Raw genomic sequence first — 57,671 nt, 5'->3', positions numbered from 1 at the left:
GCCAGTTTTACGCGGCCGCCAAGAACGTCGGCAAACAGGTGCTCAAAGGCGCGCCGCCGCTGTTCGAGCTGGCCCGCCGCCTGGAGCAGCACGCCAAGGGCATGGTGGTGCCCGCCACGCTGTTCGAGCAATTTGGTTTCAACTACATCGGCCCCATCGACGGCCACGATCTCGAATCGCTGATCCCTACGCTGGAAAACATCAAGCACCTGACCGGCCCGCAGTTTTTGCACGTGGTCACCAAAAAGGGCCAGGGCTACAAGCTGGCCGAGGCCGACCCCGTGGCCTACCACGGCCCGGGCAAGTTCGACCCCGCCGTGGGCCTGCAAAAAGCCGCTGCACCGGGCAAAGCCACCTTCACCCAGGTGTTTGGCAGCTGGCTGTGCGACATGGCCGCGCAAGACAGCCGCCTGGTGGGCATCACACCCGCCATGCGCGAAGGCTCGGGCCTGGTGGAATTTGAAAAACGCTTTCCCCAGCGCTATTACGACGTGGGCATTGCCGAGCAGCACGCGGTGACCTTCGCCGCCGGGATGGCCTGCGAAGGCCTGAAGCCGGTGGTGGCGATTTACTCCACCTTCTTGCAGCGCGCCTACGACCAGTTGATCCACGACGTAGCCTTGCAAAACCTGCCGGTGGTGTTTGCCCTGGACCGCGCCGGACTGGTGGGGGCCGACGGCGCCACCCACGCCGGGGCGTATGACATCCCTTTCCTTCGCTGCATCCCCAATATGGGCGTGGCCTGCCCGGCCGACGAAAACGAATGCCGCCGCCTGCTGAGCAGCGCTTTTGCGCAAGACAACCCGGTCGCCGTGCGCTACCCGCGCGGTGCCGGTGCCGGTGCAGCGATGGAGCCAGGTTTGCAGCCGTTGCCTTACGGCAAGGGCGAAATCCGCCGCCACAGTAAGCAGACTTCGGGCATCGCCATTCTGGCCTTCGGCACCCTGCTGTACCCCGCGCTGGCCGTGGCCGAGAAGCTGGATGCCACAGTGGTGAATATGCGCTGGGCCAAGCCGCTGGATGTAGAGCTGTTGCTCAGCATTGCCGCCAGCCACGCGGCCCTGGTCACGGTAGAAGACGGTGCCGCCATGGGCGGTGCAGGCAGCGCGGTGCAAGAGGCCTTGCAGGCCGCGGGCGTCACGGTGCCGGTCCTGACGCTGGGCTTGTCAGATACCTTCATCCAACATGGCGACCCGGCCGTGCTGATGGCCATGCAGGGCCTGGATGCAGCAGGTATCGAGAAATCTATAGAAAAACGCTTTCCAGCCCAGGTACATCAAGCGCAAGCTGCTCTCAAATTGGTAGCGTAGCTATTTTCCGACCTCAACCGTAGCCGTACGGGTTGGGCGGCTCGGCAGTGAACAGCCAGCGGCCTATTTCCTTGCTGCGGTAGTCCACCGGGTCGTGCAGGGTGTGCACCCGCACATTGCGCCAGTAGCGGTCAAAGCCGTAGCGGGCCGTGGTGGCACGTGCCCCCATCAACTCAAAGATTTGCGATGTGATCTGCAGCGCCGCCCGGACCGCCGTGGTGCGCGCGGCCGCCACCAGTATGCCGACCTCGCCACGCTGGGTGTGGCTCAGAGCCAATCCCTGGTCCCAAGCCTGCTGGAAGGCAGCGTTGGCTTCTTCGGCCAGGGCCACCGCGGCGCGCAGCGTGGCCCACATTTCGCCGGTGCGCAGCTGCAGCAGCGGGTCGTCCACCGTACGGTCCACGCCCGCCATCACCCAGGGCTGGGTTTGGGTGCGGGCATAGTCGATGGCGTCGGTCAGCGCGCCCTGGGCATTGCCTAGGTAGATCTCGGTCAGAATGGTTTGGCCGAGGATGTTGCGCAGCGTGGCCCGCGGGCTGGAGGCCGCGCCGGGCGGGCCCAGCACCTCGTGGTCGGCGGCGAATACCTGGCGGAAGCTCACGCTGCCGCTGTCGGTCTGGCGCTGGCCCATATTGTCCCAATCGGCATGCACCTGAATGCCCTCGCGGTGGGTGGGCAGCACCATGTAGAGCCGGTCGGTCGGCTCCGGGCCGGTGGCCACCGACACGTTCAGCACATCCGAGTCCTGCGCGCCCGAGCAAAAGGCCTTGGTGCCGTCTAGCAGCCAGCCGCCGTCGGTGCGGGTGACCTGCAGCCGGGTATCGCGCGCATTCACCGCATTGCCCCAGAACCAATGCCGCGCCACCGTCGCGCCCAGCCAGCGGTCTTGCTGCGCGGGCGCGCCGAACAGCAGCACGCTGGCCACCTGCAGGTGCTGGAAGCCGAACAGATGGGCCAGCGAGCTGTCGGCCTGCGCCAGCCGCCGCACCATGCGCAGGATCAATGGCCATGCGGCACCCTGGCCGCCAAAAGCGGCTGGCACGGCCAGTGTCAACAAGCCGCTGTCGCGCAGCAGTTGGCGCTCGGCCAGGGCCGTGCCGCCCGCCTTGTCGCGCACTGCCGCGGTGGCGGCCAGGGCGTTGGCGAGGGACCGCACCGTGGGCGTGAAGTCGCCAAAATCTTCCGCGAACAGTGCGGGTGGGGAGGGGGTATCGGCCATGGTTTAGCGCTGCATGCCCCAGCGGCGAATGGTCAGACGCTCCAGGGTCTGGAACACCAGGCTTTCGACCAGCAGGCCGATCGCGATGACCATCACCAGGCCCGCAAACACGCGGTCGGTGAACAGCTCGTTGCGGTTCTGGAAGATGTACCAACCCAGGCCGCCTTTGCCAGAAGACGCGCCGAACACCAGCTCGGCCGCGATCAAGGTGCGCCAGGCAAAGGCCCAGCTGATCTTCAGGCCCGCCAAAATCGACGGCAGCGCGGCCGGCACCAGAATTTGTAGCACATAGCGCAGGCCCTTCAGGCCGTAATTGCGCCCGGCCATGCGCAGTGTCTCGGGCACGGCCTGGAAGCCCGCGTACGTATTCAGCGCCAGCGGCCACAGCACGGAGTGGATCAGCACAAACACCAGGCTGCCCTGGCCCAGGCCAAACCACAGCAGGGCCAGCGGCAGCAGGGCGATGGCGGGCAGCGGGTTCAGCATGGCGGTCAGCGTGGCCAGCAGGTCGCGGCCTAACTGGGTCGATACCGCCAACGTCGTCAGCACAAAAGCGGCGATGACTCCGCCGATATAGCCCTGCAGCAGCAGACTCAGCGAGATGCGCGTTTTGGTGATGAGCTCGCCGCTGGCCAGACCTTCGATCAGCGCGTGGGCGGTTTGCAGTGCGGTGGGCAGCAGCAGGTCGTTGTTTTGCACACGGGCCACAATTTCCCACAGCATGACCAGCGCCAGCAGGATCAGGCCGCGGCGCAGCCAGGCTTGGTCCCAGACGCGGGCCGTCCAGGGCAACAGGCGCTCTACATGCGTGTCGGGCAGAGCCTCTAAAACGCGTTCGTATTCGGCCCGGATAGGTGGATTCAGGGTGCTCATGCAATCTTTCGGGACGGTTCTGCGTGCGGTGTTGGGCTGCCGTCGGACTCTTCGTTGAACAGCAGGCGGTGGATGCGTTGCGCGGCGGCCTGAAACTCGGTCCCGCCCTGGCTGTGCATGCCGAAGTCGTGGCTGTTGATCTCGGCGCGCACCCGGCCCGGGTGCGGCGACAGCAGGTCGATGCGGTTGCCCACCACCAGCGCTTACTCGATCGAATGGGTGACGAAGACCAGAGTGAAGCGCACCTCGTCCCACAGCGCCAGCAGCTCTTCCTGCATCTTGCGGCGTGTCAGCGCGTCCAGCGCGGCAAACGGTTCGTCCATCAGCAAGACCTTGGGCTGCATGGCCAGCGCGCGGGCAATCGCCACACGTTGTTTCATGCCACCCGACAAGGTGTTGGGATAGGCTTTGGCGAAGGCCGATAGCCCGACCTTGTCCAGGTAGTGCAGCGCGCGTTCATGCGCTTCCTTCTTGCCCAGGGTGCGGGAGGCCAGCAGCGGAAACGCCACATTGTCGAGCACGGTTTTTCAGGTGGCAACTGGTCGAATTCCTGGAACATCACGATGCGGTCCGGCCCGGGCTGGGTGACCTTTTGACCGCTGATGCGGATTTCGCCTTCCACCGGCGCGATGAAACCCGCCATGGCTTTGAGCAAGGTCGATTTGCCGCAGCCGGATGCCCCCAGCAGCACGAAGCGGTCGGCCTCGAATACGTTCAGGCTGACCTGGTGGGTAGCGCGCACCACGCGCGCGGGCGTACGGTATTCCAGGCTCACGCCGTCGACTTCCAGCAGCGGTGGTTCGGTGGTGGAGGGTTTCAAAGGGGTCACGGTGGCCATGGTGGGCTTAGCTACCGGGGTTGGCATAGGCTTCTTCGAAGAAATAGTCTTTCCACGAAGCAGCGCGGTTCTTCAGCACGCCGAGCTTGTTGAGCTCGTCGGCATACACATAGGTGCGGAATGGCGAGATGGTGAAGTCGTTCTCGGGGTCTTCGACTATTCTGCGCACAAAGTCCAGCGGCAGCTTGGACTTTTGCACGCGGATAAAGGTCTCGGCCGCCTTGGGCTTGTTGGCCTTAATCCACTGCGAGGCTTCGACCAGCGCGGCGTAAAAGGCCTTGTAGGTTTTCGGGTTCTCGTCGTGGAATTTTTGCGTGGTGTAGAGCACGTTGAAGGTAGCCGGGCCGCCCAGAATCTCGTAGGAGCTGATGACCTTGTGTACGGCCTTGTTCTCCAGTGCCTGGTAGTAGAAGGGTGCGCTGGAGAAGTGCGTGTTGATCTCCGAACCACCGGCCATCAGCGCAGCGGTGGCATCGGGGTGCGCCAGGCTGACCGAAATGGTGTCAAAGCGCTTGAAGTCGTCTTTGCCGAAGAGCTTGGCGGTTTCGATCTGCAGCGTGCGCGATTGGAAACCGGTACCGGCGGCGGGCACGGCGATGCGGTCCTTGTCGCTCAGGTCCTTCAGCGTTTTGACTTTCGGGTTGTTGCTGATCAGGTAGTTGGGCAGCGAGCCGAGTGCGGCCACAGCCTTGACGTTTTGCCGGCCCTTGGTGCGGTCCCACAGGGTCAGCATGGGCGGCACGCCGGCCGACACCACGTCCAGCGCATTGGCCAGCAGGGCTTCGTTCATGGCGGTGGCACCCGAGATCTGGTTCCAGTCCACCTGGATGTCCAGACCCTGGGCCTTACCGTATTTTTCGATCAACTTCTGGTCTTGCACTACGTCGAGCACCAGGTAGCCGATGCCGAACTGCTGGGCGATGCTGATGCGGCCTTCGGCCTGGGCCGCCAGGGTGGCCGCGGCAAGAGCCAGGCCTGCGGCGAGGCGGGTGAGATTGAATGGCATGGATATCCTATTGGTCAAATTTAAAAGGGCCAATGACCCGCTGGCAGTCGGCACGTACGCCCACCAGAAACACCGCAGAACTGGCTTTGCCAGGCTGCTGGTGTTGCCCCCTGCAAGGGGGGTGGCGAAAGACGCGAAGCGCTGCAGCCTGGGGGTGTTCAAAAAGGTTCATTGCCTTCGATGGTGGTGCGGTAGAGCTTACGGCGCAGGTGGTCGGGGGTGCCTGCGGCCAGGTGGGTGACGGAGCGGTTGTCCCAGAACACCATGTCGTGCGGCTGCCAGGCGTGGCGGTAGACCAGCTCGGCGCGCGAGGTGTGGGCGAACAGCTCGTCCAGCAGGGCGCGGCTTTCGTCTTCGGGAATGCCGACGATGCGGGTGGTGAAATGCTCGCTGACAAACAGCGCCTTGCGGCCGTTCTCGGGGTGGGTGCGCACGACGGGGTGCACGGCGGGCAATACCTCGTCGAGCTGGGCCTGCGTCAGCTTCGGGCGCCAGGGGTTGCGGGCGCGCAAGTCTTCGTATTTGGCCAGGTAGGAGTGTTCAGCGCGCAGGCCGGCTACGGCGGTTTGCAGTGCGGTGGGTAGGGTGTCCCAGGCGCGGTGTTGGTTGGCAAACAAGGTGTCGCCGCCTTCGCTGGGCAGCTCCTGCGCGTGCAGCAGCGAACCCAGGCTGGGCTTTTCTTTGTATGACAGGTCGGAATGCCAGTAGGCACCGGCATCGCCCAGGCCGATGGGCTCGCCGTTTTCCTTGATGTTGGAAACGATCAAGATCTCGGGGTGGTTTTGCAGCTGGAAGCTTTTCAACACATGGATCTGCAGCGGGCCGAAGCGGGCGCTGAAATCGATCTGCTGCTGGGGCGTGATGCGCTGGTCGCGGAACACCAGCACGTGGTGCGCCAGGTGGGCCCTGTGGATGCGCGCAAAGTCATCGGCGGCCAGCGGCCGCGACAGGTCCAGGCCGATTACTTCGGCCCCCAGGGGGGCATCAAAGGGGCGGATTTCCAGCGGCTGCCGGGTTGCCGTGGTGCGGGTCTCTACATCGAATACCGTCGTCATGGGTTCACCTTGTGTGGGCGGGGCACGGGAAAATCACCGTGCAAGCCCGCCAATGTAGGGGGAGGGCTCCGCCAAGGGAACGATTGTTTTGCTGTTTACTAACTACGAATAGGTATGAGGCCCTGGCGCAGGTGGAATATGCGTGTGCAGCTATTGATTAAATAGCATTCCAGCATGCGAATGCGGGGAAAACCCGCACCGAACCGGCTTGGGGCGCTCCCTACAATCGGCGCTCACTATCCATCATGTTCGCGGCCTTTGCGGCCTAGTGAACTTCATTTTAAATTCGGGAGATATTTCAATGGACCGTCGTTCCCTTATCAAACACACCGGCATCGCGGGCGTGCTGGCTGCGGGCATCGCGCCTGCTGTGCATGCCCAGGCGGCGGTGCGCTGGCGCTTGGCTTCCAGCTTTCCCAAGCCGCTGGACACGATTTACGGTGGTGCGGAAGTATTTGCCAACGCGGTGAAGGCCATGTCGGGCGGCAAGTTTGAAATCTCGGTGCATGCCGGTGGCGAGCTGATGCCTGCCTTTGGCGTGGTGGACGGTGTGCAGCAGGGCTCCGTCGAGATGTGCCATACCGTGCCGTATTACTTCTACGGCAAGAACCCCGCGTTCGCCATCGGTGCGGCCATTCCCTTCGGCATGAATGCCCGCCAGATGAACGCCTGGATGATGCACGGCAACGGCCGCAAGCTGATGAACGAGTTCTATGCCAACTACAACATCCTGAGCTTTGCCGGTGGCAATACAGGCACGCAAATGGGCGGCTGGTTCCGCAAGGAAGTCAAAACCGTCGCCGACCTGAAGGGTCTGAAGATGCGCCTGGGCGGCGGTCTGGTGGGTGAGGTCATGGCCAAGATGGGCGTGGTGCCGCAAAGCCTGCCGGGTGGCGAAATCTACCAGGCGCTGGAAAAAGGCACCATCGACGCGGCCGAATGGGTGGGCCCGTACGATGACCAGAAGCTGGGTTTTGCCAAGGTGGCGCCCAACTACTACTACCCCGGCTGGTGGGAGGGTGGTCCCGAGGTGGACTTCTTCATCAACCGCAAAGCTTTTGATGCCTTGTCGCCCGAGAACAAGGCCATTGTCGAAGCGGCGACAGCCCTGGCCTCGGTCGATATGCTGGCCAAATACGATGCGCGCAACCCAGAGGCTTTGAAGCAGCTACTGGGCTCCAAGATCAAGCTGCTGCCGTTCTCCAAGGAGATTCTGGATGCCTCCTTCAAGGCCTCACAAGAGGTGTACGCCGAGAACGATGCCAAGAGCCCGGAGTGGAAGAAGATTTTTGCCGACTTCCGCGCCTTCCAACGCAACCAGGTGGCCTGGTTCCGCGTGGCCGAAGGCCGTTTCGACAGCTACATGCAAAGCATAAAGTTTTAACTCACCCCCAGTCTGCGCTGCGCTCCGCCAACCCCCTTGCAGGGGGCGATACCAGTGGCCCGGCAAAGCCGGTTCCACGGTATCTCTGGATTAAAAAAACCGCGCCTTGGCGCGGTTTTTTGTTGCTGGCGTCGCGGTTGTTCAGAGCTGCCGAAAGGCCTTCAGTTCTTTGACGATGCGCTCGAACTCGGCTACCAGCTCGGGGCTGGCGCCGTAGAACACCATGAACTTGCCCATCAGCGTGCGGACATACAGGCGCGGCGCGATCAGCCAGTCCAGCCCGGGCACGCGGATGAGTTTGCCGTAGGCCAGGTCGTCAAATGGCATGTGTTTGTCCCAGATCCAGCCCTGGTGTAGGCCATCGGCGCTGATGCGGGTACGGCTGCGCAGGATGTGCCACCAGGTCCAGCCCATCATGGCCAGCCCGGCCACGAACCAAACCACGCCGGTAGTGCGCGGGGTAGCCAGTGCGCCGCTGGTCAACAGCCGGGCGAGCCAGAAAGCACAGCTGCCCACGATGGCGCTGGCCAGCAGCTTGAACAGCGGCGAGAACGCCGCGCCTTCCACCGGGCTGCCGGTGCGGGGCTGGAAGCGAAAAGGAGCGGGGCCCAAGGCTATTTCTTCGCGGTTTCGGGCTCGGATGCAGCGGCGGCGGGCGCATCGCTGAACGGGTTCTCGCCCGCGCTGTCGTTGGGCGTAGCCTGCAGGTCGCTGACCGGCACGTCGATCTGGATTTTTTCGGTGTCGATTTTTTCTTCGGTGGGCAGAAAGACCGTGACGGTCTGCGGCACAAAGATGACGATCGCCACCAGGATCAGCTGCATCAGTACCCAGGGAATGGCACCCAGGTAAATGTCACTGGATTGGACGGGTTTTTCAATCCGCTTGTCTTTGTACAAAGAGTCGGCAATGCCGCGCAGATAAAACAGCGCAAAGCCGAACGGTGGGTGCATGAAGCTGGTTTGCATGTTCACGCACAGCAGCACGCCAAACCACACCAGGTCAATCCCCAGCTTGGCGGCCACCGGGCCCAGCATCGGCAAGATGATGAAGGCGATTTCGAAGAAGTCGAGAAAGAAGGCCAGGAAGAAGATGAACAGGTTCACCACGATCAAGAAGCCAATCTGGCCGCCCGGCAGGCCGGTCAGCAGATGCTCGACCCACTTGGCACCGTCTACACCCTGGAACACCATGGAGAACACCCGTGCGCCGATCAAAATGAATACCACCATGGCGGTGAGCCGCATGGTCCCCACCATGGCTTCCCAGATGAGGGCCAGCGTCAGCCGCTTGTGGATGGCCGCCAAAATCAGTGCGCCAACCACGCCCATGGCACCGGCTTCGGTAGGCGTGGCGATGGCGGTGTCGATGCCCGGCAGGCCGCCCATCGAGCCCAGCACGGCAAAAATCAGGATCGCCGACGGGATGATGCCGCGCAGGCATTTCGCCCACAGCTTGGCACCGCTGAGCGTGCGCGCCGTTTTGGGGATGCCGGGAATGTGGTGCGGCTTGAAGATGCCCAGCATGAAGGTGTAGCCAGCAAATATCAGCACCTGCAGGATCGACGGACCCCAGGCACCACGGTACATGTCGCCCACCGACCGGCCCAACTGGTCGGCCATCACAATCAGCACCAGCGAGGGTGGCACCAACTGGGTGATGGTGCCCGAGGCGGCCAGCACGCCGGTGGCGTAGCGCATGTTGTAGCCGTAGCGGATCATCACCGGCAGCGAGATCATCGCCATGGCAATCACCTGGCCGGCCACCGTACCGGTGATGGCCCCCAGGATGAAGCCGACGATGATCACCGAGTAGCCCAGGCCGCCCTTGACCGTGCCAAACAGCTGGCCCATCGAGTCCAGCATGTCTTCGGCCAGGCCGCATTTCTCCAGAATCGCGCCCATGAAGGTGAAGAACGGAATCGCCAGCAACAGGTCGTTGGACAAAATGCCGAAGATGTTGATCGGCAGGTTCTCCATGAACACCGCCGGAAACCAGCCCATCTGGATGGCGAACAGGCCCGAGGCCATGCCCAGCGCCGACAGCGAAAAGGCCACCGGAAAGCCGATCAGCATGATCAGCACCAGCCCGCCGAACATCATCGGCGCGAAATTTTCCATCTGCATTTTTTTATCCAGTAAACGGTGCGATTGGAGCTCAATTCAGTCGCTGAACACCGTGGAACCGGCTTTGCCGGGCCACTGGTGTTGCCCCCTGGGGGGTATGCGGCTACACGAAGTGAGCAAGAAACGGGGGAGAACCTATTCACTGCACCGGTTTTTCGTAGTGCATGTCCATCTGGAATTTGCCCTGCAGATACGCGACGCGCTTGATGACTTCAGACAGCCCTTGCAGGAACATCAGCGCAAAACCCAGCGGCAGCAGCAGCATGGCGGGCCAGCGGATTAGCCCCCCGGCGTTGTTGGACATTTCGCCCGAGCGGAACATGCCAATGAACAGCGGCCAGCTCAGCCAGGCAATCGTGGCCATCACCGGCAGCAAAAAGACCACCAGGCCGAACAAATCCACATACACCGGGCCGTTGCCCTTGAGCTTGCCGTAGAAGATGTCAACCCGCACATGCTCATTGAGCTTGAGCACGATGGGTGCGCCCAGCATCACCGTGGTGGCAAACAGGTACCACTGGATCTCTAGCCAGCCGTTGGAGCTGATGTCCAGCCCGTAGCGCACAAAAGCATTGCCCGCCGATATCAGGGCTGCGGCCAGCACCGCCCATGTGGCGAGTCGGCCCATTTGCTCGCTGATCCAATCCATGCCGAGCGCGAATTTGAGGAGTGCTGACACGGGTGTCTCCGATGGTGAGGTGGATGGACGGCGCATCCTGAGGACGGGCTGCAAGCCGCCCATCCGGGACGCTGCGGGGGGTGTTCAACGCGCCCCGCCACCGCCGCTTTGGAGCCCACGATGATACCTTTGCAAGGCCCCCGATAGCGCAGGGACTTTGGAACTATTCTTGGCGAATGGGCTCTTTTAGGATACGGTGGCACCCCCATCGGCAACCCCATAGCCGGTGGCTGGCAGACCAAAATCTATTGCCGACAAGGCCCACGACCCCTGCACCTCGCTGTGTACCAGGTGGCCTACCTCTACTCTTCCACCCTGTTGGAGAGACCCATAAACCCCATCGCACCATAAGGAGCCAAGGCATGGATTTCAAAAAATCAAAAGCACTCACATTCGGCATGGAGCTGGAACTGCAACTCGTGGACGAAAACACGGGTCAGCTCTCGCCCTGCAGCGCCGAGCTCTGGCGCGAGCTGGAAGTGCTGCCCGAGCACGAGCGGTTTTCGCTGGAAGCCACGCTCTCGACCATGGAGGTCACCAGCTCTATCCACGAGGATGCCGATGCCCTGGAGGCAGAAACACGTGAAAACGTGTTGACCCTGAAGAAAATCGCCCGCCGCCAAGGTGCCGATCTGCGTGGCGGCGGCACCCACATTTTGCAGTTCTGGAACGAGCGCGAGTTCACCGAAACCGACCGCGCCGCCGAACTGCAAGCCAAATACGGTTTTCTGCCCAAGCGCTTTTCCACCTACGGCATGCATGTCCACATCGGCGTGCCCGGTAAGGAAGAGGCCATCCAGCTGGCGAACGTGCTGCAAAGCCTGTGCCCGCTGTTCATCGCCCTGTCGGCCGCGTCGCCGTTCCAGCAAGGGGTGGACACCGGTTTTTGCTCCGCGCGGCCGTTGGAGCCCCTGGTCTATCCCTACGGCGGCCCCATGCCGCGCACCACCAGCTGGGCCGAGTTCGAGACCATCGCCCAGGAGATATTTGATTCCGGCCTGGCCAAGTCACTCAAAGACATTTATTGGGACGTGCGCCCCAAGCCCGAGTTCGGCACCGTTGAAGTGCGGGTGTTTGACACGCCTTTGAGCGTGCGCAAGGCGGTGGCGCTGGCCTCCTTTACCCGGGCATGTTCGGCCCTGGCCCTGAACGGGCAACTGGGCTACGCCCCGATTGCCATTCCCTACAACACCGAACGTGTTAGCCGCTTCATGGCCTGCCGCGATGGCATGGATGCCCGGCTGTTCAACCCGGCGGTGTGCGAATGGATGCCCGCCCGGCAATGGCTGGCGATGCTGGTCGAACGCATCGAGGCGCACCCCACGTGCGATGCCGACATGCGCAAAATCCGCAGCCTGCACCAGCAGGTCGAAAACGAGCAAGACTCCGACACCATGCGCGAGACCTGGGGCAATATTCTCAACGCCTCGCCCAGCATGGCGAACTGGGCACCGGGCCCGCTGGAATACGCCGTGAATTCGCGCGAACATTGCGCGCGTTTGCTGGCATAGGCGTGTGGGGTGGGGGGTTGGGTTTCCCACATCCCAGGCAATAATGGCGCATGTCCACCCGCACGCCGCATGTGCTGCCCCAGCACCTGGATTCGCCCACCATGCGCCAGGCGGGGCGCGACCTGCTGTCACTGGCACTGATGGATGCGCGCAACCATACCCTGCACCTGCTCGACCAGTTTGAGTCGGCCCCCACGCTGACTGTCGTGCCTGCGGATGGCCTGCAGCCGCGCTGGCTGGCGGGCCATATCGGCTGGATGGCTGAGGCCTGGCTGGGCCGCAACACCCAGCGCGGGCGCGGCGCGGCCTGCCCATTCCAGCCTACCCGTCTGGCCTCTATCGAGCCCGAGGCCGACCGCTGGTGGAACCCCGAGCAGATGGACCGCCGTGGCCCCCTTCGCCCGCCAGCGAGGCCCGACCTGGCCACGACCAAAAACTTCTTGCTGCAAACCCTGGAAAGCACGCTGGAGTTGCTGGAGAAAACCGCCGAAAACGACGACACGCTGTATTTTTACCGCCTGGCCCTGTTCCACGAAGACCTGCGCAGCGAGCAGCTCATCACCCTGGCCCAGGTGCATGGCGTGCCCTTGCAACTGCCCTCGCCGGGCAGCCCGCAGCCACGCGACCCGCTGACGTTGCCTGCCTGCGAATGGCAGCTAGGCTCGCCACCCGGCGGTTTTGTGTTTGACAACGAAAAATGGGCCCATCCGGTGGCCGTGCCCACCTTCGAGATCGATGCCCAGCCCGTTACCTGGGCCCAGTTTGTCGAGTTTGTGGACGACGGCGGCTACGACAACGCTGCCTGGTGGATGCCCGAGGGCTGGGTCTGGCTGCAAGCCCTGGCCGAAGGCGAGGGGCGGCGCGGCCCGCGCTATGTGGACCAGATCGGCGTAGCCAGTGGCGCGGTGCTGCAAACCCGCTTTGGCCAGCGTCTGCGCGTGCCCGGTACCCAGCCCGCCATGCATGTGAGCTGGTGGGAGGCTGATGCCTGGTGCCGCTGGGCCGGGCGGCGGCTGCCCAGCGAGGTGGAATGGGAGCGTGCCGCCATCGGTGCCGCAGGCCAGGGCTTTCGCTGGGGCGATGTGCACGAATGGACGGCCAACACTTTCCGCCCCTGGCCGGGCTTCAGCGCCGACCCGTGGATGGCCTATTCCGTTCCCTGGTTCGGCCAGGCCAAAGTGCTGCGCGGTGCGGCGTTTGCCACCCGTGCCCGTATGAAGCACCCCAAGTTCCGTGGCTTTGCCTTGCCCGGCGACGACGTGCGCTTTGTGGGTTTTCGCTCGTGTGCGGTGTAGTGCTATATAAAAAATAGCTACTGGCGTAGGTAGAGCATACGCCAGAGGCACTTTTTTTATAAATTTCACGCTTGACCTCCTGGCGCTGCTGCCGGTGCCGTTTGGATTAGGATGACTGCATCCTCTTGCCTGGAACGCCTTTCACCATGACCGAACCCCGCCTTTGTTACGTCCCGTGCCCCGGTGCCGCGGCCAAGACCAACGCCCCCGACCACACCGGCCACCGCATGGCATATTGGCAGTGGGGCGACCCGGCCAACCCGCACGTGGTGGTCTGTGTGCATGGCCTGACCCGCCAGGGCCGCGACTTCGATGTGCTGGCCCGGTCGCTGAGCCGGTTTGCTCGCGTCATCTGCCCCGACGTGGTGGGCCGGGGCCAGAGCGACTGGCTGCAAGACCCCCAGGCTTACCAATTGCCCACCTACGCGGGTGACATGCTGGCGTTGCTGGCCCAGGTGCACGGTGAAGCGCCTATTTCCACGCTGGACTGGCTGGGCACCAGCATGGGCGGGCTGATCGGCATGGCGCTGTTGGGCACGCTCGGCCTGCCGCTGCCCGTGCCAGTGCGCCGCCTGGTGCTGAACGACATCGGTCCGACGCTGGATGTGGCCGCCCTGCAGCGCATTGGCAGCTACCTGGGCAAAACCGGGCGCTTCGACACGTTGCAGCAGGCCGCCGACGCGATGTGGGCCATCTCTAGTAGCTTCGGCCCGCACACGCCCGCCCAGTGGCTGGCTTTGTCGCAGCACATGGTCCGGCCGCTGGTAGCCGGTGAACCCGCGCTGACCCTGCACTACGACCCGGCGCTGGCCGCCGCTTTTGGCACGTTTACGGCTGAATCTGCGGCTGCAGGCGAGGCCGCGCTGTGGGCGCTGTACGACCAGATCACGGCCCAGACCCTGCTGCTGCGCGGGGCTGAGTCGGATTTGCTGTCTGCAGCCACCGCGCAGGCCATGACCCAGCGCGGACCGCGTGCCCGGCTGGTGGAATTTGCGGGCGTGGGCCATGCGCCCACCTTTGTGGCGGACGACCAAGTCGCCACAGTCGTCGGGTTTTTACAGCCCTGATAAAGTCACCGGATGAAAAGTTTGCCCGCCGCGCAACCCGTCGCGGCACACCCTGAGGAGCGCCTGCCCGGCGTGGTGGCGGTCACCGCCCAGACCCTGCCCGAGCAGGTCAACGCCCTGGCCCGTGCGCGTAATTTTGCCGAGCCGCTGATCGCCGACGAGGTGCTGGACACTGGCGAAAACACCCTGGCCCATGCCGATGCTGTGGCTGCCATCCTGCGCGTGGTGGGCGGCTCCGAGGCCATGCAGGCCGCCAGCTACCTGGTCCACGCCTGTGTGCACCTGAACAAGCCGCAAGAAGTCATTGCCAAGGCCTTTGGGGCCAACTTCGCTGCGCTGGCGGTAGAGACCACGCAATTGATGCGCGTGCAGCGCCTGTCGCGCGGGGCCGAAACCTCGGCCCACCTGGTGGACGACCCGGCGGTGCAGACCGAAAACGTGCGCAAGATGCTGTTGGCTTTTTCGCGCGACCTGCGGGTGGTGATGCTGCGCCTGGCCTCGCGCCTGCAAACCCTGCGCTTCTGCGCCGCCAGCAAAACCCCGGTGTCGCCGGGGCTGGCGCGCGAATCGCTGCAGGTGTTTGCGCCGCTGGCCAACCGGCTGGGCATCTGGCAGATCAAGTGGGAGATGGAAGACCTGTCGTTCCGCTTCATCGAGCCCGACACCTACAAACAGGTGGCACGCCTGCTGGACGAAAAGCGGGTGGCGCGCGAAGCCAACATGGAGCATCTGCGCGCCAGCCTGGAGGCTGAGCTGGCCAGCCAGGGTATCAAGGCAGTTGTGCAGGGCCGACCCAAGCATATTTACAGCATCGTCAAAAAGATGCGCGGCAAGTCGCTGGGCTTCGAGCAGTTGTTTGACATCCGCGCCCTGCGCGTGATCGTGCCTAGCGTGCCCGACTGTTATGCCGCTTTGGGCTGGGTGCATGCCCGGTTCGTGCCCATGGCCGAAGAGTTTGACGACTACATCGCCAAGCCCAAGGGCAACGGCTACCAGTCGCTGCACACGGTGGTGCAGCAAATGGTGGACGGCGTAGCCTGCCTGCCGATCGAGATCCAGATCCGCACCCAGGCCATGCACGACCATGCCGAGCACGGCGTGGCCGCCCACTGGGCCTACAAAGAGGCGGGTACCAAGGGCTACGCCGGGGTGTCGGCCAGCGGCGAGTACGACGCCAAGATCGCTGTACTGCGCCAGCTGCTGGCCTGGGAGCGCGATCTGTCCGGGGCCGCGCCCCAAAGCGCTGACGTGCTCAGCGACCGCATCTACGTGCTGACGCCCGATGCCGCGGTAGTCGAGCTGCCCGCGGGCTCCACCGCCGTGGACTTTGCCTACAGCGTGCACACCAGCCTGGGCCACCGTTGCCGGGGTGCCAAGGTGGACGGCGTGCAGGTGCCGCTGAACACCCCGCTGCAAAACGGCCAGACGGTGGAAATTACCGCCGCCAAAGAGGGGGGGCCGTCGCGCGACTGGCTCAACACCGAGCTGGGCTACCTCGTCAGCCACCGTGCCCGGGCCAAGGCCCGTGCTTGGTTCAACGCCGCCGCCATGCACACCACGGTGGCACGTGGCCGGGAGGCAGTGGAAAAACTGCTCCAGCGCGAAGGTAAAACCGCCATCAAGCTCGACGATCTGGCCGCCCGGCTGGGCTTCAAATCGGCTGACGACCTGTTCGAGGTGGTGGGAAAGGACGAGTTTTCGCTTCGCACCATCGAGACACTGCTGCGTCCGCCCGAGCCAGTGCTGGCCCCGGACGACTACCTACTGCTCAAGAAAACCCGCACTTCCGAGAGTTCGCCCAAAGGCGGCGTGCTGGTGGTGGGCGTGGAGTCGCTGATGACGCAGCTGGCCAAATGCTGCAAACCCGCACCGCCGGATGCCATTTTGGGCTTCATCACGCGCGGCAAGGGGGTCAGCATCCACCGCGCCGATTGCAGCAATTTCCGTGAAATGTCGGTACGCAATGGCGAGCGGGTGATCGAAGTGGAGTGGGGCAGTGGCAAAAAAGAAGGGGCTTCCGTGTACCCGGTGGACGTGTCGGTGCAAGCCGCCGACCGCCAGGGTCTGTTGCGTGACATCTCTGAGGTCTTTACCAAAGAAAAAATGAACGTCATTGGCGTGCAAACCCAGTCGGTCAAAGGCACGGCCTGGATGACCTTCACCGTGGAGGTGGCCGATGCCGCCCGCTTGACCAAGGTGCTGGGCGTGGTGTCGGATGTGGCGGGCGTGCGTTCGGCCCGGCGGCGGTAAAAAGGGCGAGAAACGATGCTATACTAGCGCTCTAAAGTAGTTTAGCTTTAGGCGCGTAGCTCAGCTGGTTAGAGCACCACCTTGACATGGTGGGGGTCGATGGTTCGAGTCCATTCGCGCCTACCAAATTTAAGCCCTGTACATCAGTGATGTACAGGGCTTTTGGTTTTTTGGCCCCTGTTTTTAGGGTAATCCTTGAAGCATTCTGCGCGGTGGCTTTTTAGAATATGTTGCAGTGCAGTAAAGTGCTTCCTTACGCCGCCAACGCCACGAAAACACCACGAAAGACAGCAGTGCCCAGTCATTCTCCGAACAGTGCGCCGAACGATCACCGCGTCATCAAGAAATACCCTAACCGTCGCCTCTACGATACGGATACGTCGACCTATATCACCCTGGCCGAGGTCAAAAAATTGGTCATGGAGCGCGAGCCTGTGCAGGTGATTGATGCCAAGACCGGCGACGACCTGACCCGCGCCATCCTGCTGCAAATCATCCTGGAAGAAGAGGCCGGTGGTGCGCCCATGTTTACCGAGCAGGCGCTGGCCAACATGATCCGCTTCTACGGCAACACCATGCAAAGCTTTCTGGGTCCGTACCTGGAAAAAAACGTGCAAACCTTTGTCGATTTACAGTCCACCATGGGTGAGCAAGCCAAGGGCATGACTCCAGAGGCTTGGGCGCAAATGCTGAAATTGCAGTCGCCCGCCATGCAGGGGATGATGGGCAGCTACGTCGAGCAATCCAAGAGCGTCTTTGTGCAAATGCAGGAGCAAATGCAAAAACAGACTGCCCAAATGCTGGGCAGCTTTGGCCTGAAACCCTAAAATTTTTGAGGGCGGCGACAATACGGGGATGATCGAAGCACTATCCCCCCCATTAGCCCCTAACAAAATACCTAAAGTCGGGTTCGTCAGCCTGGGCTGCCCCAAGGCCTTGACCGACTCCGAATTGATCCTGACCCAGCTCAGCGCCGAAGGCTACCAAACCTCCAAGACCTTTGAAGGTGCCGACTTGGTGATCGTCAACACCTGCGGTTTCATCGACGATGCCGTCAAGGAAAGCCTTGACACCATTGGTGAGGCGCTGGCCGCCAATGGCCGCGTCATCGTCACCGGTTGCCTGGGTGCCAAAGCGGGCGATTCCGGCGGCAACCTGGTGCGGCAAATGCACCCCAGCGTACTGGCCGTTACCGGCCCCCACGCCACCCAAGAGGTGATGGATGCCGTGCATGCCAATCTGCCCAAGCCGCACGACCCGTTTATGGACCTGGTGCCCAACGCTTTTGGCACGGCGGGCATCAAGCTCACGCCCCGGCACTACGCCTATTTGAAGATCAGCGAAGGCTGCAACCACCGCTGCACCTTTTGCATCATCCCGTCGATGCGCGGCGATCTGGTGTCGCGCAATATTGGCGACGTGCTCAGCGATGCCAAGGCTTTGTTTGAAGGCGGCGTAAAAGAGCTGCTGGTGATCAGCCAGGACACGTCTGCCTACGGTGTGGACGTGAAGTACCGTACCGGTTTCTGGGATGGCAAGCCTGTCAAAACCCGCATGCTGGAGCTGGTGCAAACCCTGGCCGACATCGCCGAGCCCTATGGTGCCTGGGTGCGTCTGCACTACGTGTATCCGTACCCCAGCGTGGACGAAATCATTCCGCTGATGGCCACGGGCCGCGTGCTGCCGTACCTGGATGTGCCTTTGCAGCACAGCCATCCCGACGTGCTCAAACGCATGAAGCGCCCGGCCAGCGGCGAAAAAAACCTGGAACGCATCCAGCGCTGGCGCGAAGCCTGCCCGTCGTTGGTGATCCGCAGCACCTTCATCGCCGGTTTTCCAGGCGAAACCGAAGAAGAATTTGCGCATCTGCTGGATTTCATGCGCGAAGCCCAGATCGATCGCGCAGGCTGTTTTGCCTACAGCCCGGTTGATGGCGCTGCCGCCAACGACATTCCTGGCATGCTGCCCTTCGAGCTGCGTGAAGAACGCCGCGCCCGTTTCATGGCCGTGGCCGAAGAAGTGTCTGCCGCGAAGCTGCTCAAGCGCGTGGGCGCCACCATGCAGGTGCTGGTGGATTCCGCACCCGGCATGGGTAAAAAGGGCGGTATTGGCCGCAGCTACGCCGATGCGCCCGAGATCGACGGCATCGTCCGCCTGTTGCCGCCCGAAAAAATCAGCAAAACCTTGAAGGTGGGTGAGTTCACCAAGGCCCGCATCGTGGGCACGCAAGGCCACGACCTGGTGGCGTTGCCGATCTAAGTTGCGCCTGGCTTGCCTGATCTGCATCTGGCAAGCCAAAAAAGGGGCAAAAAAAAGCCGCTAACAACGTTAGCGGCTTTTTTTTGTAAGGTGTGGTGCCCAGAACTGGACTCGAACCAGCACGCCTTGCAGCGCTGCGACCTGAACACAGTGCGTCTACCAATTTCGCCATCTGGGCCCACGAAACTCTCACAATCTGCAATTGGTATTTTGCAGATTTTTAACCAGAAAAAAACCGTCATGGGCATAGCGGTTTTTTCAAGATAAGGTGTGGTGCCCAGAACTGGACTCGAACCAGCACGCCTTGCAGCGCTGCGACCTGAACACAGTGCGTCTACCAATTTCGCCATCTGGGCCCACAAGTTAAAGTATAACATGGGAAAAATAGCGGTTTTGACCTGTGGGCCGAAGGCTTGTTGAAACACCTGCTTTTTCTGAACTACGCTACGGCTCTGCTACCCTTTGGGCATTCCAGTCTGTAAAGAGAGAATACTTATCAAAACGACCAGCCACACCAGCGGCCTGCTGGACGAGATCGAAGGCACCATCCAGGGTCACCGCGATGGACATGGGTTTGTACTGCGCGACGACGGCGAGTCTGACATCTACCTGCCTTCCAACGAGATGCGCGCTGTGCTGCACAAGGACCGGGTCAAGGTCCACATTGTGCGCAGCGACCGCAAAGGTCGCCCTGAAGGTCGGGTTGTGGAAATTGTCGAGCGCCCCCCGCAGCCCATCATTGGCCGCCTGCTGCAAGAAAGCGGCATCTGGCTGGTAGCCCCTGAAGACAAGCGCTACGGCCAGGATGTGTTGATTCCCAAAGCTGGTATCGGCAGCGCCAAAGCCGGGCAGGTGGTGGTGGTTGAGCTGACCGAGCCGCCCGCCTTGTTTGGCCAGCCCGTGGGCCGTGTCAAAGAGGTGCTGGGCGAGGTGGACGACCCCGGCATGGAAATCGAAATCGCGGTGCGCAAATACGACGTGCCGCATATTTTTTCCGATGCCTGTATCGCCCTAGCCCGCACCCTGCCCGACAAAGTGCGTCCCCTAGACAAAAAGAACCGCGTCGATCTGACCGATGTACCCCTGGTCACCATCGACGGCGAAGATGCCCGCGACTTTGACGATGCCGTCTACTGCGAACCCGCCAAAGTGGGCCGTGGCAAGGGTTGGCGCCTGCTGGTCGCGATTGCCGACGTGAGCAACTACGTAGAAACTGGCTCGGCCATCGACGTGGATGCCTACGACCGCGCCACCAGTGTGTACTTTCCGCGCCGCGTGATTCCCATGCTGCCCGAAAAGCTGTCCAACGGCCTGTGCTCGCTGAACCCCGACGTGGAGCGTCTGTGCATGGTCTGCGACATGCTGGTCACGGCCAAGGGCGATGTGCACGCCTACCAGTTCTACCCGGCGGTGATGTTCAGCCACGCGCGCTTTACCTATACCGAAGTGGCAGCGATTCTGGCCAACACCCGCGGCCCCGAGGCCGTGCGCCGCAAAGACCGCGTCACCGACCTGCTGAACCTGCACGATGTGTACCAGGCCCTGCTGGTGGCTCGCAAGGTGCGCGGCGCGGTGGACTTTGAAACCGTCGAGACCCAAATCGTCTGCGACGAAGGCGGCCGCATCGAAAAGATCGTGCCACGCACCCGCAACGAAGCCCACAAGCTGATCGAAGAAGCCATGCTGGCCGCCAACGTGTGCAGCGCCGACTTCATCGCCCAGGGCAAGCACCCCGGTCTGTTCCGCGTGCACGAAGGCCCCACGCCCGAGAAGATCGAGATTCTGCGCAACTATCTGAAAGCCACCGGTATCGGCATGTCGATCAGCGACGACCCAAAGCCGGGCGAATTCCAGGCCATTGCCAACGCCACCAAAGACCGTCCCGACGCGCAGCAAATCCACTCCATGCTGCTGCGCTCCATGCAGCAGGCGATCTACACGCCCATGAATGGCGGGCATTTCGGGCTGGCATTTGAGGCCTATACCCACTTCACCAGCCCGATCCGGCGCTACCCCGATTTGCTGGTGCACCGCGTCATCAAGGCCATCCTGGCGCACCGCAAGTACCAGTTGCCCACCTTGCCGACCCCCGGCGAGGCGCATGCCAAGCTGGCCAAACGCCTGAGCAAGGGCGCGGCCTCCAAGCTGCAGGGCAAGGTCGGCGAGCCCGACATGAAGATCAAGAAGGTCAGCCCTGAAACGCTGGCCTGGCAGGCAGCGGGTCTGCACTGCAGCGCCAACGAGCGCCGTGCCGACGAGGCCAGCCGCGATGTGGAAGCCTGGCTGAAGTGCAAATACATGCGCGAACACCTGGGCGAGGAGTTCGGTGGCACGGTCACCGCCGCAACCGGTTTCGGCATCTTCGTCACCTTGGACGCGATGTACGTAGAAGGCCTGGTGCACATCACTGAGTTGGGTGGCGAGTACTTCAAGTTCGACGAAGCCCGGCAAGAGCTGCGCGGCGAGCGCACCGGCATCCGCTACGCCATCGGCACGCGCGTGCAGGTCCAGGTGAGCCGCGTCGACCTGGATGGTCGCAAGATCGACTTCCGTCTGATCCGCGAAGGCGAAGAACTGGTCAACCGCGCCATGAAAGACAAGGGCGTGCAGCGCGAAGGCGGCAACCGGTCGGGCGGTGATGCCCCTGCACCCAAGCGCTCGGGCCGCAAAGCCGGAGCCGGTGCGCCCCGCGACCGCGACCACGCCGAGCGCGGGCCGATCCAGGCCAGCGCCGCCGCCAAAGCCCCGGGCAAGGCCCCCGTCAAGGGTGGCGCGGCCAAGAAGAAAACCCGTACCCGCCGCTAAAGGACACTAGGTCATGGAAAAGCATCCCAAAGTCGCCATCGTCACCGGTGCAGGCAGCGGTATTGGCCGCGCGGTCGCCCTGGCGCTGCTGGCCGATGGCTACAGTGTTGCGCTGGCGGGCCGGCGTGCGGAACCCTTGCAAGCGGTGGCGCTGGAGTCGGGTGCTGCAGAGCGTGCGCTGGCTGTGCCCACCGACGTGACCGACCCCGCTGCCGTGCAGGCCTTGTTCGAGACGGCGGTAGCCCAGTTCGGCCGGCTCGATCTGCTGTTCAACAACGCGGGCACTGGCACACCCGCCGTGCTGCTCGAAGACTTGAGCTTGGCCCAGTGGCAGAGCGTGGTGAATGTCAATTTCACCGGTATGTTTTTGTGTATCCAGCAGGCGTTTCGGGTGATGAAGGCACAAAGCCCGCAGGGTGGTCGCATCATCAACAACGGCTCTATCTCCAGCAGCACGCCGCGCCCGAATTCCATCGCCTACACCGCCACCAAGCACGGCGTGCGCGGCATGACCAAGACCGCCGCACTGGATGGCCGCAAGTACAACATCGCGGTAGGACAGATCGACATCGGCAACGCCGCCACCGACATGACCAAGCGCATGACCACAGGCGTCCTGCAGCCCAATGGCGAGATGGTGGTCGAGCCGGTGATGGACGTCGCCATCGTCGGCAAGTCGGTGCTCTACATGGACAGCCTGCCGCTGGAGGCCAACGTGCTGTTCCACACCGTCATGGCCACGAAGATGCCCTTCGTCGGCCGGGGCTAGCTCACGGTTAAAGCTGCGCCAGCGCGCTGGCTGTCAGCGGCTGGCCCGCAGGCCAGTCGTCCGCCGCCAGCCCATGCGCGTACACCGCCTCGCAGGCGGCGGCCACCGCGTACTGGCCCATGGCCAGCCGGGCACCCACCATGCCGGCCAGCACATCCCCTGTTCCCGCCGTTGCCAGCCGTCCATTGCCGGTGGGGTTGATGCAGGGAATCTGGCTGGGTGCAGCGATGACCGTGCCCGAACCTTTCAACACTGCCACGCAGGCGAAGCGGTCGGCCAGTTGCTGGGCGGCACCCAGTCGGTCGGCCTGGATCTGGGTGGTGCTGCAACCCAGCAGGCGCGCGGCTTCCAGCGGATGCGGTGTGAGCACCGTGGGCAGGCCCTGGGCGGCACGGGCGCGCAGCTGGGCCTGCAGGGCGGTGTCGGTGGCGATGGCGTTCAGCGCGTCGGCATCCAGCACCAGCCGGGCCGTCTCGGCCAGCACCAGGGGCAGCAGGGCGCGTACCGCTTCGCCACCGCCACAGCCGCATACGACTGCCAGGGCATGCAAGGCCAGGGCGCTGGGGGCGCGGAACATCAGCTCGGGCTGCTGTGGGTGCACGCCCAGGCTGCCACCGTCCAGCAGGCCCACAAAGACCCGCCCGGCCCCCGTGTGCAGCGCGGCGCTGGCGGCCAGCAAGGCGGCACCGGCCATGCCCGGCGCACCGCCGAGGATGGCCACGTCGCCGTAGCTGCCTTTGTGGCTGGCATGGGTACGGCAGGCGGGCACGGGCGCGCCAATCAATTGGGCGGTGGACACGTTGCCTGCGCTAATGCCCAAATCGGCCAGCCAGACTTGGCCGGCGTTGTCACGGCCGTGGCCGGTAAACAGGCCGGGCTTGAGGCTGAGCAGGCACAGCGTATTTTGTGCATAAATTGTGCCGCTACCGCTTATTTCATCTGCACTGTTAGCTATTGATTGAATAGCAAAATTACCGGTGTCGGCCTGCAGCCCGGTGGGCAGGTCGATGGCCAATGTGGGTGCGGGGCTGGCGTTCATGGCGGTAATCCATGCGGCCATGGTGCCAGCCGGGGCGCGGCTACTGCCGATGCCCAGAAGTGCGTCGATGCACAGGTCCCGGGCGGTCAGGGTGGTGGGTGGCGCATCGGCAAAGAGCACGCCTGCGGCGCGGGCGCGGGCCAAGGCGGCCAGGCTGTCGGCGGGGGCGCTAGCCTCTGTGCCCAGCCAAGTCACTAGTACGGTTTTGCCGCGCAGGTGCAGTTGGATGGCGGCCTCCAGCCCGTCGCCGCCGTTGTTGCCGGGGCCGCAGGCGATCCAGATCGTGCGTGCATGCGGGGCCAAAGCTAGGGCCAGCCGGGCCACGGCCAGCCCGGCGCGCTGCATCAGCGTGTGGGGCGGCAGCTGGGCCATGGCGGCCTGCTCGATGCGGCGCGTGGCGGCGGTGTCGAACAGGGGGTGGGCACGGTCAGGGGTGATGCGTTGCATGCCCCGATTGTGCGGGTTCAGTGCCGCAGGCGCTCCAGCCCCAAGCCTTCCATGTCTAGCTCGGGCGCGCAGCCTGCCACCAAGTCGGCGGTGGCGCGGGCGCTGCCGCTGGCCAGGGCCCAGCCGTAGGCTCCGTGGCCCAGATTCAGCCACACGCCGGGCAGGCCGCTGGGGCCGACCAGCGGTGGGCCGTCGGGTAGCATGGGGCGGGCACCTTTCCAGATTTGCACATTGCTGGCCAGCTGGGCCGCACCGGGGAACCAGTCGTACAGCACTTTGTACAGGCGGGCGATGGCGGCTGGGTTTTTGGTGTCGGCGCGGCTACCCATCTCCATGCCGCCCGCCACGCGTACGCGCTGGCCCATGCGGGCGATGGAAATTTGGTACTGCTCATCCACCACGGCGCTGACCGGTGCGTTCAAGGGTTCGCGGATGTGGGCCGACAGCGAATAGCCGTGCACCGCCGCCAGCGGAATCTGCACGCCCAGCGGCTTGAGCAGGGCGGCTGAAGCCAGCCCGGCGCACACCACCACCGCGTCGAAGCGGCGCGGCGTGGCTTCATTTGCTATTGAAACCGTAGCTGCTGGTGCAGGCTCTATATGCGCTACCGTGCGATTGAACTCAAATTGCACGCCCAACTGCTGGGCTGCCGCCTTGAGCTGCATGGTGAACTGGCGGCAGTTGCCCACGGCATCACCCGGCAGGTGGATGGCGGCGGTGAGGGGGGTGTCGGTGTGCAGGGCCGGTTCGCGCCGGCGGGCGGCGGCTGCGTCGATCTGTTGCCAGGCCACGCCTGCGTCACGCAGCAGTTGCAGGCCGGGCTGCGCCTGGGCCAGCGCGCTGTCGGTGCGCAGCAGCAGCAGGCTGCCTTCGCTGCGGTCGTAGTCGAGGTGCAGGCTATGCGTCAGGGATTGCAGGCGCTCTGTGCTGTAAGCGGCCAGGCGCTGCAGTCGGGTGTGCTGCGCCAGGTAGGCGGCGGGTTGGCTGGCGCGCCGCCATTTCCACAGCCAGGCGAGTTCGCTGCCGGTCAGGCCCCAGCCCAGTTGGAGCGGGGCGTTGCGGCTGAACAGGCCTTTGGCGATGGCACCCAGCATGCCGGGGGCCTTCCAGGGGGTGATGGTACCGGGAGCCAGCAGGCCCGCGTTGGCAAAGCTGGCTTCTTCGGCGGCGGCGCTGCAGCGTTCATAAACGGTGACCTGGTGGCCGTCGGCGGCCAGTTCATACGCGGTGCTGGTACCCACTACACCCGCGCCAATCACGGCGACTTTCATGCGGCACACGCTCGCATCTTCTCAAACAACATGGAAAACCTAAATTTATATAAAAAATGCCGTTAGCGCATATAAAACCTGCGCTGGTAGCTATTAAAACTGTAGTGTAGCCTCGGCCTGTAAAGCCAGGTTCAGAATGGTGTCGTCGTGCAGAGCGGCGTGCCACAGCATCAGGCCCACGGGCAGTTCGTCTGCCGTGTGGCAGGGCAGGGAGATGGCGCAGCCGTCCAGCATGTTCACCACGCCGGGGTTGCGCAGCAGCAGGCCGTTAGTGTGGAAGAAGGCATCGTCGCGCTCCATGCCGGGCGCCACATTGGCAATGGGCGGCGCCACGATGGGCACGGTGGGCGACAGCACGGCATCAAAGCCCAGCAGCCGGACTTCCATTTTGGCGATCCAGCTGCTGCGGGCGGCAACCAGCTCAGAGTATTCAAAGGCGCGCATGTGCGCACCCCGCTCAATGCGGGCCAGCACGCGTGGGTCGTAGGCGGCGCGGACATGGCTGCCGCGTGCCAACAGCGGGCGGTGCCAGATGTAGGCTTCTACCGCCGCGAAGCCGCCGGTGGCTTGGATGGCGTGCAGTTCGCGCACTTCTTCCAGTGGAATTTCCACCAGCGTGGCCCCGGCATCGCGCAGGCGTTGCAGGGCGCGCTCGAACGCACGGGCCACCGTGTGGTCCAGGTTGTCCAAAAAGACGCTGCGCGCCACGGCCAGCCGGTAGCTGGACAGCGGGGCCGCGCTACGCACCACTTGGCGCTGGGCCAGGATTTCGTGTGCCAGCACTGCGTCACGCACCGTGCGGGTCAGGGCGCAGACCGTGTCTAGCGTGCTGGACAGCGGCACCGCACCGGCGGTGGGCACCAGGCGGGCAGTGTTCTTGAAGCCGACGATGCCGTTCAGCGCGGCCGGGATGCGGATCGAGCCGCCGGTGTCCGATCCCAGCCCGATATAGGCCGCCCCGGTCGCCACCGACACTGCTGCGCCGGACGACGAGCCGCCTGGCACGCGCGCAACCGGCCCGTGCATGCGGGCCCCGGCGGCCTGGTCGTAGCGCCCGTCCCAGGCGGCAGGTGTGCCGAAATGCGGGTTCACGCCCACGCCCGAAAAGGCGAACTCCGTCATATTGGTGCGCCCCAACAGGCTGGCACCTGCCGAGCGCAGCCGCGCCACGGCCGGGCTGTCTGCCAAGGCGGCTACATGGTTGGCCATGGCCGTGGAGCCCGCGGTGCTGGTGTCACCGGCCACGTCGAACATGTCCTTGATCGATACCGCCAGCCCGCCCAGGGGGCTATTGGCCATGCCAGCCTGCTCCGCGTGGGCCTGCGCCGTGTCGAAACGGGACTGCAAAAAGACATTGCTGCAGGCGGACGACTGGGAAATGGCAACCGACTTTGCCATCTCCGCGGCCGAAGTGCTGTGCCCGGACTGCAGGGACTGGAGGGTGGAGATGAGGTCTGGGCGCATGCGGGGAATCTACTGTGAATAGGGAGTGTGCTAGACTCCTTGGGTTTTGCTGATCGGTCAAACGCGTATCAATGGGTACAGGCTGTTCTCGCAGAACAAATCGCAAACCAGTCCATCAAGGTGTTGCCCTGTGATATTTTCATATATCACAGTGGCAAATCGGACTGGATTTTAGACGCAACCTTAAGGAAAATACCATGTCCGTCAACATGCGCGAAATGCTCGAAGCCGGTGTCCATTTCGGCCACCAAACCCGTTTCTGGAACCCCAAGATGGCCCCGTTCATCTTCGGTCACCGTAACAAGATCCACATCATCAACCTGGAAAAATCGCTGCCGATGTTCCAGGAAGCGACCAAGTTTGCCAAGCAACTGACCGCTAACCGTGGCACCATTTTGATGGTCGGCACCAAGCGCCAAGCCCGCGAAATCGTCGCCGGCGAAGCTGCCCGTGCAGGCGTGCCTTTCGTCGACCAACGCTGGCTCGGCGGTATGCTGACCAACTTCAAAACCGTCAAGACCTCGATCAAGCGCTTGAAGGACATGAAGATCCAACAAGAAGCCGGTCTGGACGCAATGAGCAAAAAAGAACAGCTGATGTTCGCTCGCGAAATGCTGAAGCTGGAAAAAGACATCGGCGGCATCCAGGATATGGTCACCTTGCCTGACGCGATCTTCGTGATCGACGTGGGCTTCCACAAGATCGCCATCCTCGAAGCCCGCAAGCTGGGCATCCCTCTGATCGGCGTGGTCGATACCAACCACTCCCCAGAAGGCATCGACTACGTGATCCCTGGCAATGATGACTCCTCCAAGGCTGTTGCTCTGTACGCCCGTGGCATCGCCGACGCGATCATCGAAGGCCGCAACAGCGCTGGCAATGACGTGGTCAAGGCCGTGGCAGCTGCTGAAAGCGCCGACGAATTCGTGGAAGTGAACGAGGCTGCTGCAGCCTAAGCGTTCCCCATGGCGCGGCGTACCGCTGCGATCAAAGAGGGGCGCAAGCCCCCTTTTTTTTAACCAATTTTGTTTTGAAGACGGAGAAATATATGGCTGCAATTACCGCAAGCATGGTCGCTGAACTGCGTGGCAAAACCGACGCTCCCATGATGGAATGCAAGAAGGCATTGACCGAAGCCGAAGGCGACATGGGCAAAGCCGAAGAGCTGTTGCGCGTCAAGCTGGGTAGCAAGGCGGGCAAGGCCGCTTCGCGCATCACCGCCGAAGGCGTGGTCACCAGCTACTTTGACGGCACCACCGGCGCACTGCTCGAAGTCAACTGCGAAACTGACTTCGTGACCAAGAACGACAGCTTCCTGGCGCTGGCCCAGGGCGCGGTCGAATTGATCGCCAAGAACAACCCTGCTGACGTGGCTGCCCTGAGCGCCTTGGCCTACACCCAGGACGGTTTCGGCCCCACCCTGGAAGATGTGCGCAAGGGCCTGATCGGCAAGATCGGCGAAAACATGACTTTCCGTCGCTTCAAGCAGTTCAGCACCGGCGCTAAGCTGGCCGGCTACCTGCACGGCACGCGCATCGGCGTGGTGGTTGAGTTTGAAGGCGACGACGTGGCTGCCAAAGACGTGGCCATGCACATTGCCGCCATGAAGCCCGTGGCTTTGTCCAGCGCCGACGTACCTGCCGACCTGATCGCCAAAGAGCGCTCGGTGGCAACTGCCAAGGCCGCAGAAGACGCTTCGGTGGCTGTGGCCGCTGGCAAGCCGGTCCAGTCCGACGAAATCGTTGCCAAGCGCATCGAAGGCGGCGTGCAAAAGTACCTGAAGGAAGTCTCGTTGTTCAACCAGTCTTTCGTCAAGAACGACAAGCAAACGGTTGAGCAAATGCTCAAGGCCGCTAGCACCACCGTAAAAGCATTCACCATGTTTGTGGTGGGTGAAGGCATTGAGAAGAAGGTCGACGACTTCGCAGCCGAAGTGGCCGCCCAAGTGGCTGCTGCCAAGGCAACGGCATAAGTTCTCTGACTCTGTACTGACCTATTTTGTCCCTACCATTGCCTACTTTCCCACCATTACGAGGACTCGCCCTATGACCCAAGCCCAACCAGCCTATAAGCGTATTTTGCTCAAGCTGTCGGGGGAGGCGCTGATGGGCGACGACCAGTTCGGCATCAACCGCGACACCATCGTGCGCATGGTCGAAGAGGTTGCCGAAATCACCCGTTTGGGGGTGCAGGTGGCCGTGGTGATCGGTGGCGGCAATATTTTCCGCGGTGTGGCGGGCGGCTCGGTCGGTATGGACCGTGCCACCGCCGACTACATGGGCATGCTTGCCACGGTGATGAATGCGCTGGCGTTGGCAGATGCTATGAACAAGGCCGGTTTGACCGCCCGCGTCATGTCGGCCATCGCCATCGACCAGGTGGTCGAACCCTACGTGCGGCCCAAGGCCTTGCAGTACCTCGAAGAAGGCAAGGTCGTGGTGTTTGCGGCCGGTACCGGTAACCCGTTTTTCACCACCGACACGGCTGCAGCCTTGCGGGGTGCCGAAATCGGTGCCGAAATCGTGCTCAAGGCCACCAAGGTGGATGGTGTTTACACCGCCGACCCTAAGAAAGACCCCAGCGCGTCCCGTTACACCACGCTGACGTTTGACCAAGCGATGTCGCAAAATCTGGGCATCATGGACGCCACCGCCTTTGCGCTGTGCCGCGACCAGAAGCTGCCGATCAAGGTTTTCTCGATCTTCAAACACGGCGCGTTGAAACGCGTGGTGATGGGTGAAGACGAAGGTACGTTGGTTCACGCCTAATTCAGACCTTGGACTACTGAGGAGCATCAAAATGACTATCGCCGACGTTAAAACCAATTTGCAAGCCCGGATGGACCAGTCCATCGTGGCATTCAAGAACAATCTGTCCAAAATCCGCACCGGTCGCGCCAATCCTGGTCTGCTGGACACCGTGCAAGTGGACTATTACGGCTCCATGGTGCCGATCAGCCAGGTGGCCAATGTGTCGCTGATCGACTCGCGCACCATCGGCGTGCAGCCCTGGGAAAAGAACATGGCTGCCAAGGTCGAAAAGGCCATCCGCGACAGCCATCTGGGTCTGAATCCGGCGTCCATGGGCGACCTGATCCGCGTGCCCATGCCCGCCATGAGCGAAGAACGCCGCAAGGAGCTCACCAAGCTGGCCCGTACCGAAGGCGAAAGTGCCAAGATCATCGTGCGCAACGTGCGCCGGGATGCCAACGAAGCCATCAAAAAGCTGGTGAAAGACAAACTGGCCTCGGAAGACGACCAAAAGCGCGCCGAAGCAGACGTACAAAAATTGACCGACCGCTACATCGCCGAAGTCGATCAGTTGGTCGTAGCCAAAGAAGCTGACATCATGGCGGTCTAGGCCTGACAGCGCCGATGGCTACTCTCGTTCCCCACCACATCGCCATCGTCATGGACGGCAATGGCCGCTGGGCGAGCCGGCGTTTCATGCCGCGCCTAGCCGGGCACCACCAAGGCGGGGATGCGCTGCGCCGTTGCGTGCAGGCCTGCCTGGACCGGGGCGTGGGCGTATTGACCGTGTTTGCGTTCTCATCTGAAAACTGGGACCGGCCGGCTGAAGAAGTCTCGGGTCTGATGTCGCTGATGGTCAGCGTGCTGGCCAAAGAGGTGGTCAAGCTCAAGGCCAACGGCGCGCAACTGCACTTTGTGGGCAACCTGTCGGCCCTGTCCGACAAAGTGCGCAACGGCCTGTTGGCAGCCGAAAAAGAAACCGCGGACAACCGCAAGCTGGTGCTTAACATCTGCTTTAACTACGGTGGCCGCTGGGACATTGCCCAGGCCGCGCAGAAACTGGCTGCGGCGGGCGAGCCCATTACCGAAAAAAGCATGGACCGCGCCATGGCCCTGGCCCATTCGCCCGACCCAGACCTGCTGATCCGTACCGGCGGCGAATTTCGTATCAGTAACTTCCTGCTCTGGCAGGCGGCCTATTCCGAGCTGGTGTTCAGCGACAAACTCTGGCCTGATTTTGACGAAGCCGCGCTGGACGAGGCGATTGCCGTCTACAACGGCCGCGAGCGCCGATTTGGCAAAACCTCGGCGCAGGTGGCACCTGTCGCCGTTGGCCTGAATACCTGAGTTTTCCCTATGCTGTTGCAACGCGTTATCACGGCCCTGGTTTTGCTGGCCTTTCTTTTGCCTGCGTTGTTCTATCCGGCTCCTGAACCCCTGTGCCTGCTGGCCATCGTCGCGATTGCCGCCGCCACCTGGGAGTGGGGCCGCATGAATGGCATGTCGCAGCCCAAGTCGGTGGCGCTGGCCATGGCCATGGTGTTTACCTGCCTGCTGTCGTGGATCATGGGTCTGCTGACGGCCCATACGCCCACGCTGTGGACCATTGCCGGTGCGGCCTGGGTGCTCGTGGGCGGCTGGCTGCTGCGCAACGGGGTGAACGGCTGGGCGAACATCGACAAGGTGGTGCGCGGCATTGTCGGCTTTGCCGCCCTGTGGCTGGCCTGGCTGGCCATCTGTCAGGCACGGGTGATTGGCACCAACTTCTTGCTGTCGGTGCTGCTGCTGGTCTGGGTGGCCGATATCGGTGCCTACTTTGCGGGCCGGGCTTTCGGCACGAAATTCTTTAAAAACAAACTCGCCCCTGCCATCAGCCCCGGCAAAAGCTGGGAGGGCGTGTGCGGCGGCATGCTGGGCGTGCTGGTGCTGGCCGTAGCGTGGGTGTGGGCCGATAACGCCTGGGCCTCGCCGGTGGCCAGCCTGTACACCCGGCTGGCGCACCAGAGCGGTGTTCTGCTGGTGGTGGCCGCACTGTTTATGGCGGCGATGAGCGTGGTAGGGGACTTGGTTGAGTCGCTCATCAAGCGCAGCGCCGGGGTCAAGGACAGTAGCGGCCTGTTGCCCGGCCACGGCGGCGTGCTGGACCGGGTGGATGCGCTGTTGCCCACCCTGCCGCTGGCCATGATGCTGGCATCCATAGTCGGTTAAGGACGGACGCATGCGACAGGCTTTGACGATTTTGGGTTCTACCGGCTCGGTGGGTACCAGCACTTTGGACGTGGTCTCCCGCCACCCAGACCGGTTTGAGGTGTTCGCTCTCACCGCAGCCACCCAGGTGGACCTGATGCTGCAGCAGTGCGCGCAGTTCAAGCCCCGCTTCGCCGTGATGGCCAGTGCACCGCATGCCGCGCTGCTGGCTGAGAAGATTAAGCAAAATAGCCTTCCCACCCAGGTACTATCTGCACCAGTAGCTATTGAAATGGTAGCGTCGCACCCCGAGGTCGATGCGGTCATGGCGGCCATCGTTGGCGCAGCGGGCTTGGCCCCGTGCCTGGCTGCCGCCCGTGCGGGCAAGCGCTTGTTGCTGGCCAACAAAGAGGCGCTGGTCGTCGGTGGCGAGGTGTTTTTGGCGGCAGTCAAGCAGGGCGGGGCCTTGCTGCTGCCCATCGATAGCGAACATTCAGCGGTGTTCCAGTCGCTGCCGGAAGACCCGGCGGTCTGGCCCCGGCGCATCGAAAAAATCATGCTGACCTCGTCAGGCGGCCCGTTTCGCACGCGCGACCCGGCCACGTTGCGCGACGTGACTCCCGAGCAGGCCTGCGCCCACCCCAACTTCGCCATGGGCCGCAAGATTTCGGTGGACTCGGCCACCATGATGAACAAGGCGCTGGAGGTGATCGAGGCCAAATACCTGTTTGGCGTAACCCCCGAGCAGATCGAGGTGGTGATCCATCCGCAGCAAATCATCCATTCGATGGTGCAATTCCACGACGCTTCGGTGATGGCCCAACTGGGAACGCCCGACATGCGGGTGCCGATTGCCTACGGCCTGTCCTGGCCCGAGCGTATTGAAAGCGGCACGGCACGGCTGGACTTCTCCCAAATGGCGGCCATGACCTTTGAGGTGCCTGATTTCCAGCGCTTTCCCTGCCTGCAATTGGCCTGGGAGAGCTTACGCGCCCCATCGGGCACCTGTGCGGTGCTGAATGCGGCTAACGAGGTGGCGGTGGCGGCCTTTTTGGATCGGCGCATCCGCTTTGACCAGATCCATGCGATCAATCTTGCAACTTTGGCGGCGGTCAGCCCCTCCAAGCCGCAGACGCTGGAAGATTTGCTGGCGTTGGACGCCCAATCCCGCGCCGTTGCGCAGCAGGCATTGTCCCGTCTGTAGATTCGCCACTAAGGATTCCCATGCTGACCATCGTTGCTTTTATCGTTGCGCTGGCCTTGTTGATTGCGGTGCACGAGTACGGCCATTACCGGGTTGCTGTGGCCTGTGGGGTCAAGGTCTTGAAGTTCTCCATCGGCTTTGGCCAGACCGTGCTGCGCTGGCAACCCAAGGGTTCGCCGACCGAATTTGTCATCAGTGCCTTTCCGCTCGGGGGCTTTGTGAAAATGCTGGACGAGCGCGAAGCGCCGGTAGCGGCCGAAGAGCGCCACCTGGCCTTCAACACCCAGTCTCTGCCCAAGCGTGCGGCCATCGTGGCGGCTGGTCCGGCGGCAAATCTGTTGCTGGCGGTACTGCTCTACGCGCTGGTCAACTGGAGCGGGGTGCAGGAGCCCAAGGCCGTTCTGGCCAGCCCCACCATTGGCTCGGTGGCCGAAAAGGCCGGAATCCAGGGCGGTGAAACCGTCACCCGGGCGGGCTGGGACGGTGAAGATTTGGAAGATGTAGCTTCGTTTGACGAGTTGCGGTGGTTGCTCACCCGGGGTGCGTTGGACAGTCGCGATGTGCGCCTGGAGCTGGCCACGTCCGCCCAAGGGGCCCGGCGCGAGGTGGTGATGGCTTTGGCTCCGCTGCACGCCCAGGATGCCGATGCCCAGCTGTTCCGCACCATCGGTGTGCTTGGCCCCTGGACCCGTCCGGTACTGGGTGAAGTGATGGCCGATGGCGCGGGTGCCCGTGCGGGCTTGGCCAGCGGCGACCTGGTACTGCGGGTGGGTAACACGCCGATTGTGGACGGCCAGCAGTTGCGCGACACCATCCGCAGCTCTTTGTCCGGCGGGCAGGCGCTGGCGCAGGTCTGGCAGATTGACCGGGCGGGTCAGCGGCTGGATGTGAGTGTCACCCCCGAAGTAAAGCCCGATGGTCTGCAGTCGATTGGCCGCATCAGCGCCTATGTGGGCGCACCCCCCGAGATGCTGACCATCCGCTATGGCGTGTTTGACGGCTTGTGGCGCGGCGTGGAGCGCACCTGGGAGGTGTCGGGCCTGACCCTGCGCATGATGGGCCGCATGGTGGTGGGCGAGGCCTCCATCAAGAATTTGAGCGGCCCTTTGTCGGTGGCCGAATACGCGGGCAAGTCGGCCAGCCTGGGCTTTACCCAGTACCTGGTATTTTTGGCCCTGATTAGCGTTAGCCTCGGTGTACTGAACCTTCTGCCCATCCCGATTTTGGACGGTGGGCACCTGTTGTATTATCTTTGGGAGGCCGTCACAGGCAAACGCGTATCCGACGCTTGGATGGAACGCTTGCAGCGCGGAGGCGGTGCAGTGCTGTTGTTGATGATGTCCATTGCACTGTTTAACGATGTCAACCGCCTGTTTGGCTAATATTTATCTGACTGCCCGCTTGGCGCGGCATCAGACCTACCACATTCCATGAAAAATCACTTTAATAGCTTTCGCCTGCGGTCCTTGTCGGCTGCCGTGGCGCTGGTAATGGCTGCCAATACGGCCTGGGCCGTCACCCCTTTCGCCGTCCGCGACATCCGTATCGAAGGTTTGCAGCGCGTTGAACCGGGCACCATCTTTGCGTCCTTGCCGTTCCGGGTGGGCGACACCTACAACGACGACCAGGGTTCGGCGGCCATCCGCACCCTGTTTGCCCTGGGTTTGTTCAAGGACGTGCGGCTGGAAGTCAGTGGTGACGTGCTGGTGGTGGTGGTCGAAGAGCGGCCCACGATTGCCGAGGTCGAGTTTGTAGGCTCCAAAGAGTTTGACAAGGACGCACTTAAAAAATCCATGCGCGACGTGGGTTTGACCGATGGCCGCCCGTTTGACAAAGCCCTGGCCGACCGTGCCGAGCAGGAACTCAAGCGCCAGTACATCAACAAGAGCCTGTACGCCGCCGAAGTGGTCACCACCGTGACCCCGGTGGAGCGCAACCGCGTCAACCTGACCTTCACCATCACCGAAGGCGAGCCCGCCAAGATCAAGGACATCCACATCGTGGGTGCCAAGGCCTTTAGCGAATCCACGCTGCGCAACCAGTTCGAGCTGGACACAGGTGGCTGGCTCAGCTGGTATACCAAGTCAGACCGGTACACCCGCGCCAAGCTGAATGCCGACATCGAAACCTTGCGCTCCTATTACCTGTCGCGTGGTTACCTGGAATTCAAGGTCGACTCCACCCAGGTGGCGATTTCGCCTGACAAGCAAAGCATGTCGATCACCGTCAACGTGACCGAAGGCGAGCGTTTTGTGGTGTCGGCGGTGCGCCTGGAAGGCAATTACCTGGGCAAGGACGACGAATTCAAGTCGCTGGTCAGTATCAAGCCCGGCGAGGCCTATAACGCCGATCTAGTGGCCAAAACCACCAAGGCCTTCAAAGACAATTTCGGTAGCTTCGGCTTCGCGTTTGCCCAGGTCGAGGCCAAGCCTGAAATCGACCGCGCCACCAACCGCGTGGTCCTGGTGATGCAGTCCGAGCCTTCGCGCCGGGCCTATGTGCGCAAGGTCAATGTGGCCGGCAATAGCCGTACCCGAGACGAAGTCATCCGCCGCGAATTCCGCCAGTTGGAATCGTCGTGGTACGACGGCGACAAGATCAAGCTGTCGCGTGACCGGGTAGACCGTTTGGGTTTTTTCAAGGAAGTCAACGTCGAAACGCAAGACGTAGCCGGTTCGCCCGACCAGGTGGATGTGCAAGTGAATGTGGAAGAAAAATCCAGCGGCAGCATCCAGCTGGGGGCTGGTTTCTCCAGTGCCGACAAGCTCTCGCTGTCGTTCAGCATCAAGCAGGAAAATGCTTTTGGCTCGGGCAATTACCTTGGCTTGGAAGTCAACACCAGCAAGTACAACCAGGTAGTGGTGCTCAGCACGGTAGACCCATATTTCACCGACAGCGGCATTTCCCGCTCCATCGATATCTTCCACCGCGCCACCAAGCCTTACAACGACCAGGGCGGCAACTACGAGCTGGTCACCGAAGGTGCTGGCCTGCGCTTTGGCGTACCGTTCAGCGAGCTGGACACGGTGTATTTCGGCGGTAGCTTGGAGCGCACCACCATCAAGCCTGGGACCAACATCCCGGCCGCTTACCTGGCTTATGCCGAAGAGTTTGGCTACACCAGCCTGGCGATTCCGCTGACCATCGGCTGGTCCCGCGATGACCGCGACAGCACCCTGGCCCCCAGCACGGGTGTTTACCAGCGGCTCAATACCGAAGCCGGTTTGTTTGGCGATGCGCATTACCTGCGTACCAACTACCAGTACCAACAGTACGTGCCCCTGACCAAACAATTCACCCTGGCTTTCAATGGCGAGGTTGGTTATGGCAAGGGCCTGGGCGGTCGGCCTTTCCCGGTTTTCAAGAACTTTTACGGCGGTGGTTTGGGTTCGGTGCGTGGCTTTGAGCAAGGCACCCTCGGCCCGCGCGACGTGACCGGATCGGTGATTGGCGGCCCCAAGAAGTTCACCCTGAACACCGAAATCCAGTCGCCGTTCCCCGGTGCTGGCAATGACCGCACGCTGCGCCTGTTTGCCTTTGGTGACATTGGCAATGTGTACGGCGAAAATGACCGGATTCGTTTCGGCGAGATGCGGGCTTCGGCCGGTGTGGGCCTCAGCTGGATTTCTCCGGTCGGCCCCTTGCGTTTAGCCTATGCTAAGCCCATTCGCAAGTTTGCTGGCGATAGAATCCAACCCTTGCAATTCCAAATAGGTACGTCTTTCTAATGAAGAACTTTTTACGCCAATGCGGATCTGGCATTTTGTTCGGGGCTGTGCTCCTGTCTGCCCACGCGCAGGCGGACGAGTTCCGTGTCGGATTCGTCAATACTGACCGTATCTTCCGCGAGTCTGCTGCTGCCAAGACGGCCCAGGCCAAGCTGGAACAAGAATTCGCCAAGCGTGAAAAAGAACTTAGCGATGCCGGTGTGGTCCTGAAAACCGCTTCGGATAAGTTCGAGCGCGAAGCCTCGACCCTGGCGGAAAGCCAACGCACCTCGCGCCAAAAAGTGCTGGTGGACCAAGATCGCGACTTCCAGCGCAAGCGCCGTGAATTCCAGGAAGACCTGAATTCTCGCAAGAACGAAGAGCTGCAGCAAGTGCTGGAAAAGGCCAATAAGGTCATCAAGCAAGTGGCTGAGACCGAAAAGTACGATGCAGTGCTGCAAGAAGCTGTCTATATCAACCCCAAGTACGACATCACCGACAAGGTCATCAAGGCCTTGAACGCCGTTCCCGTCAAGTAATTTTTGAGAGGGGTTCCAGCATGGCGCTGCGTCTAGGCGCGATAGTGGAAGCCCTGGGGGGCGTGTTGCACGGAGATGCGGAGCTGTCCATTGACGGCATCGCACCGCTGGAATCGGCGGGTCCGTCGCAACTGGCTTTCCTCAGCAATCCCAAATACCAGCAGCAACTGGCCTATTCCCAGGCCGGTTGCGTGATTGTGGGCGCGGCCCAGGCCGACATGGCCCTGGCCCGCGGTGCCTGCATCGTGGCCGATGCGCCGTACCTGTATTTCGCCAAAGTCACCCAGCTCTGGAAGCGCCAACGGCCCGTACCTACCGGCCCGGCCGTGCATCCCAGTGCGGTTATAGACCCCAGTGCTCAGATCGATCCCAGTGCCCGTATCGGTCCGCTGTGCGTGGTGGAGCGCGGTGCCCGCATTGGTGCCGACACGGTGCTCAAATCGCGCGTTACGGTGGGGGAAGATTGCAGTATTGGCGCGCGTTGCCTGCTGCATGCGGGCGTGGTGATCGGTGCCGACGGTTTCGGCTTTGCACCCAACGCCGGGGCCTGGGAAAAAATAGAACAGCTCGGCGCGGTGCGCATCGGCAACGATGTGGAAATTGGTGCCAATACCTGTATCGACCGGGGCGCGCTGCTGGATACCGTGATTTCTGACGGCGTGAAGCTCGACAACCTGATCCAGATCGGCCACAACGTCTTCGTGGGTGCCCACACTGCCATGGCGGGCTGCGTCGGCGTGGCGGGCAGTGCCCACATCGGCGCGCATTGCACCGTGGGTGGTGGCGCGATTGTGCTGGGGCATTTGACCCTGGCCGACCACGTCAATATCTCCGCGGGCACGGTAGCCACACGTTCCATCAGCCAACCCGGCCACTACACCGGCATGTTCCCGATTGACGACAACGCCAAGTGGGAAAAAAATGCCGCCTCCCTCAAGCAGTTGCACAGCCTGCGCGACCGCCTCAAGGCAGTCGAGAAAACTTTAGAACAACTCCAACAGAGCCCCGAAAAACCATGATGGATATCCACCAAATTCTCAAGCAACTGCCACACCGCTATCCCTTCCTGATGGTGGACCGGGTGCTGAGCATCGAAAAATCCAAGTCCATCCGGGCGTTCAAGAACGTCACCATCAACGAGCCGTTTTTTGAAGGCCACTTCCCGCGCCGCCCGGTCATGCCCGGCGTGCTGATGCTGGAAGCACTGGCTCAGGCCGCGGCCTTGCTGGCCTTTGATGCACTCGACAAATCGCCCAGCGACGACACCGTGTACTACTTTGCCGCCATCGACAACGCCCGCTTCAAGCGCCCGGTCGAGCCCGGCGACCAGCTGATGCTGGACGTGGAACTGGTGCGCATGAAGTCCGGCATCTTCAAGTTCAAGGGCAAGGGCACCGTGGGCGACGAGCTGGCGGTCGAGGCCGAGCTGACCTGCGCCATGCGCACCATTGCCTGAGTGTTGCGCGCGTGACCGCTATCCACGCCACCGCCCTGGTTGATCTGTCCGCGCAATTGGACGGCTCGGTCACCATTGGCCCCTACACCGTGGTCGGCCCGCACGTGAAAATCGGCGCGGGCACCACGGTAGGGCCGCACTGTGTCATCCAGGGCCACACCACCATTGGCCGTGACAACCGCATTTTTCAATTCAGTTCTCTGGGTGCCGAACCCCAAGACAAAAAGTTCGCGGGCGAACCCACAGAGCTGGTGATTGGCGACCGCAACACCATTCGCGAGTTCTGCACCTTCAACCTGGGTACTGTGCAGGATGCGGGTGTGACCCGGCTCGGCAACGACAACTGGATCATGGCCTACGTGCACATCGCGCACGACTGTCAATTGGGCGACCAGATCACCATGGCCAACAATGCCACCCTGGCTGGCCATGTACAGGTGGGCGACTGGGTGACCATCGGCGGCCTGACCGGTGTGCTGCAGCGCATGCGCATCGGTGCCCACACCATGGTTGGCTTTGCCAGCCATGTGGGCAAGGACGTGCCGCCCTTCATGGTGGTAGATGGCAACCCGCTGGCTGTGCGTGCGGTCAACCTGGTTGGCCTGAAACGGCGCGATTTTTCCGACGCTCGCCTCAAGGCCATCCGCGAAATGCACAAGCTGCTCTACCGCCAGGGCAAAACCCTGGACGAGGCCCGTACCGCCATCCAGGCATTGGATGCGCCCGAAGCGGCGGCCGATATTGCCTTGATGGACGACTTCCTAGCTACTTCCGTCAGCGGCATCGCCCGCTGATGTCCGCCCCCCGCGTCGCCATGGTGGCCGGAGAGGCTTCCGGCGACTTGCTCGCAGGGCTGGTGCTGGACGGCCTGCGTACCCGCTGGCCCGAGCTGCAGGCCAGCGGCATTGGCGGCCCGCAGATGGCCCGGCGCGGCTTCCAGGCGCACTGGCCCAGCGAACGGCTGGCGGTGCATGGCTACAACATGGATGTGTTTCGCCGCCTGTGGGAGCTATTGGGCATCCGCAAGCAACTGCGTGAACGCCTGCTGCGCGAGCGGCCTGATGTGTTCATCGGCGTGGACGCGCCCGACTTCAACCTCGGGCTGGAAGCGGCGCTGAAAACGCAGGGCGTGCCCACCGTGCACTTCGTCTGTCCGTCCATCTGGGCCTGGCGCGCCGACCGGGTGGAAAAAATCCGCCGCGCCGCCGACCACGTGCTGTGCATCTTTCCGTTCGAACCCGCGCTGCTGGCCCAGCACGGTATTGCCGCCACCTACGTGGGCCATCCGCTGGCCAATGTGATTCCCCTGCAGCCGGACCGCACTGCCGCGCGCCAAAAGCTGGGCCTGGCATCTGACGACACCGTGGTTGCCATCCTGCCGGGCAGCCGCCAGTCGGAAGTCAAATATCTGGCTTTGAGGTTCTTTCAGGCTGCAGCGCTTATTCTGCTTGCACAACCAGCTATTAAATTTGTAGTGCCTGCAGTTCCCACGCTGCGCGCGCAGATTGAAGCCCTGGCGGCGCAAGCGGGCATGGCCGGGCGTATCCAGATCGTCTCCGGCCAGTCGCACACCGTGCTGGCTGCCTGCAACCTGACGCTGATCGCCAGTGGCACGGCCACGCTGGAGGCGGCGCTGTTCAAGCGGCCCATGGTGATTGCCTACAACATGCAGTGGATGTCCTGGAAACTTATGCAGCGCAAGCAGCTCCAGCCCTGGGTGGGCCTGCCGAATATTTTGTGCCGTGACTTCGTGGTGCCCGAGTTGCTGCAGGATGCCGCCACGCCGCAAGCCCTGGCCGATGCCTGCCTGCAGTGGTTGCAGCCCGCAGCCTCTGCGAGAATCGCGGCCCTTGAAGCCACATTCACCGCGCTGCACCACAGCCTGCAGCGCGACACCGCCCAGTTAGCCACCGATGCCATCCAAAAAATTATCCGTTCCTGAGCAGGTTCCGCTCGACTGGCTCCCCCGTGGCCTGGTGGCTGGGGTGGACGAGGCCGGGCGCGGCCCGCTGGCCGGGCCGGTGGTAGCCGCTGCCGTGATCCTGGACGAGCGCCAGCCGATTGCGGGCTTGGCCGACTCCAAAAAACTCACCGCTAAGCGCCGCGCCCAGCTGTATGACGAAATCCTGGCCAAAGCCTTGTGTTGCTCGATCGCCGAGGCCAGCGTGGAAGAAATCGAAAAGCTCAACATCCTGCAAGCCACCATGCTGGCCATGCAGCGCGCTGTGCAGGGCTTGCGCCTCAAGCCCGGCCATGTGCTGGTGGACGGCAACCGGGTGCCGGTGCTGGCCATGACCAGCGAGGCTATCGTCCAAGGCGATAACCTGGTACCCGCCATATCCGCCGCGTCCATCCTGGCCAAGGTCACCCGCGACCGCTGGTGTGCCCAGGTGGATGCCGACTATCCGCAGTACGGTTTTGCCGGACACAAGGGCTACGGCACCGCGGCGCACCTGGCGGCGCTGCAGGCGCACGGGGCCTGCCCGTTGCACCGCAAAACATTTGCCCCCGTCACGCAGGTGATGGCACGTATGCCGATGGCGGTGCAGGCATGAGTTCCGACCCCATCACCCACATCCAGTCGCGCGATAACCCGCTGCTCAAAGAGCTGCGCCGTCTGTCGCAAGACAGCACCGCCTACCGCAAACAGGGCAGGGTGTGGCTGGAAGGCGACCACCTGTGCCGCGCTGCGTTGGCCCGAGGCTGGAAACCTGCATTGGCGATTTTTTCAGAGTCTTTTTGGCCTCTAGCCCAGGTGCAATATACACAAGTAGCTACTAAAACAATAGTATTGGCCGATGCGCTGTTTGCCGACCTCAGTAGCCTGGAATCGCCCGCGCAGATGGGCTTTGTGGTGGATTTACCCAGTTCGGCCGCGCTGGACCCGGCGGCAGCTAGCGTCATCCTCGACCGGGTGCAGGACGCGGGCAATGTCGGCTCCATCCTGCGCAGCGCCGGGGCGTTTGGTTTCAAACAAATCATCGCGCTCAAAGGAAGCGCCGCATTGTGGAGCCCGAAAGTGCTGCGTGCGGGCATGGGCGCGCATTTCGGCCTGCGCCTGGTCGAGGGCCTGGAGCCCGAGGTGCTGCAGACGTTAACCGTGCCGATGCTGGTTACCAGCTCCCACGGGGGTGCCTACCTGCACCAGGCCGATCTGCCCTGGCCCTGCGCCTGGGTCATGGGCCACGAAGGGCAGGGCGTGTCGCCCGCGCTGGAGGCCCGCGCCGCCCAGCGCATCCGCATCGCCCAGCCGGGTGGTGAAGAGTCGCTGAACGTAGCCGCTGCCGCAGCGATCTGCCTGCATGCGAGTGGGGCAGGCCGGGGTTAGCAGTACGCGAAGGTCTGCGCCAAGCCCTGCCCGCCCACTTGCGCCCGTATCAGAACTTGTAGGTCACGCTGATATTCACGCTGCGCGGCTCGCCCCAGGTGTAGGTGCCATACCAGTTGAATATCGTGTAGTACTTCTTATCCATCAGGTTTTTGATATTGAGCGTGGCCGACAGCTGCTTGCTGAATTCGTAGCGGGCCATGGCATCCAGCACCCAGTAGTCTTTGACCGTGTGGGCCGTCGTTCCGCCCGCGGGGAGATCCACGTCGCCCCAGGTCTTGTCTTGCCAGCGCGCGCCACTGCCCAGCGTCAGGCCCGATAGGTCGCCACCCAGCTTGTAGCTGGTGTACAGGTTGAACTGGTTGGCCGGGGTGAGCGTGGACACGCGTTTGCCATCCTGGCGCGCGATGCTGTGCGAGTAGCCTGCTTGCACTTGCCATGCTGGCGTGATCTGGCCGGATACCTCTGCATCCCAGCCTTTGGTTCTTACGCCCTGGATCGCACGGTAGGCCGGATCTCCGCTGGGCGTTTTGCCCCCGCTTTCGATCGCGTAGTTGTTTTGCAGCATCTGAAACATAGCCGCGCTGGCGTTCAGCCGGCCTTCGAAGAACGAGGCCTTCGCGCCCAGCTCTTAGTTCTTGCCGTCCAGTGGATCCAGAGTGCGGCCTGCCTCGTCCTGGGTGGACTGCGGCCTGAAAATGCCGGAGTAGCTGCCATAGACCGAGTAGGTCTTGTTGATGTCGTACACCGCGCCCAGATACGGTGTGAATACATTCGACTCGTCTTGCTGCTGCACCTTGTTCTTGTAGTTGGAGATACGGCCACCCGTGATGAGCTTCAGGTCGTCGCGCAGGTTCCAGCGTGCGGTGGTGTAAAGGCCGTTTTCGCGGGTGGTCTCGTCGTCGGTATAGCTGGGCGTACTGCCCCACTGGGGCTCCGGGGAGCTGCCGTTCCACTGGTAGTAGTTGGCGATCGTGCCGTCGGAGGTGTCGCTCATGTTGTAGCCCGCGTTCTTCCAGCGGCGCTTGGCCAGGCTACCGCCCACCACCAGTCCATGCTCGCGCCCCAGCAGCGAAAACGGGCCGCTGGCATACAGGTCGCCTGCGTCGCTGAGGGTGCGCCCGATGAATTTGCCGCGCCACAGGCTGGCACCGCCACCGGTCACCGGGTTGGGATAGCCGCCGGCTGCCCCGCCCAGGGCTGCGTCATAGCCGTTGGTCTGGTGGTTGAGTTGCAGCTTGGTCACCCAGCCGTTGTCGAAGTTGTGTTCCAGCGTGGCGAAGGTGGTGCGGGTGTACTGGTCCCAGTGGCTCCAGTTCGCGCCGTTGTTAAACGAGCGCGGCATCGCGTTGAAGTTGCCGTTGGAGTCGAGCAGCGAGATGCCACCCCAGGTCGATGCCGTGGGCTTGTTGTCTTGCCGGTCGACGCCCACCGTCAACAAGGTGCTGGATGTGAGGTCGGCCTCGACGATGCCGTAGAACACGCCCGTCTTACGCTCATAGCGGTCCATATCCGAGTGCTTGTCTTGGTAAGTGGCCACGCCGCGTGCGCGGATGCTGCCGCTTGCGTTCAGCGCGCCGCCCACGTCTATCTCGCCACGGTAGTTGCTCCAGCTGCCAACGCTGGCGGTAGCATGGCCTTCGAACTTGCGCGTGGGCTTCTTGCGGACCAGGTTGATCGTGGCGCTGGGGTCACCGCTACCCGTCAGGAGGCCGGTGGCACCGCGCAGTACTTCGACGCGGTCGTAGATCGCCATGTCGGTCAGCGTGTTGCCGGCCGAATATGCCGAGTCGCGCGACATCGGAATACCGTCGTACTGGAAGTTCTGGATGGCAAAGTCGCGCGAGTAGTACTGCGTGCGTTCGCTGTCGTAGGTGACGATGCTCACGCCCGTTGACTGTTCCATCACCTGGTCGATGCTGGTGAGATGGAAGTCATCCATCTTTTGGCGCGTGGTGACGCTAATGGACTGCGGTGTCTCGCGCGGCATCAGCACCAGCCGCGTGGCGGTGGCGATGGTGCCTGGCGTGTAGGAGCCGCTGCCTTCGGTGATCTCTCCTAGCTGGTTGGCGGTAACGGTCACTTCCGCCAGGGTGCGTTGGCCGACGGCCACGGGCTGCATGGTCAGCGTTTTGCCGTCCACGCGGCCCTCGATGCCGCTGCCGCGTAGTAGCTCGGCCAACGTCTGGTGGATGTCGTGGTTGCCGCTGACTGCATGCGCTTGTTTGCCTTGCACCAGTTCGGGCGGGAATGCCAGTTGCAGCCCGCTTTGCTGGGCAAACGCGGCCAACGCGGGCGCGAGTGGTTGGGCCGGGATGTTGAAGGCCACGTTTTGTGCCAGCGCGGCCTGTATCGAGAGTGCCACGCCCAGTGCGGCTGTAGCGTAGGCTAGCGCGGTGCGCCGGGATGGAAGATGTTTTGCCATAAGTCGGTTTCTTTCAGGTTGGTGTTCTCACTACCTGTAAGACCGTCGAGTTTGCAAAACCCTGAAAAGATTTGAATAAAAAGTGCGGGCCTAGCGCGCGGCGACTTCCATGCCCCCACCGGGCAGCTTGACGAGCTGTACTGGCAATACCCAGGGCAGGGCGGTCAACCAGTCGTGGGCATCCGCAATGCGCAGGGTGCCGCTGATTTTCAGTCCCCCGGCCGATGCGGCCGTACGCAGGTCGAACGGTGCGTACCGGGCCACTTTTGCTACGGCATCTGCCAGAGGTACAGCGTCGAAGACCAGCGTGCCATTGCGCCACAGCACGACAGCAGCTGCCGTGACAGCTGTGGCATGGCCTGGTCGGATGCGCAGGCTTTGGCCTGCAAGCAGGTCATAGCTGTGGGTGCCGGCCTGAACCTGCACGTGGCCTGCTTCCACCTGGACAAGCACTGTGTCTGCGTTTTCCATCTCGACACCAAAACGGGTGCCGAGCACGGTGACCCGCACATCCAGCGCCTGTGCGGTGAACGGGCGGGCCGGATCGCGCTGCACGGCAAAGAAAGCCGCACCTTGCAATAAATGCACGGCACGGCTCTCCGCCGAATAGGCCACGTCCAGCCTGCTATGTGCGTCCAGTGTGATCTGGGAGCCGTCCGGCAAGCCCTGCTGCAGCGAGCGGCCACGGGGTGTCACCAGCGCCGTTTGCCAGCGCATGGCCTCACGCTGCAGGTGTTGCCAGAGGGCCGCGCCTGTGGCACCGATGGAAAAGATGCCCAGTAACGCGGCCAAGGACTTGCGGCGGTTGGTACGCATGACCGGGGCTTCGCGGCCTGTTGTTGGCGGCGTTCCGCGCCAAGCGTGCAATGCGGTTTCGAGGCGTCTTGTTGCCAGGATGATGTCGCGCTCTACGGTGTTGAGCGACACATCCAGTCGGGTGGCGATGTGCATCTGACTTTCCCCATGCAGGCGGTGGGCAAGGAACACGTCGCACGAACGCTCGGGCAAGGCGTGCAGCACGGCTTCGACGGCTGTGATGGCTTGGCGGTACATGGCACCCTCGGCAACATCGGGTGTCTGTGTGGGACACAGGCCTTCAGTCTGCTCCCGCTCGTGCAGGTAGGTCCGCAGCCAGTGGACACGGCGGAAATGGTTCATGGCCAGGTTGTGTGCCACGGTGAAAAGGTAGGCCCGCGGATCGCCTAGCTGGATATCTGCATCGGTGGTGGGCTTGCGCTCGGCAATTCTCAGCCAGGTGTCGTGTGCCAGTGCACGGGCCTCGTCCATGCTGTCGGTGCGTTTGGCCAGGAAGCGCACGACTTCCTGGTAGTTCTGGTCAAAACCGTCGAGCAGTCTGCGGGTTGAGGCGGCGGAGATGTCCATGGCCCGCGGATGATACATCTAGTAAAGAGAATCATTCTCAATTGAGGCTACTGGTGCGGGGCGGTCGACTAGGGAAAATACCGTGTTTGGGCCCAAGTGCGCGGGAGACGGCGATATAATCGTGGGCTTTCCCGCATCCACGTACGCCTAGCGCCGGTCTTACCGAACCCCCTTCCAGAGCATTTGCAAGAGTTTTCTCTTGGACCGCTTGGGCGTACCCGTAACTATTTCGGAGAACCCAGTGCTTTTGTCTCTCAAGGGAACCTTCCCATCCGCCATCTTGGCGCTCGCAGACGGCACGGTCTTTGTTGGCAACTCCATTGGAGCCCCCGGCTCCACCGTTGGCGAGGTGGTGTTCAACACCGCCATGACCGGCTACCAGGAAATCCTCACCGACCCCAGCTACTGCCAGCAGATCGTCACCCTGACGTACCCGCACATTGGCAATACCGGCATCAATGTGGAAGACGTGGAGGCCACACGTGTCCATGCCGCCGGTTTGGTCATCAAAGACCTGCCGCTGGTCGCCTCCAACTTCCGAAGCCACCTCACTTTGTCGGACTACCTGGTCCAGCAAAAGACGGTCGCTATCGCCAACCTCGACACCCGCAAGCTGACCCGCCACCTGCGCACCCATGGCGCGCAAAACGGCTGCATCCTGGCGTTGCCCGCAGGCGAGGGTATCTCGACCGAGCGCGTGGCCCAGGCTGTGGCTGCCGCCCAGGCGGCCCCCAGCATGGCGGGCCTGGATCTGGCCAAGGTGGTCTCTACCAAGGAAGCCTACGTCTGGACCCAGACCGAATGGAACCTGGTCGGCGGCTACGGCAACCAGGACGCGCCGCGTTTCCATGTAGTGGCGTACGACTTTGGGGTCAAGTTCAATATCCTGCGCATGCTGGCCAGTCGCGGCTGCAAGGTCACCGTGGTGCCCGCGCAAACCAGCGCCGCCGAAGTGCTGGCGCTCAAGCCAGACGGCGTGTTCCTATCCAACGGCCCCGGCGATCCGGAGCCTTGCGACTACGCGATTGCCGCTGCGGCAGCGTTGATCGAATCCGGCATCCCCACCTTCGGCATCTGCCTGGGCCACCAGATCATGGCCCTGGCCAGCGGTGCCAAGACCTTCAAAATGAAGTTCGGCCACCACGGTGCCAACCACCCGGTCAAAGACCTGGATAACGACCGCGTTAGCATCACCAGCCAGAACCACGGTTTTGCGGTGGATGCGGCCACGCTGCCCGCCAACCTGCGCGCCACCCATATCAGCCTGTTCGACGGCACGCTGCAAGGCCTGGCCCGTACCGACAAGCCCGCGTTCTGCTTCCAGGGTCACCCTGAAGCTTCGCCCGGCCCGCACGATATCTCGTACCTGTTTGACCGCTTTACCGCACTGATGGAGACAACAAAAAATGCCTAAGCGGACCGACCTCCAAAGTATCCTGATCATTGGCGCTGGCCCGATCATCATCGGCCAGGCCTGCGAGTTTGACTACTCCGGCGTGCAGGCCTGCAAGGCGTTGCGCGAGGAGGGCTACCGCGTCATCCTGATCAACAGCAACCCCGCCACGATCATGACCGACCCGGCCACAGCCGACGTTACCTACATCGAGCCCATCACCTGGCAGACGGTTGAGAAGATCATCGCCAAAGAGCGCCCCGATGCTATTTTGCCCACCATGGGCGGCCAGACTGCGCTGAACTGCGCGCTGGACCTGTGGCACAACGGCGTGCTGGCCAAGTACACCGGCGCGGCCACCGGCAAGCCGGTCGAGCTGATCGGTGCCAAGCCCGAAGCAATCGACAAGGCCGAGGATCGTCTGAAGTTCAAGGACGCGATGACCAAGATCGGCCTGGGTTCGGCCCGTTCCGGCATTGCGCACAGCATTGAAGAGGCCTGGACGGTACAAAAGACCCTGGGTTTCCCCACCGTCATCCGCCCCAGCTTTACCCTGGGCGGCACTGGCGGCGGCATTGCCTACAACTCGGAAGAGTTCGAAACCATCTGCAAGCGCGGCCTGGAAGCCTCGCCCACCAACGAGCTGCTGATCGAAGAGTCGCTGTTGGGCTGGAAAGAGTACGAAATGGAAGTGGTGCGTGACACTGCCGACAACTGCATCATCGTCTGCTCCATCGAAAATCTGGACCCGATGGGCGTGCACACCGGTGACTCCATCACCGTGGCCCCGGCCCAGACCCTGACCGACAAGGAATACCAGCTGCTGCGCAACGCCAGCCTGGCGGTGCTGCGCGAAATCGGCGTGGACACCGGTGGCTCCAACGTGCAGTTCTCCATCAACCCGGAAGATGGCCGGATGGTGGTGATCGAGATGAATCCGCGTGTGTCGCGCTCCTCGGCACTGGCCTCCAAGGCTACGGGTTTCCCGATTGCCAAGGTGGCGGCCAAGCTGGCCGTGGGCTACACGCTGGACGAGCTGCGCAACGAGATCACCAACGGTGCCACCCCGGCCAGCTTCGAGCCCAGCATCGACTACGTGGTCACCAAGATCCCGCGTTTTGCGTTCGAAAAATTCCCCACTGCCGATTCGCGCTTGACCACGCAGATGAAGTCGGTGGGTGAAGTCATGGCCATGGGCCGCACCTTCCAGGAGTCCTTCCAGAAAGCCCTGCGCGGCCTGGAAGTGGGCGTGGACGGCATGAACGAGAAAACCCAGGACCGCGAAGTGCTGGAAAAAGAACTCGGCGAGCCCGGCCCCGAGCGCATCTGGTACGTGGGCGACGCGTTTGCCGCCGGTTGGACGGTGGACGAAGTGTTCGCCCTGACCAAGATCGACCCCTGGTTTTTGGTGCAGATCGAGCAGATCGTGAAGATCGAGCTGGAGCTGGAAACCAAACACCTCGACGAGATCGATGCCGCCACCCTGCGCGCGCTGAAGCAAAAAGGCTTCTCCGACCGCCGCCTGGCCAAACAGCTCAAGACCACCGACACTGCCATCCGCCAAAAGCGCATCGCGCTTGGCGTGCGCCCGGTGTACAAGCGCGTGGACACCTGCGCGGCCGAATTCGCCACCGACACCGCCTTCCTGTACTCGACCTACGAGGCCGAAGGTGGTGAGTGTGAAGCTGCGCCTACCGACAAAAAGAAGATCATGGTGCTGGGCGGCGGACCGAACCGCATCGGCCAGGGCATCGAGTTTGACTACTGCTGCGTGCACGCCGCGCTGGCGATGCGTGAAGACGGGTACGAGACTATCATGGTCAACTGCAACCCCGAAACCGTGTCCACCGACTACGACACCAGCGACCGACTGTACTTTGAGCCGCTGACGCTGGAAGACGTGCTGGAAATCGTCGACAAGGAAAAACCTTTTGGCGTGATCGTGCAGTACGGCGGCCAAACCCCGTTGAAGCTGGCACTCGATCTGGAAGCCAATGGCGTGCCCATCATCGGCACCAGCCCCGACATGATCGACGCGGCCGAAGACCGTGAGCGCTTCCAGAAGCTGCTGCACGAACTCGGCCTGCGCCAGCCACCCAATGCCACGGCCCGTACCGAGCCCGAAGCGCTGGAGAAAGCCGCCGCCCTGGGCTACCCCTTGGTGGTGCGCCCCAGCTACGTGCTGGGTGGCCGGGCGATGGAAATCGTCCACGAGCAGCGCGATCTGGAGCGCTACATGCGCGAGGCCGTCAAGGTCAGCCACGATTCGCCGGTGCTGCTGGACCGTTTCCTGAACGATGCCATCGAATGCGATGTGGACGCGATTTGCGACGGCCAGCGCGTATTCATTGGCGGCGTGATGGAGCACATCGAGCAAGCGGGCGTGCACAGCGGCGACTCGGCCTGCTCGCTGCCCCCGTACTACCTGTCGGCCGCTACGGTGACCGAAATCAAACGTCAGACCACGGCCATGGCGCACGCGCTCAAGGTGGTGGGCCTGATGAACGTGCAGTTCGCTATCCAGCATGTGGACGGCCAGGACGTGATTTACGTGCTGGAAGTGAACCCGCGTGCCTCGCGCACTGTGCCTTTTGTCAGCAAAGCCACCGGCATCCAGCTGGCCAAGGTGGCCGCGCGTTGCATGGTCGGCCAGTCGCTGGACGCGCAGGGCATCTTCAAGGAAGTCACGCCGCCGTATTTCAGCGTCAAGGAAGCCGTGTTCCCGTTCGTCAAGTTCCCCGGTGTGGACACGATTCTCGGCCCCGAGATGAAGTCCACCGGCGAGGTGATGGGCGTGGGCAAGACCTTTGGCGAGGCCTTTGTGAAGTCGCAAATCGGCGCGGGCACCAAGCTGCCACGTTCGGGTAAGGCGTTTGTGTCGGTTAAAAACAACGACAAGGCGCGTGCCGTGGAAGTGGCGCGTGGTTTGGCTGCGCTTGGCTTTGATTTGATCGCCACCAAGGGCACCTCGGCGGCTTTCCAGGCTGCAGGCATTACCTGCACCACGGTCAACAAGGTCACCGAAGGCCGGCCGAACATCGTGGACATGATCAAGAACAACGAGATTGCCTTGGTCATCAACACCGTGGAAGAGCGCCGCAATGCGATTGCCGATTCGCGCCACATCCGTACATCGGCTTTATTAGCCCGCGTTACCACCTTCACCACCATTTTTGGTGCCGAAGCGGCGGTGGAAGGCATGCAATACCTGGACGACCTCGGGGTCATCTCGGTACAGGAAATGCATGCGCAGTTGTTGGCTTAAGCCGTATTTGGAGTTGTAACCATGTCTACCCTACCCATCACCAAACGCGGCGCGGAATCGCTCAAAGCCGAATTGCACAAGCTCAAGACGGTGGAGCGCCCCTGGGTGATCAACGCCATCTCTGAGGCCCGCGCCCAGGGCGATTTGAGCGAAAACGCCGAATACGAAGCCGCCAAAGACCGCCAGGGCTTTATCGAAGGCCGCATCCAGGAGGTCGAAGGCAAGTTGTCGGTGGCCCAGATCATCGACCCCACCAGCCTGGATGCCGGTGGCCGTGTGGTCTTCGGTGCCACGGTCGATCTGGAAGACGAAGACAGCGGGCAGGCCGTGCAGTACCAGATCGTGGGCGAAGACGAGGCCGACCTCAAACTGGGCCGCGTCAACGTCTCCAGCCCCATTGCCCGCGCCCTGATAGGCAAGGAAGTGGGCGACACCGCCGAGGTGAATGCGCCTGGCGGCATCAAGCGCTTTGAGGTGATCGCCGTCAGCTACATCTGATAGCGATGCGCCAACGCTTGCCCGTGCTGCTGGCAGCCCTCTGGTGGGGCAGTCTGAGCACGCTGGGCTTCATGGTGGTGCCGATGTTGTTTGCGGTACTGCCTACCCCGGCCATGGCCGGTGGCATGGCCGCCAAGCTGTTCACGGCGCAGACCTGGCTGTCGATGGCCTGCACGCTGGTCTTGCTGTTGATTTTTAGATCAAAACAGGGCCTAGCGCAGATAGCACCTACGCATGCAGCTACTATTTTTATAGCATTCGGGTTTTTGGCGGCAGTACTAGTGGAGTTTGCTATCTCGCCGCACATCGTGGCGCGGGAGAACTTGAAACTGTGGCACGGCCTGGGCAGTGCCTTGTACCTGCTGCAATGGCTGGCAGCGGGCGCGACACTCTGGAAAGTGTCGGCCCAACGCGCCTAGACCAGGGCTAGATCAGGTCTGGCTGCGCTTTTTCAGGCTGGTCTTTGGCTTTGGTTTGGCGCGTTTCACCGTGCCACCTGCGGTCAAACGCTGGTTGCCCAGCACGCGCAAAGTTTTCACTTCAGGGCGTTGGCCACCGCGGGTGCTGTGTTTGAGCACCTTGAAATCGCGTGGACCGGCCATGCGGTCTTCGTCCACCCGGCGCTCCTTGGTGATTTCGGGTTGCGGGCGCCACAGCACCAGCAGCTTGCCGATGTGCTGGATGGGGGCTGCGCTCAGTTCTTCGGCCAGGGCCAGGAACATGGCTTCGCGGGCGACACGGTCGTCCGAGAAAACGCGGACCTTGATCAGGCCGTGGGAGTTCAACGCGAGGTTGACTTCTTTGACGACAGCGGGGGTTAAACCGTCGCTGCCCACCATCACCACAGGGTTTAAATGGTGGGCTTCGGCGCGGTGCACCTTGCGCTGGGCAGGGGTAAGTTGTATTTGAGACATGTGCGTATTATCAAGGCCAAGATGAAAGTTAAAACACAAAGTAAAAAAGTCAACAAGGCGTGGCTTAACGACCACGTCAACGACCCCTATGTCGTGTTGGCCAAACGCGAGGGTTACCGTGCCCGCGCAGCCTATAAATTGAAGGAGATTGACGAGACTTTCCACCTCATCAAGCCTGGCCATCTGGTGGTCGATCTGGGCTCTACCCCCGGGGCCTGGTGCCAGTACGTGCGGCGCAAGCTGTCGCCCAAGACGGCGGCGGGTGGCGGTGCGGCGGTAGGCGCGCTCAATGGCAGCATCATCGCCATCGACCTGCTGCCCATGGAGCCGGTGGAGGGTGTGGTGTTCTTCCAGGGCGATTTCCGTGAGGACGAGATGTTGGGCAAATTGACCCAGGCCATGGACGGGCGACTGGCCGACGTGATCCTGTCGGACATGGCGCCTAACCTGTCGGGTATCCACGCCGCCGATGCCGCGCGCATCGAGGGCCTGGTCGAACTGGCGGTGGATTTCTGCCACGGCCACTTGAAGCCCCAGGGGGCACTGGTGGTCAAGTTGTTCCACGGCGGGGCCTACGACCCGCTGGTGAAGCTGTTCAAGCAGACCTTTAACCTGGTCAAACCCATCAAGCCCAAAGCTTCGCGCGACAAATCGACCGAAACCTTTTTGGTCGGCGTGGGCTTGAAAATCGCACCCAAAACCGCACAAATAGAGCCTGAAAACGGCCAAGGAACCGCCTAAACCCTTGTTGGCCCTATGGCCGCCATAGTCAAGAATTGCCGTATGGGCACTTGAAACGCCTAAAATAGTACGCACTTACGTTGAAGTCTTTCCTACCGGAGCCTTGCTTGAAAAATCCGTGGTTTTCCAAAATTGCCGTCTGGCTCGTCATTGCGATGGTGCTATTCACGGTTTTCAAACAGTTCGACACCCGCGCGGGTGTGAGTTCTGGTTATGTGGGCTATTCGGACTTTTTGGACGAAGTACGCAGCAAACACATCAAATCCGTCACCATCCAAGAGGGTCAGGGCGGCACGGAGATTGTGGCCGTCACCAATGACGACCGCCGTATCCGCACCAATGCCACTTACCTCGACCGCGGCCTGGTGGGCGACCTGATCGCCAACAACATCAAGTTCGATGTCAAACCCCGCGAAGAAGGCTCCTTGCTCATGACCCTGCTGGTCAGCTGGGGCCCGATGCTGCTGCTGATCGGCGTGTGGGTGTACTTCATGCGCCAGATGCAGGGCGGCGGCAAGGGCGGGGCGTTCAGCTTCGGCAAGAGCAAAGCCCGCATGATGGACGAGAACAATAACGTTGTGACCTTTGCCGACGTGGCCGGTTGCGACGAAGCCAAGGAAGAAGTCAAGGAAGTTGTTGATTTTCTGAAAGACCCGGCCAAGTTCCAAAAGCTCGGTGGCCGCATTCCACGCGGTCTGCTGTTGGTTGGCCCTCCTGGCACCGGTAAAACTCTGCTGGCCAAGAGCATTGCAGGCGAAGCCAAAGTGCCTTTCTTCAGCATCAGCGGTTCTGATTTCGTGGAAATGTTCGTCGGTGTGGGCGCTGCCCGGGTCCGCGACATGTTCGAAAACGCCAAAAAGAATGCACCTTGCATCATCTTTATCGATGAAATCGATGCCGTGGGCCGCCAACGCGGTGCCGGCCTGGGTGGTGGCAACGACGAGCGCGAACAAACCCTGAACCAGATGCTGGTCGAGATGGACGGCTTTGAAACCAACCTCGGCGTGATCGTGGTGGCTGCCACCAACCGCCCCGACATTCTGGACGCAGCCCTGCTGCGTCCCGGTCGCTTCGACCGCCAGGTCTATGTCACGTTGCCCGATATCCGCGGCCGTGAGCAGATTTTGGTTGTCCACATGCGCAAGATTCCGGTCAGCCAGGACGTGAACCCCAACGTGATTGCCCGTGGCACGCCCGGTATGTCGGGTGCTGATCTGGCCAACCTCTGCAACGAAGCCGCGCTGATGGCGGCCCGCCGCAGTGCCCGCGTGGTGGAAATGCAAGACTTTGAAAAGGCCAAGGACAAGATCCTTATGGGCCCCGAACGCAAGAGCATGGTTATGCCCGAGGAAGAGCGTCGCAACACGGCCTACCACGAGTCCGGCCACGCCCTGATCGGCAAGCTGCTGCCCAAGTGCGACCCGGTGCACAAGGTCACCGTGATCCCCCGTGGCCGCGCCCTTGGTGTCACCATGAGCCTGCCCGCCCAAGACCGCTACAGCTACGACAGCGAATACATGCTGAGCCAGATCAGCATGCTGTTCGGTGGCCGTATCGCCGAAGAAGTGTTCATGAACCAGATGACCACCGGTGCCAGCAACGACTTCGAGCGCGCTACCTCCATCGCCCGCGACATGGTGACCCGCTACGGTATGACCGATGCGCTGGGCCCCATGGTTTACGCCGAAAATGAAGGTGAAGTGTTCTTGGGCCGCTCGGTCACCAAGACCACCAACATGAGCGAGCAGACCATGCAAAAGGTCGACAGCGAAGTGCGCCGCATCATCGATCAGCAGTACTCCCTGGCGCGCAAGCTGATCGAAGACAACAGCGACAAAATGCACGCCATGGCCAAGGCGCTGCTCGAATGGGAAACCATCGATATGGAGCAGATTGACGACATCATGGCCGGGCGCGAGCCCCGTCCACCGAAAGACTGGACACCCCGCACGCCTACCGGTGGCGGCAGCAACGGTGGCAGTGGTGGCGCACCCGTGGTGGCGGTAGAGCCTGCACACACTGCTGCATAAGCTGTTGTGATTTCGATAACGGGGCCTTTGGGCCCCGTTTCTATTTCTGATAATTTCTCAACTCCCATGCTCTGGCAAACCACCCGCTTTCGCATTGATCTGGCCCAGCCCCAGGTGATGGGCATCGTCAATGCCACCCCCGACTCCTTTTCTGATGGTGGGCAACATGCCAGCACCTCGGCTGCCCTGGCGCACTGCGAGCAGTTGCTGCGTGATGGTGCCCATATTCTGGATATTGGTGCGGAATCCACCCGCCCCGGCGCACAGCCGGTGCCGGTGGAGGAGGAACTGGCCCGTCTGTTGCCGGTGCTGCGGGCTGCCACCACACTGGGCGTGCCGATTTCGGTCGATACCTACAAGCCCCAGGTCATGCAGGCCGCGCTGGATGCCGGCGTAGACATCCTCAACGACATCTGCGCCCTGCGCTGGACCGACCCGGCCCATCCGTTGGTCGCTACGGATGTAGTGGCACAGCACCCGTCTTGCGGCGTGTGCCTGATGCACATGCACCGTGAACCGCAGACCATGCAGGCCGAACCCATGCAAGGCGACGTGGTCACGCAGGTGCTATCGTTTTTGGAGCAGCATGCGCAGGCGTTGTCTACGCTAGGCATAGAAAAGACCCGCATCGTGCTGGACCCTGGCGTTGGCTTTGGCAAAACCGTAGCCCAAAACTTTGCCCTGTTGGCAGGCCAGCAAGCGCTGCTGGCCTTGGGATACCCGCTGCTAGTGGGCTGGTCGCGTAAATCGTCGCTGGCTGGTATGGCCGATGTTCCCCTCGGCCCGGGGGAGCGCCTGGTGCCCAGCGTGGCCGCAGCCTTGCTGGCCGTGGAGCGCGGTGCACGCGTGGTGCGGGTCCATGACGTGGCCGCAACAGCGCAGGCCCTCAAGGTCTGGGATGCGGCGCGTGTCTGAATACACAATGTATCCAGATTAGAGCCAACTGCGGTGTAATCACCCGCACAATCCTCACCGGCCAGGCCTGCATGTGCTGCGCAGGCCGAGTCCAAAAATAAAAGGAAAACAATGACCCGTCAATATTTCGGCACCGATGGCATCCGCGGTACCGTAGGCAAGCACCCCATTACCCCTGACTTCGTTCTGCGCCTGGCCCATGCGGTTGGCCGCGTGCTCAAGCAAACCGAAGCCCGCCCCACGGTGCTGATCGGCAAAGACACCCGTATCTCTGGCTACATGCTGGAAAGCGCGCTCGAATCCGGCTTCAATTCCGCCGGTGTGGACGTGGTGCTGCTCGGCCCTCTGCCTACGCCCGGTGTGGCCTACCTGACCCGTGCGCAGCGCGCCAGCCTGGGTGTGGTCATCAGCGCCAGCCACAACCCATACCCTGACAACGGCATCAAGTTCTTCAGCGCACAGGGTGCCAAGCTGTCCGATGCCTGGGAACTCGCGGTCGAAGCCGCGCTGGACACACCGCCGGTCTGGGCCGATTCCGCCTCGCTCGGCAAGACACGTCGCATGGAAGACGCGTCCGGCCGGTACATTGAATTTTGCAAAAGCACCTTCCCCAACGCCCTCACCCTCAAGGGCGTACGCATCGTGGTCGATGGTGCCCACGGTGCGGCCTACCAAATCGCCCCCAAGGTGTTCCACGAGTTGGGTGCTGAAGTCATTGCCATCGGCTGTGCACCCGATGGCATCAACATCAATGAAAAAGTCGGCGCTACCCATCCCCAGGCCTTGGTCGATGCCGTCAAAGCCCACCGTGCCGACTTCGGCGTGGCGCTGGACGGCGATGCCGACCGCCTGCAAATGGTCGATGCCGATGGCCGCCTGTTCAACGGCGATGAAATTCTGTACTTGATGGTCAAAGAGCGCTTGTCGCGCGGCGGCAAGTCATCCAGCAAACGCGCGGCCGATGCTGTGCCTGGCGTGGTCGGCACGCTGATGACCAATATGGCTGTAGAGCTGGCGCTGAAAGACAAGGGCGTAGAACTGGTCCGAGCCAAAGTAGGCGACCGCTACGTGCTGGAAGAGCTGGAAAAGCGTGGCTGGCTGCTGGGCGGCGAAGGCTCCGGCCACCTGCTGGCGCTGGACAAGCACACCACCGGCGACGGCCTGGTCAGTGCGCTGCAGGTCCTGCAAGCCTGCGTGCGCAGCGGTCAGACCTTGGCCGAATTGCTGGCCGACCTGACCCTGTTCCCGCAAACCCTGATCAACGTGCGCCTCCAGCCCGGCCAAGACTGGAAAGCCAACACCCAGCTCCCCCTGGCCACCAAAGCCGCCGAAGCCGAACTCGGCAACAACGGCCGCGTGTTGATCCGCGCCAGCGGCACCGAGCCCCTGGTCCGTGTGATGGTCGAGGCGCGCGATGCGGCCCAGGCGCAGGCCTGTGCGGAGCGGATTGCGGCTACGCTGCGGTAATTCGCCCCCAAGGAGGGCGTGGCAGGGGTGTGTCACACAACCGCCACGTAACTTACACACCTGCGTCACACCCCGCTTTCAGACTCTCTCCTACACACAGGAGAAGTCCATGAAAGAACTGCCCACCCCCACCTTCGCGCTGTCGCCTATTTCTCTGGTGTCGGCGTTCCATCCGGCATCCCTGCTGCGCGGGGCGCTGCACAGGCGTGACGAGCGGGTGGCTGTGCCCAGCCCCCGTGTCGAGGCGCAGCCTGCCACGGGCATCGCTGTGTCCTGGGCGCGGCACCAGGACGAAATCCGGGAAGCCCAACGCCTGCGCTACCAGGTGTTTGCCGTCGAGATGGGCGCGCGCCTGTCCACCCGGCTGCCAGGGCACGACGTGGATTTGTTTGACGATTTTTGCGAACACCTGCTGGTGCGCGATGTGGCCAGCAACGCCGTGATTGGCACCTACCGGGTGCTGACCCCGGTGCAGGCCAAGCGCGTGGGCAGTACTTACAGCGATACCGAATTTGATCTGGTGCGCTTGCGTAACCTGCGCAGCCGCATGGTGGAACTGGGCCGCAGCTGCGTGCACGCCGACCACCGCCACGGCGGCGTGATTCTGGCCCTGTGGGGCGCGCTGCCGAGTTCATGCAGCGCAACGAGCTGGACACCATGGTCGGCTGCGCCAGCATCCCCATGCTGCACAACGGCGTGGTGGGGGGTGATGCGGCGGCCAGCATTTGGCGGCAGTTGCAAAAAACGCACATGGCCCCGATCGAATACCACGTGCAGCCGCGCCTGGCCTTGCCTATCGAGC

The 57,671-nt window shown here is 62.4% G+C and carries 46 protein-coding genes, 3 tRNA genes and 3 pseudogenes (1 of these 52 running past the window's edge); 36 read left to right on the top strand and 16 right to left on the bottom strand.

Going from position 1 to position 57,671, the window contains the following annotated elements:
* A protein-coding gene (gene dxs, locus Q0T48_RS15575) for a 1-deoxy-D-xylulose-5-phosphate synthase (protein WP_295957783.1) crosses the window boundary here: on the top strand, positions 1-1,310 show its 3' portion. 598 nt of this gene lie to the left of the window's left edge; only the last 1,310 of its 1,908 coding nucleotides appear in the window; the start codon falls outside the window, past its left edge; the stop codon is at positions 1,308-1,310.
* A 13-nt stretch (positions 1,311-1,323) separates the two neighbouring features.
* Here the strand turns inward: dxs and Q0T48_RS15570 are convergent, their stop codons facing one another.
* The 5 genes and pseudogenes from Q0T48_RS15570 to Q0T48_RS15550 form a co-directional block, all read right to left on the bottom strand.
* On the bottom strand, positions 1,324-2,529 hold the full coding sequence (locus tag Q0T48_RS15570; protein WP_295957780.1) for an acyl-CoA dehydrogenase family protein: 1,206 nt from the start codon (positions 2,527-2,529) through the stop codon (positions 1,324-1,326).
* Between the two features lie 3 nt (positions 2,530-2,532).
* Positions 2,533-3,402, bottom strand: coding sequence for an ABC transporter permease (locus Q0T48_RS15565; protein ID WP_295957777.1), 870 nt, complete (start codon positions 3,400-3,402; stop codon positions 2,533-2,535).
* Positions 3,399-4,240, bottom strand: a pseudogene (locus Q0T48_RS15560) (ABC transporter ATP-binding protein). The gene Q0T48_RS15565 and the pseudogene Q0T48_RS15560 overlap by 4 nt, the downstream one beginning before the upstream one ends.
* A gap of 7 nt (positions 4,241-4,247) precedes the next feature.
* Complete coding sequence (locus tag Q0T48_RS15555) at positions 4,248-5,246, bottom strand: ABC transporter substrate-binding protein (protein ID WP_295957774.1); 999 nt, start codon at positions 5,244-5,246, stop codon at positions 4,248-4,250.
* A 158-nt stretch (positions 5,247-5,404) separates the two neighbouring features.
* Positions 5,405-6,301: a TauD/TfdA family dioxygenase gene (locus Q0T48_RS15550; RefSeq protein ID WP_295957772.1), complete on the bottom strand. Its 897-nt coding sequence runs from the start codon at positions 6,299-6,301 to the stop codon at positions 5,405-5,407.
* Positions 6,302-6,602: 301 nt separating this feature from the next.
* On the opposite strand from Q0T48_RS15550, the gene Q0T48_RS15545 reads away from it, so the two are divergent.
* A complete protein-coding gene (locus tag Q0T48_RS15545; protein ID WP_295957769.1) occupies positions 6,603-7,685 on the top strand; it encodes a TRAP transporter substrate-binding protein in 1,083 nt (360 codons plus the stop codon).
* A 141-nt stretch (positions 7,686-7,826) separates the two neighbouring features.
* Here the strand turns inward: Q0T48_RS15545 and Q0T48_RS15540 are convergent, their stop codons facing one another.
* The 3 genes from Q0T48_RS15540 to Q0T48_RS15530 all read right to left on the bottom strand — a co-directional run bounded on the left by Q0T48_RS15540 (position 7,827) and on the right by Q0T48_RS15530 (position 10,490).
* Positions 7,827-8,297 (bottom strand): hypothetical protein, encoded by a 471-nt coding sequence (locus Q0T48_RS15540; RefSeq protein WP_295957766.1) that lies wholly within the window; start codon positions 8,295-8,297, stop codon positions 7,827-7,829.
* A 2-nt stretch (positions 8,298-8,299) separates the two neighbouring features.
* Positions 8,300-9,811, bottom strand: coding sequence for a TRAP transporter large permease subunit (locus Q0T48_RS15535; protein ID WP_295957763.1), 1,512 nt, complete (start codon positions 9,809-9,811; stop codon positions 8,300-8,302).
* A 139-nt stretch (positions 9,812-9,950) separates the two neighbouring features.
* On the bottom strand, positions 9,951-10,490 hold the full coding sequence (locus Q0T48_RS15530; RefSeq protein WP_295957760.1) for a TRAP transporter small permease subunit: 540 nt from the start codon (positions 10,488-10,490) through the stop codon (positions 9,951-9,953).
* A gap of 362 nt (positions 10,491-10,852) precedes the next feature.
* Between Q0T48_RS15530 and Q0T48_RS15525 the strand changes: the two genes are divergently transcribed.
* From Q0T48_RS15525 to rimO, 7 genes are all read left to right on the top strand, one after another.
* Positions 10,853-12,001, top strand: a complete 1,149-nt coding sequence (locus tag Q0T48_RS15525) for a YbdK family carboxylate-amine ligase (RefSeq protein WP_295957757.1) — start codon at positions 10,853-10,855, stop codon at positions 11,999-12,001.
* A gap of 50 nt (positions 12,002-12,051) precedes the next feature.
* Positions 12,052-13,296, top strand: coding sequence for an SUMF1/EgtB/PvdO family nonheme iron enzyme (locus Q0T48_RS15520; protein WP_295957754.1), 1,245 nt, complete (start codon positions 12,052-12,054; stop codon positions 13,294-13,296).
* 146 nt (positions 13,297-13,442) lie between these two features.
* Positions 13,443-14,363 carry an alpha/beta hydrolase gene (locus tag Q0T48_RS15515; protein ID WP_295957750.1) on the top strand — a complete coding sequence of 307 codons (921 nt, stop codon included), beginning with the start codon at positions 13,443-13,445 and terminating at the stop codon, positions 14,361-14,363.
* 12 nt (positions 14,364-14,375) lie between these two features.
* On the top strand, positions 14,376-16,613 hold the full coding sequence (locus Q0T48_RS15510; protein ID WP_295957748.1) for a bifunctional (p)ppGpp synthetase/guanosine-3',5'-bis(diphosphate) 3'-pyrophosphohydrolase: 2,238 nt from the start codon (positions 14,376-14,378) through the stop codon (positions 16,611-16,613).
* 49 nt (positions 16,614-16,662) lie between these two features.
* Positions 16,663-16,739 (top strand) — tRNA-Val (locus Q0T48_RS15505).
* 167 nt (positions 16,740-16,906) lie between these two features.
* Entirely contained in the window at positions 16,907-17,440 is a 534-nt protein-coding gene (gene phaR / locus Q0T48_RS15500) for a polyhydroxyalkanoate synthesis repressor PhaR (RefSeq protein WP_295957746.1), read from the top strand.
* A gap of 28 nt (positions 17,441-17,468) precedes the next feature.
* A complete protein-coding gene (rimO, locus tag Q0T48_RS15495; protein WP_295957743.1) occupies positions 17,469-18,872 on the top strand; it encodes a 30S ribosomal protein S12 methylthiotransferase RimO in 1,404 nt (467 codons plus the stop codon).
* A gap of 93 nt (positions 18,873-18,965) precedes the next feature.
* On the opposite strand, the gene Q0T48_RS15490 is transcribed toward rimO, so the two are convergent.
* Both Q0T48_RS15490 and Q0T48_RS15485 read right to left on the bottom strand, forming a co-directional pair.
* Positions 18,966-19,050 (bottom strand) — tRNA-Leu (locus Q0T48_RS15490).
* A gap of 93 nt (positions 19,051-19,143) precedes the next feature.
* Positions 19,144-19,228, bottom strand: a tRNA-Leu gene (locus tag Q0T48_RS15485).
* 112 nt (positions 19,229-19,340) lie between these two features.
* On the opposite strand from Q0T48_RS15485, the gene rnr reads away from it, so the two are divergent.
* On the top strand, positions 19,341-21,677 hold the full coding sequence (rnr, locus tag Q0T48_RS15480; protein WP_295957807.1) for a ribonuclease R: 2,337 nt from the start codon (positions 19,341-19,343) through the stop codon (positions 21,675-21,677).
* A 13-nt stretch (positions 21,678-21,690) separates the two neighbouring features.
* Positions 21,691-22,446, top strand: a complete 756-nt coding sequence (locus Q0T48_RS15475) for an SDR family oxidoreductase (RefSeq protein ID WP_295957741.1) — start codon at positions 21,691-21,693, stop codon at positions 22,444-22,446.
* A 7-nt stretch (positions 22,447-22,453) separates the two neighbouring features.
* Here the strand turns inward: Q0T48_RS15475 and Q0T48_RS15470 are convergent, their stop codons facing one another.
* The 3 genes from Q0T48_RS15470 to Q0T48_RS15460 all read right to left on the bottom strand — a co-directional run bounded on the left by Q0T48_RS15470 (position 22,454) and on the right by Q0T48_RS15460 (position 26,667).
* The gene (locus Q0T48_RS15470) at positions 22,454-23,932 is read right to left on the bottom strand and encodes an NAD(P)H-hydrate dehydratase (protein WP_295957740.1); all 1,479 of its coding nucleotides are present in this window, start codon (positions 23,930-23,932) and stop codon (positions 22,454-22,456) included.
* Positions 23,933-23,949: 17 nt separating this feature from the next.
* A complete protein-coding gene (locus Q0T48_RS15465; RefSeq protein WP_295957804.1) occupies positions 23,950-25,203 on the bottom strand; it encodes a D-amino acid dehydrogenase in 1,254 nt (417 codons plus the stop codon).
* Positions 25,204-25,296: 93 nt separating this feature from the next.
* On the bottom strand, positions 25,297-26,667 hold the full coding sequence (locus tag Q0T48_RS15460) for an amidase (RefSeq protein ID WP_295957739.1): 1,371 nt from the start codon (positions 26,665-26,667) through the stop codon (positions 25,297-25,299).
* A gap of 197 nt (positions 26,668-26,864) precedes the next feature.
* Here Q0T48_RS15460 and rpsB point away from each other — a divergent pair, with 197 nt between their 5' ends.
* The 16 genes from rpsB to Q0T48_RS15380 all read left to right on the top strand — a co-directional run bounded on the left by rpsB (position 26,865) and on the right by Q0T48_RS15380 (position 41,838).
* On the top strand, positions 26,865-27,623 hold the full coding sequence (rpsB, locus tag Q0T48_RS15455) for a 30S ribosomal protein S2 (protein WP_295957737.1): 759 nt from the start codon (positions 26,865-26,867) through the stop codon (positions 27,621-27,623).
* Between the two features lie 92 nt (positions 27,624-27,715).
* Positions 27,716-28,639 (top strand): translation elongation factor Ts, encoded by a 924-nt coding sequence (tsf, locus tag Q0T48_RS15450; protein WP_295957736.1) that lies wholly within the window; start codon positions 27,716-27,718, stop codon positions 28,637-28,639.
* A gap of 73 nt (positions 28,640-28,712) precedes the next feature.
* Positions 28,713-29,435 carry a UMP kinase gene (gene pyrH / locus Q0T48_RS15445; protein ID WP_295957734.1) on the top strand — a complete coding sequence of 241 codons (723 nt, stop codon included), beginning with the start codon at positions 28,713-28,715 and terminating at the stop codon, positions 29,433-29,435.
* A gap of 31 nt (positions 29,436-29,466) precedes the next feature.
* Positions 29,467-30,027, top strand: a complete 561-nt coding sequence (frr, locus tag Q0T48_RS15440) for a ribosome recycling factor (protein ID WP_295957732.1) — start codon at positions 29,467-29,469, stop codon at positions 30,025-30,027.
* A gap of 14 nt (positions 30,028-30,041) precedes the next feature.
* Positions 30,042-30,764: a polyprenyl diphosphate synthase gene (gene uppS, locus Q0T48_RS15435; RefSeq protein ID WP_295957730.1), complete on the top strand. Its 723-nt coding sequence runs from the start codon at positions 30,042-30,044 to the stop codon at positions 30,762-30,764.
* A gap of 9 nt (positions 30,765-30,773) precedes the next feature.
* Positions 30,774-31,625, top strand: a complete 852-nt coding sequence (locus tag Q0T48_RS15430) for a phosphatidate cytidylyltransferase (protein WP_295957729.1) — start codon at positions 30,774-30,776, stop codon at positions 31,623-31,625.
* A 10-nt stretch (positions 31,626-31,635) separates the two neighbouring features.
* Positions 31,636-32,808: a 1-deoxy-D-xylulose-5-phosphate reductoisomerase gene (ispC, locus tag Q0T48_RS15425; protein ID WP_295957728.1), complete on the top strand. Its 1,173-nt coding sequence runs from the start codon at positions 31,636-31,638 to the stop codon at positions 32,806-32,808.
* 20 nt (positions 32,809-32,828) lie between these two features.
* Positions 32,829-34,190 carry an RIP metalloprotease RseP gene (rseP, locus tag Q0T48_RS15420; protein WP_295957726.1) on the top strand — a complete coding sequence of 454 codons (1,362 nt, stop codon included), beginning with the start codon at positions 32,829-32,831 and terminating at the stop codon, positions 34,188-34,190.
* Positions 34,191-34,238: 48 nt separating this feature from the next.
* Positions 34,239-36,536, top strand: coding sequence for an outer membrane protein assembly factor BamA (gene bamA, locus Q0T48_RS15415; protein ID WP_295957724.1), 2,298 nt, complete (start codon positions 34,239-34,241; stop codon positions 36,534-36,536).
* Complete coding sequence (locus tag Q0T48_RS15410) at positions 36,536-37,054, top strand: OmpH family outer membrane protein (RefSeq protein ID WP_295957723.1); 519 nt, start codon at positions 36,536-36,538, stop codon at positions 37,052-37,054. The genes bamA and Q0T48_RS15410 overlap by 1 nt, the downstream gene beginning before the upstream one ends.
* A gap of 20 nt (positions 37,055-37,074) precedes the next feature.
* Positions 37,075-38,073: a UDP-3-O-(3-hydroxymyristoyl)glucosamine N-acyltransferase gene (gene lpxD, locus Q0T48_RS15405; RefSeq protein WP_295957722.1), complete on the top strand. Its 999-nt coding sequence runs from the start codon at positions 37,075-37,077 to the stop codon at positions 38,071-38,073.
* A complete protein-coding gene (gene fabZ / locus Q0T48_RS15400; protein ID WP_295957720.1) occupies positions 38,070-38,510 on the top strand; it encodes a 3-hydroxyacyl-ACP dehydratase FabZ in 441 nt (146 codons plus the stop codon). The genes lpxD and fabZ overlap by 4 nt, the downstream gene beginning before the upstream one ends.
* Before the next feature lie 11 nt (positions 38,511-38,521).
* The gene (gene lpxA / locus Q0T48_RS15395) at positions 38,522-39,304 is read left to right on the top strand and encodes an acyl-ACP--UDP-N-acetylglucosamine O-acyltransferase (protein WP_295957718.1); all 783 of its coding nucleotides are present in this window, start codon (positions 38,522-38,524) and stop codon (positions 39,302-39,304) included.
* A complete protein-coding gene (lpxB, locus tag Q0T48_RS15390) occupies positions 39,304-40,452 on the top strand; it encodes a lipid-A-disaccharide synthase (protein WP_295957716.1) in 1,149 nt (382 codons plus the stop codon). The genes lpxA and lpxB overlap by 1 nt, the downstream gene beginning before the upstream one ends.
* A complete protein-coding gene (rnhB, locus tag Q0T48_RS15385; RefSeq protein ID WP_295957714.1) occupies positions 40,424-41,065 on the top strand; it encodes a ribonuclease HII in 642 nt (213 codons plus the stop codon). Before lpxB ends, rnhB begins: the two co-directional genes overlap by 29 nt.
* Positions 41,062-41,838, top strand: coding sequence for an RNA methyltransferase (locus Q0T48_RS15380; protein WP_295957712.1), 777 nt, complete (start codon positions 41,062-41,064; stop codon positions 41,836-41,838). The genes rnhB and Q0T48_RS15380 overlap by 4 nt, the downstream gene beginning before the upstream one ends.
* Before the next feature lie 49 nt (positions 41,839-41,887).
* Here the strand turns inward: Q0T48_RS15380 and Q0T48_RS15375 are convergent.
* Positions 41,888-44,263 (bottom strand): annotated as a pseudogene (locus Q0T48_RS15375) (TonB-dependent siderophore receptor).
* 90 nt (positions 44,264-44,353) lie between these two features.
* Positions 44,354-45,646 carry a sigma-70 family RNA polymerase sigma factor gene (locus Q0T48_RS15370; RefSeq protein WP_295957710.1) on the bottom strand — a complete coding sequence of 431 codons (1,293 nt, stop codon included), beginning with the start codon at positions 45,644-45,646 and terminating at the stop codon, positions 44,354-44,356.
* Positions 45,647-45,887: 241 nt separating this feature from the next.
* Between Q0T48_RS15370 and carA the strand changes: the two genes are divergently transcribed.
* The 4 genes from carA to Q0T48_RS15350 are packed head-to-tail and all read left to right on the top strand — an operon-like array spanning position 45,888 to position 51,221.
* The gene (carA, locus tag Q0T48_RS15365) at positions 45,888-47,060 is read left to right on the top strand and encodes a glutamine-hydrolyzing carbamoyl-phosphate synthase small subunit (RefSeq protein ID WP_295957708.1); all 1,173 of its coding nucleotides are present in this window, start codon (positions 45,888-45,890) and stop codon (positions 47,058-47,060) included.
* Positions 47,053-50,304, top strand: a complete 3,252-nt coding sequence (gene carB, locus Q0T48_RS15360) for a carbamoyl-phosphate synthase large subunit (RefSeq protein ID WP_295957706.1) — start codon at positions 47,053-47,055, stop codon at positions 50,302-50,304. Before carA ends, carB begins: the two co-directional genes overlap by 8 nt.
* Before the next feature lie 21 nt (positions 50,305-50,325).
* Positions 50,326-50,802, top strand: a complete 477-nt coding sequence (greA, locus tag Q0T48_RS15355; RefSeq protein ID WP_295957704.1) for a transcription elongation factor GreA — start codon at positions 50,326-50,328, stop codon at positions 50,800-50,802.
* A gap of 5 nt (positions 50,803-50,807) precedes the next feature.
* Positions 50,808-51,221: a DUF4149 domain-containing protein gene (locus tag Q0T48_RS15350; RefSeq protein WP_295957702.1), complete on the top strand. Its 414-nt coding sequence runs from the start codon at positions 50,808-50,810 to the stop codon at positions 51,219-51,221.
* Positions 51,222-51,233: 12 nt separating this feature from the next.
* Here the strand turns inward: Q0T48_RS15350 and Q0T48_RS15345 are convergent, their stop codons facing one another.
* Positions 51,234-51,716 (bottom strand): YhbY family RNA-binding protein, encoded by a 483-nt coding sequence (locus Q0T48_RS15345; RefSeq protein WP_295957701.1) that lies wholly within the window; start codon positions 51,714-51,716, stop codon positions 51,234-51,236.
* 21 nt (positions 51,717-51,737) lie between these two features.
* Here Q0T48_RS15345 and Q0T48_RS15340 point away from each other — a divergent pair, with 21 nt between their 5' ends.
* From Q0T48_RS15340 to Q0T48_RS15320, 5 genes and pseudogenes are all read left to right on the top strand, one after another.
* Entirely contained in the window at positions 51,738-52,457 is a 720-nt protein-coding gene (locus Q0T48_RS15340) for an RlmE family RNA methyltransferase (protein ID WP_295957699.1), read from the top strand.
* Between the two features lie 107 nt (positions 52,458-52,564).
* A complete protein-coding gene (gene ftsH / locus Q0T48_RS15335; RefSeq protein WP_295957697.1) occupies positions 52,565-54,487 on the top strand; it encodes an ATP-dependent zinc metalloprotease FtsH in 1,923 nt (640 codons plus the stop codon).
* Positions 54,488-54,553: 66 nt separating this feature from the next.
* Positions 54,554-55,402, top strand: a complete 849-nt coding sequence (gene folP / locus Q0T48_RS15330; RefSeq protein WP_295957695.1) for a dihydropteroate synthase — start codon at positions 54,554-54,556, stop codon at positions 55,400-55,402.
* A 111-nt stretch (positions 55,403-55,513) separates the two neighbouring features.
* Entirely contained in the window at positions 55,514-56,869 is a 1,356-nt protein-coding gene (glmM, locus tag Q0T48_RS15325; protein WP_295957694.1) for a phosphoglucosamine mutase, read from the top strand.
* 109 nt (positions 56,870-56,978) lie between these two features.
* Positions 56,979-57,671: pseudogene (locus Q0T48_RS15320) on the top strand (GNAT family N-acetyltransferase); the annotation flags it as partial.

It is taken from the genome of Rhodoferax sp. (assembly GCF_025354435.1).
Classification (GTDB): Bacteria; Pseudomonadota; Gammaproteobacteria; order Burkholderiales; family Burkholderiaceae_C; genus Rhodoferax_B.
This window is presented reverse-complemented; position numbering and strand designations above follow the sequence as displayed.

Coding starts and splice junctions, on each gene's coding strand:
- Q0T48_RS15570 (WP_295957780.1), bottom strand. CDS start 2,529: ATGGCCGATACCCCCTCCCCACCCGCACTGTTCGCGGAAGATTTTGGC.
- Q0T48_RS15565 (WP_295957777.1), bottom strand. CDS start 3,402: ATGAGCACCCTGAATCCACCTATCCGGGCCGAATACGAACGCGTTTTA.
- Q0T48_RS15555 (WP_295957774.1), bottom strand. CDS start 5,246: ATGCCATTCAATCTCACCCGCCTCGCCGCAGGCCTGGCTCTTGCCGCG.
- Q0T48_RS15550 (WP_295957772.1), bottom strand. CDS start 6,301: ATGACGACGGTATTCGATGTAGAGACCCGCACCACGGCAACCCGGCAG.
- Q0T48_RS15545 (WP_295957769.1), top strand. CDS start 6,603: ATGGACCGTCGTTCCCTTATCAAACACACCGGCATCGCGGGCGTGCTG.
- Q0T48_RS15535 (WP_295957763.1), bottom strand. CDS start 9,811: ATGCAGATGGAAAATTTCGCGCCGATGATGTTCGGCGGGCTGGTGCTG.
- Q0T48_RS15525 (WP_295957757.1), top strand. CDS start 10,853: ATGGATTTCAAAAAATCAAAAGCACTCACATTCGGCATGGAGCTGGAA.
- Q0T48_RS15520 (WP_295957754.1), top strand. CDS start 12,052: ATGTCCACCCGCACGCCGCATGTGCTGCCCCAGCACCTGGATTCGCCC.
- Q0T48_RS15515 (WP_295957750.1), top strand. CDS start 13,443: ATGACCGAACCCCGCCTTTGTTACGTCCCGTGCCCCGGTGCCGCGGCC.
- Q0T48_RS15510 (WP_295957748.1), top strand. CDS start 14,376: ATGAAAAGTTTGCCCGCCGCGCAACCCGTCGCGGCACACCCTGAGGAG.
- rimO (WP_295957743.1), top strand. CDS start 17,469: ATGATCGAAGCACTATCCCCCCCATTAGCCCCTAACAAAATACCTAAA.
- Q0T48_RS15475 (WP_295957741.1), top strand. CDS start 21,691: ATGGAAAAGCATCCCAAAGTCGCCATCGTCACCGGTGCAGGCAGCGGT.
- Q0T48_RS15470 (WP_295957740.1), bottom strand. CDS start 23,932: ATGCAACGCATCACCCCTGACCGTGCCCACCCCCTGTTCGACACCGCC.
- Q0T48_RS15465 (WP_295957804.1), bottom strand. CDS start 25,203: ATGAAAGTCGCCGTGATTGGCGCGGGTGTAGTGGGTACCAGCACCGCG.
- Q0T48_RS15460 (WP_295957739.1), bottom strand. CDS start 26,667: ATGCGCCCAGACCTCATCTCCACCCTCCAGTCCCTGCAGTCCGGGCAC.
- rpsB (WP_295957737.1), top strand. CDS start 26,865: ATGTCCGTCAACATGCGCGAAATGCTCGAAGCCGGTGTCCATTTCGGC.
- tsf (WP_295957736.1), top strand. CDS start 27,716: ATGGCTGCAATTACCGCAAGCATGGTCGCTGAACTGCGTGGCAAAACC.
- pyrH (WP_295957734.1), top strand. CDS start 28,713: ATGACCCAAGCCCAACCAGCCTATAAGCGTATTTTGCTCAAGCTGTCG.
- frr (WP_295957732.1), top strand. CDS start 29,467: ATGACTATCGCCGACGTTAAAACCAATTTGCAAGCCCGGATGGACCAG.
- uppS (WP_295957730.1), top strand. CDS start 30,042: ATGGCTACTCTCGTTCCCCACCACATCGCCATCGTCATGGACGGCAAT.
- Q0T48_RS15430 (WP_295957729.1), top strand. CDS start 30,774: ATGCTGTTGCAACGCGTTATCACGGCCCTGGTTTTGCTGGCCTTTCTT.
- ispC (WP_295957728.1), top strand. CDS start 31,636: ATGCGACAGGCTTTGACGATTTTGGGTTCTACCGGCTCGGTGGGTACC.
- rseP (WP_295957726.1), top strand. CDS start 32,829: ATGCTGACCATCGTTGCTTTTATCGTTGCGCTGGCCTTGTTGATTGCG.
- bamA (WP_295957724.1), top strand. CDS start 34,239: ATGAAAAATCACTTTAATAGCTTTCGCCTGCGGTCCTTGTCGGCTGCC.
- Q0T48_RS15410 (WP_295957723.1), top strand. CDS start 36,536: ATGAAGAACTTTTTACGCCAATGCGGATCTGGCATTTTGTTCGGGGCT.
- lpxD (WP_295957722.1), top strand. CDS start 37,075: ATGGCGCTGCGTCTAGGCGCGATAGTGGAAGCCCTGGGGGGCGTGTTG.
- fabZ (WP_295957720.1), top strand. CDS start 38,070: ATGATGGATATCCACCAAATTCTCAAGCAACTGCCACACCGCTATCCC.
- lpxB (WP_295957716.1), top strand. CDS start 39,304: ATGTCCGCCCCCCGCGTCGCCATGGTGGCCGGAGAGGCTTCCGGCGAC.
- rnhB (WP_295957714.1), top strand. CDS start 40,424: ATGCCATCCAAAAAATTATCCGTTCCTGAGCAGGTTCCGCTCGACTGG.
- Q0T48_RS15380 (WP_295957712.1), top strand. CDS start 41,062: ATGAGTTCCGACCCCATCACCCACATCCAGTCGCGCGATAACCCGCTG.
- Q0T48_RS15370 (WP_295957710.1), bottom strand. CDS start 45,646: ATGGACATCTCCGCCGCCTCAACCCGCAGACTGCTCGACGGTTTTGAC.
- carB (WP_295957706.1), top strand. CDS start 47,053: ATGCCTAAGCGGACCGACCTCCAAAGTATCCTGATCATTGGCGCTGGC.
- greA (WP_295957704.1), top strand. CDS start 50,326: ATGTCTACCCTACCCATCACCAAACGCGGCGCGGAATCGCTCAAAGCC.
- Q0T48_RS15350 (WP_295957702.1), top strand. CDS start 50,808: ATGCGCCAACGCTTGCCCGTGCTGCTGGCAGCCCTCTGGTGGGGCAGT.
- Q0T48_RS15345 (WP_295957701.1), bottom strand. CDS start 51,716: ATGTCTCAAATACAACTTACCCCTGCCCAGCGCAAGGTGCACCGCGCC.
- Q0T48_RS15340 (WP_295957699.1), top strand. CDS start 51,738: ATGAAAGTTAAAACACAAAGTAAAAAAGTCAACAAGGCGTGGCTTAAC.
- folP (WP_295957695.1), top strand. CDS start 54,554: ATGCTCTGGCAAACCACCCGCTTTCGCATTGATCTGGCCCAGCCCCAG.
- glmM (WP_295957694.1), top strand. CDS start 55,514: ATGACCCGTCAATATTTCGGCACCGATGGCATCCGCGGTACCGTAGGC.